The sequence below is a fragment of the Thiofilum flexile DSM 14609 genome, assembly GCF_000380185.1.
Lineage (GTDB): Bacteria > Pseudomonadota > Gammaproteobacteria > Thiotrichales > Thiotrichaceae > Thiofilum > Thiofilum flexile.
Map to the genome: position 1 here is coordinate 1 of NZ_KB904761.1, position 51,262 is coordinate 51,262.

Below are 51,262 nucleotides of genomic sequence, written 5' to 3' on the forward strand. Positions count from 1 at the left end.
ATCCTCCCCGACCTAAAGGACAGGGATTCCTGCTGCCAGACGCTCATATCCGAGCGCGAGAATGTTCTTGGCTGCATTAATATCTCTATCATGCAGTACCCCACACTCAGGGCAAGACCATTCTCTTATTCCAAGACCTGCTCTACCTTTCGGACTATTAGGGCTGATACAGCCGCAACACGAGCAGGTTTGGGTAGTGTACTTTTCATTGACTTCTAGAAACACACCCGACCGCGCACTCGCTTTATATTTCAGTTGTGTTTTGAGCATAAACCAACCCGCATCTAAGACAGACTTTGCCATCTTAGTTTTAGCTAGACCAGAACTGCTCACATTGCCAATGATGATTAAGCCGTTTGCTTTCACGACTTTATTGGAAAACTGGTGTATAGCCTCTAAGCGCCTATTTTTAATCTGGGCGTGAAGCGCTTTGACTCGTTTCTTTTGCTTAGCGCGTTGAGCTTTGCCTAGCTTGGGTTCTAGTTCACGATAAAAATCACCGCGTTTTAATTTATCCCCATTGCTACAGGTCGCGGTGTCTTTTAGGCCTAGGTCAATACCTACCTCGCCCGTAGCAGTAGATGCTATGTTCGGTACTTCCACGACAATATTGAAATACCAACGGCCTCGTGCCTCTTGGGAAAAAGAACCAGAGCGAAACTCATATTGAGAAAGCCCATAGCTATCCCATACCTTGAAGAAATGACCCGCATAGCGTACTTGTCCATACTTCCAAACCGCAGCACCTTTCTTAAACGGTATCCAACCTAAGGAACGTTTAGAACCACTCGATACTCTCCAACGCAGTTTGCTTTTCTTGAATTGCTTACGCGCTTTTTCGTGAACCACAATGGTTTCTTGAATCGTACTAGAGTGAATAATAAAGCCACGTTCTGCCTTAATACCTTTGAGTTGGCTTTGCAGGTCATACGCACTGAGATAAAGCGAGTGAAAACCAAACTCCGGAATGAAAAAATGTGAATAATAGGCGGTTTCTTCATTGGCAGCATTCCACACCTGGTTCACCTCAAAGGCCATGCGATCAAGAATAGGTTTATGTTTATCCTTGATGCGAACTTTGAGGGTTTTGAGGTGGGTGGCTGATTTCATGATGTTGATTATACTACAAAAGGTGCTAACTGCTATTACTGTAGTACTACCTTTCATCGGCTGTCGCCGATAGCCTTATATCCCTTTGCTTCACAAGGGGCTTTACGGCTGTTCCGGTAACAGTAAATCCCCTATACTCCGCCTAGACATTCACTATAGGGGTTTTATGATGTGGAAATGGCTTGTTTTAATCATTGTATTGGCTAGTTTAGGTTTTATCGCCATGTTGTTTTATAAGGCGCATTTATCTAAAACGGGTCAAGCAGCCGGTTTAGTTGCAAATCAATTAACGCGTTGCCCGAATAAACCGAATTGTGTATGCAGTGAATTTAGCGAAGATAGCGAGCATTTTATGGAGCCTATTATGTTGCAAGGTGCTCCTGATCAAATCATGGTTAAACTCAAATCAGCACTGGAGGCTATGGGCGGGGTAGTGACGACCCAAGCGCCGCGCTATTTAGCGGCAACGTTTACTTCTAAATTTATGGGATTTGTGGACGATGTGGAATTGCGTTTGGATGAAGCAACCGGTTTAGTGCAAATACGCTCCGCCTCCCGTCAAGGTTATAGCGATCTAGGGGTAAATCGCAAACGTATGGAGCAGTTTAAACAGCTATTGCAAAAATAAAGCCAGCTATATCAGCCTTATAAATGGTTTAAATCATCATTTATAAGGCGCGAGTTTTAAAACCTATTCATTAATTTAAATCAAAAGGCTTAGCAAAAGTGAAGGCATATTCCGTAGCACCCTGTTTCTCTAAATGCGCTAAACGCTCAGCCGACTCCGTTAAACTTGGCTGATGACCGGCTGGAATCCACCACAGGACAGAATAGGCACTTGCCATTTTAGCAAACCATTCACGCCGCCTCCACATTATCTCTGCATGTGCTGATTTAAAAGCAAATTGTTTTAATGCTTCCAAATCACGCCACACCGATATATTCACAATGACATCATCAGAAAATGGGTGGGGGAGTTTGGGGTCACGACAATCCTCAATTAGCCGCCAAACAAATCCCTCTGAGCTTTCGGCTAAGGTATTAATCCGATCTAAATTAGCCACAAAGTCAGCTAATTGTGGTGAGTCCAAGGGCGCTAAGAGCGTGGCAATATTGAGCTGAGCAAGTTGATAAGGCATAGCTGATCCTAACAAGGCTTGAATTGAGGGCGTAGATTTATAGAGTCTTTCGCAGAATTAAGCAAATAAAAATTAGGTGAACTAAGTCACTTAAAATCTTTAAAGTTTAGTTTATAGTGAATTTCTCATTTAAAGCGTCAATGTTAAAGGGTTTGATTATGTGGAAGTCTAAATTAGTCGTCTTAGCTTTAATGCTGTCAAGTACTTATCTAAATACCAGCCAAGCGCGTCCAGCGGCACCTTTGCCAAATGTCCATATAGCCGGGCAAGTCTTTTTTGCCGGAAAACCTGCTGCCGGTGTTACTGTACAGGCACGTTATAATTGCTTTACTTATAAAATTGATGGGGCTGATGCAAATTTAGCGGCTAAAGCAACCTCCGATGCTAATGGCTATTATCGTTTACGAGTAGCTAGAGCACCTGCTGGCAGCACATATGTTGCGGCAGTAGCGGGAAAAGTGGGGACTAAAGCCTATGCCAATTATTGCAATCCAAATGCATTAAGTGGAGAAGATCTCACCAGTAAAACCAAACGTTTTAATATTAATTTACAGCCTGCCACTCCTCCTTCTGCCGCTGAAACACAATGCCTAAAAGCCAAAGGTGAATGGGGCTGGCTGAATAGCAGAGTGATGGGTTGTAATGTTCAATATAGTGATGCTAGTAAAGAATGTACGGATAATAAAGATTGTAAAGGTAATATGTGTTTAGCTGGACGCAGAACAATAGCAGGTCTAGATCGCAATTCTAAAATAACTGGATATTGTGCGGGTGACACTTATAGTAAATACAATGCCAGTGCCGAAATTAGAACTGGTAAAGTTGTGTTTAGAAAGTTATATTAAGTGGAGTAAATTGATAATGAAAAAATTTAAATTAGCTTTATACGCTATGTTATTAGCTATTATCGGTTTTAGTAGTGCTCAAGCGCGTCCACTATTTACCGTTACCAGTGTACACATTATGGGGCAAGTAAGATTTGCCGGAAAACCTGCCGCTGGAGTAGCTGTGCAGGCGAGATTCGGTAGTTGTTTTGCTAATAAAGGCAAAGCTATTAGTGCTAGAGCTATTTCGGATGCTAAAGGGGATTATCGTTTATATCTTCCACGTGTGACTGAGGGCACTATTTATCTAGCAGCAGTGACAGGTAAAATAGGATCGAAAGCCTATGCCAATTATTGTAATCCAATTGCTTTAAGCACTAATGATCTGAGAAATAAAAATCAACGTTTTAATATTAGTTTACAACTCGCAAAACCACCCTCAGCAGATGAAGTACAGTGTATAAAAGCTAAAGGTGAGTGGGGCTGGCTTAGTACTAAAGTGATAGGGTGTAATTTCCAGTATAGTGATGCTAATAAGAGGTGTACGGATGCTAAGCAATGTAAAGGTAATATGTGTTTAGTGGGACGTAGGGATTTCATAAGACCCAATCCTAATATCAAACCTATTGGGTATTGTGTGAGTGCTACTTATACGAAGCACAAGGCTTTCGCCGAACTAAAAAATGGTAAAATTACTGGGATAGAGAGGTATTAACGGGGTCATAACAGGCTATCGGTAGGCTGTCTAACTACTGGATAGCCTGTTATTGGATGTAATTTATCTTTTACATAAGAAAAAAATAAAAATACTAAACCGTCAAATACTTCTGAATCAATTCCTCATTTAAGCTACTCATCTCACCCTGAGCAACTTGCCGCCCGCGATCTAAAATACAAAAGTTATCCCCCACTTTACGGGCAAATGGTAATTTCTGTTCTACTAATAATACGGTTAAACCAATCTCTTGATTCAGGCGGCGAATAATATCACCGATTTCTTGCACAATATTCGGCTGAATTCCTTCGGTTGGCTCATCCAAAATTAATAATTTAGGGTCTAGCACTAATGCCCGCCCAATCGCTAATTGCTGTTGCTGCCCACCGGATAAATCACCCCCGCGTCGTCCGAGCATTTGCTTTAATACCGGGAATAGCTCAAAAATAAATGGGGGAATAGTGCGTATCTTATCGCGTCGAGCCGGTAAACCAATCAGTAGGTTTTCTTCAACCGTCAATAAGGGGAAAATTTGTCGTCCTTGTGGCACGTAGCCAATGCCTAAATTCGCGCGTTTTTCCGCATCCACACCGACTAGATTCTGATCTTGATACTGAATTATTCCATCGCGCACTTTGAGCAAGCCCATAATGCACTGCAAGAGCGTCGTTTTACCCACGCCATTACGCCCCATTAAGACGGTGCATTTTCCGCTCGGAACGTCCATATCTAAATCCCATAGCGTATGACTTTCGCCATAGAATTGATTGAGTTTTTGTACACTGAGCATCTTATTCCCCCAAATACACTTCAATGACGCGCGGGTCATTTTGCACTTCGTCCATGCTACCCTCAGCGAGTACGCTACCTTGATGTAACACCGTGACCTTATCCGCAATCGAGCGCACAAACTCCATATCATGCTCCACCACCACGACCGAACGCTCACCGGCAAGAGAGACGAGCAATTCAGCAGTGCGATCCATTTCCTGATGCGTCATACCCGCAACTGGCTCATCGACCAGCATCAGATGGGGTTCTTGGACTAATAACATGCCAATCTCTAGCCACTGCTTTTGCCCATGCGACAGCGCCCCCGCTGGACGATAATAGTGCTCGGTCAAGCCAATGGTGCGCAGGGTGTCATCAATCAAAAATTGCTGTGTTCCGGTGAGCTTGGCTTTGAGGCTATACCACACACTTTTATTGCCGTGCATGGCTAGCTCTAGATTTTCTGCCACTGTATGTGATTCAAATACCGTAGGCTTTTGGAATTTACGCCCGATCCCAGCATTCGCAATTTCAGGCTCGGTCATTTTTAATAAATCAATCGTCTGACCAAACCACGCTTGACCACTATCGGGCTTGGTTTTGCCGGTAATGATGTCCATCATGGTGGTTTTACCCGCACCATTAGGGCCAATGATGCAGCGTAATTCACCTTTATCAATATAAAGGGAGAGATTATTAATCGCCTTAAAGCCATCAAAGCTCACATTGAGATCTTCTAGATACAATATAGCTTTGTGACTCGTATCGAGTTTTTGCTCGGTAATAAACCGAGCGCCTTCACCATCACTCATGCGGTCACCTGCTTACTAGAACGACGAGCTTTAAACTGATTGACAATACCGGCCAAACCTTGGGGTAGGTAGAGCGTTACCAGCACGAATAGGGCGCCTAACATAAAGAGCCAGGATTCGGGCATGAGTCCAGTAAACACGGTTTTGGAGTAATTCACCAAAATGGCTCCGAGTACCGCCCCATATAACGTGGCACGTCCACCGATGGCTACCCAGATCACGATTTCAATCGAGTTCAAGGGCGAAAACTCCCCCGGATTAATAATCCCTACTTGTGGTACATAGAGCGCCCCCGCAATGCCAGCTAGCATCGCTGAAACGGTGAATACCCAGACCTTATAGTTTTCGACTTTATAGCCCACAAAGCGGGTGCGACTCTCCGCATCCCGAATCGCGACAACCACGCGCCCTAATTTAGAATTAATAATGTAACGACAGAGTAAATACCCTGCGATAACCGCTATACCGGAGGCAATAAATAAGGCAATGCGTGTACCATCAGCTTGCAGGCTAAAGCCTAAGATATCTTTAAAATCGGTGAGGCCATTATTGCCGCCAAAGCCCATTTCATTACGGAAAAAAGCCAAGAGCAGGGCATAGGTCAGGGCTTGGGTCATAATCGAGAGATATACCCCCGTCACCCGTGAACGAAACGCCAGCCAACCAAATAAGAAAGCTAAGACGCCGGGGACGAGTATCACCATAATCATGGCAAACCAAAACATATCAAAGCCATACCAAAACCACGGTAACTCTTTCCAGTTCAGAAACACCATAAAGTCAGGGAGATCAGGATTACCATACACCCCTCGATCACCGATTTGGCGCATGAGATACATACCCATGGCATAGCCACCGAGGGCAAAAAAGGCACCATGCCCCAGGCTTAAAATCCCTAAATAGCCCCACACTAAATCCACCGCAATCGCCAGTAGCGCATAGGTCAGGTATTTACCCATCAGGGTCACTAAATAGGTAGGCACATGCAGGGGATTACCCGCCGGAACCAATAGATTCAAAAGGGGTACGGCAATCAGAGTGGCTAGTAACACACTCAACATGATTTGCCCGCCGCGATCATTGCGTAAGATAGTGAGTAGCATCAATTAATCTCCCGCTGCTCGGCCTTTTTGTGGGAATAATCCACGCGGGCGCTTTTGAATAAATAGAATAATAAAAATCAACACTAAAATTTTAGCCAGCACCGCACCGGCCCAAGGTTCGAGTAATTTATTCACCACACCAAGTGATAGTCCGGCGACTAAAGTACCCCATAGATTACCCACCCCGCCAAACACTACGACCATGAAGGAATCAATAATATAGCTTTGCCCCAGATTCGGGCCGACATTGGTGAGCTGACTTAAGGCAACACCCGCGACACCTGCAATACCAGAACCCAGTCCAAAGGTCAGGGCATCGACACGCGCCGAGCGTACTCCCATCGCACGAGCCATCGCACGATTTTGTGAAACAGCACGCACTTGTAAACCAAGGTTAGTTTTACGTAATACCATAAATAACAGGGTAAACACTATCAGGCAGAAGATCACAATATAGAGACGGTTATAGGTGAGCGAGAGCACGCTATTAATCTCTAACGAACCCGACATCCATGATGGATTAGCCACCGGCACATTTTGCGGAGAAACCACAGTACGCACTAATTGTTGCAGGATTAAACTAATCCCAAAAGTGGCGAGTAATGTCTCTAAGGGGCGACCGTATAAGTGACGAATCACCGTGCGCTCAATTAAAATCCCCATTAAACCCGACACAATAAAAGCGGCAGGGATAGCGAGAATTAATGAGTAATCGATGAAGTTAGGCAGTAATTGCTGAATGAAATAGGTGGTATAAGCCCCCAACATCATGAGCTCACCGTGCGCCATATTAATGACACCCATAACCCCAAAGGTAATAGCTAAACCAATCGCTGCTAGCACTAACACTGAGCCTAGGCTTAGACCGAAAAATAAGGTTTCAGCATAGCTATACAGTTTAATTTGATCATTAATTTGCTTTAACGAGCGTTGAGCCGCTTGCGCAATATCGGGATCACTATCCGTGGTTAAGGGCTGTAAACGTTTGCGCACTTCGGGGGCGAGATTACCGGCGAGTAATTGAATCGCTTGTAAGCGGGTTGATTTTTCGGTGGCATTGAGATCCGCTAAATCTAAACCTAATTGTAGCGCGGCTTTGACTTTGCTATCGGTTTCGGTGCCGAGTAATTGACGCCAGTATTGCGCTATTTCTGGGGTAATGGTGCTGAGTAAATTAGTCGCAGCTTGTAACCTTACCTTAGGATCAGGATCGGTCATATTCAATTGCTCTAAGGCTTTGCGCAATTGGCTGCGTAGATTATTGGTGGTAGTAATCTTTTTAAACTCGGTATCGGGTAGCTGAAGCGCTTCGGTCGTTTTAGCATCGAGCGCTTGATTATTAGTAATGAGTGCAAGCGTGCCATCAGGATGTAAATAGAGTTCGCCGGCTAAGAGTGCTTGTAAGTAGGCTGCTTTACGGGGATCTGAGCTAGTAGCAATGGTATTAATGGCTTGCTGCTTACTCGCTACGGTGTTTTCTTGTAATAGGGGGAGGATAGTAGGGAGAACATCATTTTCCTGTGTAGCTTGAGCATTCGTGATACTGAGCAAGCTAAATAGGAAAAGGGTGAGAAGGTGTTTCATCATCGCGCAGACTCGGTACGGTAAAAAGGGGACATTCCCTAGGGTAGAATGGAATGTCCCATGAAAATTAGAAGTTTTGTCCCGAACACTTTTTGGTTTCAGTATTGTAATTACCGCAAGGGGTGCCGCCAGTTTCTTTACCTGTCCAATCAGCGACGATATTTTTAGAGTCAGGTAGGAAATCAGACCACGCATCACCGGCGACTTCTGGAGTCTTAGAGACGACTTCAAATTGACCGTCTTCTTGAATTTCGCCAATGAATACCGGTTTAGTAATATGATGATTCGGCAACATTTTAGCCGTACCGCCGGTGAGATTAGGTACTTCTAAGCCCACCATCGCTTCAGCGACTTTATCAGTATCGGTAGTGCCGGCTTTTTCTACCGCTTTAATCCACAGATTGAAACCAATTAGATGAGCTTCCATCGGGTCATTGGTTACACGCTTAGGATTTTTGGTGAACTCTTGCCATTTTTTAATAAACTCTTTGTTTTCAGGAGTATCAACACTCATGAAATAGTTCCATGCAGCGAGATGACCGACTAAAGGTTTAGTATCAATACCCGATAGCTCTTCTTCACCAACGGAAAAGGCTACGACAGGAATGTCTTCAGCAGAAATACCTTGATTACCCAGCTCTTTATAAAACGGTACATTCGCATCGCCATTAATGGTGGAGACAACGGCGGTCTTTTTGCCATCAGAGCCGAATTTTTTAATGTCCGCTACAATCGATTGCCAATCCGAATGACCAAACGGGGTATAGTTGATCATAATGTCTTTTTCATCGACCCCTTTGGATTTGAGGTAGGCTTCTAAGATTTTATTGGTAGTACGTGGATAGACATAGTCTGTTCCGGCTAATACCCAACGTTTAACTTCTAACTCATTCATTAAATAGTCAACGGCAGGGATAGCTTGTTGATTAGGTGATGCACCGGTGTAGAACACGTTTTTAGACGACTCTTCGCCTTCATATTGTACGGGGTAAAAGAGCAGGCTATTTTTCTCTTCAAAGACGGGTAGCACCGATTTACGGGATACGGAAGTCCAGCAACCAAATGTCGCCGCTACCTTATCTTTTTCAATTAAATCACGTGCTTTTTCGGCGAATAAAGGCCAGTTAGAGGCGGGATCAACCACGACGGCTTCTAATTTTTTCCCTAATACACCACCTTTCTTATTTTGCTCATCAATCAGCATCAGCATGGTGTCTTTTAGAGTCGTTTCACTAATCGCCATAGTGCCCGATAATGAATGTAAGACCCCAACTTTAATGGTGTCATCAGCGGCTTGGGCTAGAGTGGTAAAGCCAATGGCGGCGGCTGTACCTAAGGCTAACAGCGTCTGTTTTAGCTTTGTCGTCAAAAGCATATCTAAAAGCTCCATTAGTAAGGTTGGGATAATTGAATAGGAGGGTTCCCCATATTTGAACCTATTAAGGGTCATTGCAAAGGCTATGCCAACTAATATCTTGTTTGTAGATGGCTGATTTATTGGAAATTAATATAAGATGGTGCAGATATTCTTGCTGCAACGCAACAATGCACCAAAATATAGCACCTGTTTTGGTGCTTGATAGGGTTAATCTTGGTGCATTCAGTTGCGCCTCACTCTAGATCTTCTCTCGGCAAGGGAGGGAGCTGATTTTGCTCTACTCCTGATCATGGAAGTTGGAAAAGGGGTGTTTTCGAATTTCCGAGTAAAAAAGGCTGTTTTTTGTAAAACCACTTGGCTATTATTCAAAATAGGTATATTTTCTCTAACCACTAAAAACAAGAGCGACGGAGTCGCTTAGCCTGTATCATAGGGCTGAAACCGCATCACACTTTAGCGTTTTTAAGTTGATTGTTTTCTAAGGTGTACAAAAGGAAAGGAGGAGTAAGATGAGTCAAAAAGTTGCATTTGTTACGGGTGGTATGGGTGGTATTGGTACTGCTATTTGCCAACGTATGCATAAGGATGGCTACAAAGTCATCGCCGGGTGTGGTCCTACACGTGATTATCAAAAATGGTTGGCTGAGCAAGCTGAGCAAGGCTATACGTTTTATGCCGCAGTCGGCGATGTGAGCGATTGGGAATCAACGGTCGCGACCTTTGAAAAAGCCAAAGCCGAGCATGGTGTTATTGATATTCTGATCAATAATGCCGGTATTACTAAAGATCGTATGTTCCTGAAAATGACGCGTGCTGAGTGGGACGCTGTTATTGAAACTAACCTGACCAGTCTATTCAATGTGACTAAACAAGTCGTAGCGGATATGGTGGAAAAAGGTTGGGGTCGGATTATCAATATCTCCAGCGTGAATGGTGCCAAAGGCCAAGCCGGACAAACCAACTACTCTGCCGCTAAAGCAGGTATGCACGGTTTTACCATGGCATTAGCCCAAGAGCTGGCGAATAAAGGTGTTACCGTCAATACAGTAAGCCCCGGTTATATTGGTACCGACATGGTGCGTGCGATTAAACCCGAAGTATTGGAAAAAATCGTCGCGACTATTCCGGTTAAACGTTTAGGAACCGCTGAAGAGATTGCCTCCATGTGTTCATGGGTAGCCTCGGATGATTCTGGTTTTGCGACCGGCGCTGATTTCTCAGTAAATGGTGGCCTACACATGGGCTAAGTCTTAGCCCGATCTCTTAAGAGTACTTAACTTGCTTGGGTACTCTTATTTCAACTCAAACTATCCCCTTTTTAATCAAAACGGCTGCCATAGATAAAATAACAAATTGTGGTAGTGTAGCTGTTATGAGTATTCATAGATTTTTTCAAAAAAGCGTGGCTTTCTTGCCGGATGATCTCGTTGTAGTCATTCAACCTCTCTGTCGGGGGGAGAATACTCGCTTTTAAGACTATCCACGGGGTAGATCATGGCGGCGCATCAATGCTGAAAAGAATATAAGCAATTGATTTATAAAATCTTTATTGCTTGCTACAGGCTGCACGCATGAAATTTGCACATGACATAAATTAAGCGTAGTATTTACATTATGTTAATTGGACTTCCGTATTACATGCTGTTGGTGGTGGATAAATACACTACTAGCAGACATGATATGTTTTGTAATGTCCGCTAAAGAGGATGCTATTATGAATGGCGTCAAAACACTTCTAACAGTGTCATTATTTGCACTGATCACAACAGTTTATGCTGCCGAGCCACTGCGCCCTCCACCTCGTGTAGCACCAGCACCAGAAGAGCCTGCACGAGCAAAAGTTAGAGAGTCGGTTGCCATTAAAGGCGTTATTACTTCAATTAGAAGAGGTCAAATGACTATCAGAGACGATAGGGGGCAGACTTATGTGCTTCCAGTCACTAAAGGCGTAGGAGGACGTGAACCAAAAGTAGGACAACGGATTTCTATTAAGGTAACATGTACTTGGCCTCCGCTCGAATGCACAATAAGGTTTTCTTCAAAGCTTTAGTATCGAAATATAATACCACCACCCTATGATGTTGGTAGTATAAGTTTAATAAGTAGCCGTGCTTAATTGTGCCTGATAAATCTGGTCTTGAATAAAAAAACCGCTGTCTCTGCAGCGGTTTTTCTGTCATCTGATCTGGCTCAACAATACCGGACACCTCGAAAAGTGAGTACTCTGTACTAAGCTGAAAGAGGTGAGACATGAAACCAAATCAACCGAACAAGAAAGCGTATATCCGTTGTTCGGAGTCCTACAAAGTCGGGGCGCTAAAACTAGCCTAACATGCCGGTTATGCCGAAGTAGCGCGTCAACTTGGCCTGCACGAATCCCAGCTTTACGCTTGGAGAGTTAGCATCAGTCTGAGTCTTTAGCTGCCTGCACAGAATCCCCCTTCAGCGAATTCGTGTATGAAGGGGGAGTTTTGTGAGCGGATAGGTTTGGGCATAATGGGTAGTTTTCTGATAATCTAACCGTTATTTTTTGTATTGCCCAGACCACTTTTATGACCCAAACAACCCCGATTTTAATCAAAACTACGGCTACAGATAAGCCAAGCCCTGCTCAGAAAAAGTTTAATACCACCATGAAGCGCATTGATAAACAAAAGCAGCTATTAGCGCAATGGCAGGAATCATTACCTCGTTATCGTCAAGAGTTGATTGAGACTATGCAACCGCTCAAAGCCGCTTTTACAGCCCAGCAAGAGCAGCTAATGCTACGTCTCGATGAAGCCTATAAAACCCAAAAACTCACTAAAATCCAGCAAGATAAAATCAGTTACATTATTACCAGCATTAGTGAGCAATTGATTGAAATCTATGAGCGGGATGATTTAAAGCCCTATTATAATTTTTACGCTAATGCGGACTATGATCAGGAAGAAGAGGAGGCTAAAGCCGCTTACTATGCTCAGGTTAAAGAAAGCATTAAGGAGGATTTAGGGCTTGAAATTGATCCTGAAAATATGAATCCTGAAACCTTTGCCGAGATTCGCGAGCGCATTAATGCGAAGCAAGAAGAGGCATTTGCCGCAGAAGAGGCTAAGCGTTCTAAACGCAAAAAAACCGCTAAGCAATTGGCTAAGGAAGAGCGTGAGCAACAAGAAGCACAGGCACTCAGTCAATCTATTCAATCTATTTATCGCCAGCTCGTGGGGGCGTTGCATCCTGACCGTGAGCCGGATGAGACGGAGCGGTTACGTAAAACCGAACTCATGCAGCAAGTAACCGTGGCTTATGACAATAAGGATTTATTGAAATTATTAGAGTTACAGCTTGCGATTGAGCAGATTGATCAGGCGCATATTAATAATCTCAATGAAGAACGCCTTAAATATTTTAATAAGATTTTGCAAGATCAACTGTATGAGTTAGAGCAGGAAGTATTTGTTTATCAGCAAGAGGCTTATGAACTGACACAAGGGATGGGGATACTGTTTGGCACTCAACCGAGTGATATGCCCCGTTTGATAAATAGGCAGGTAGAGAGCTTTAAAAAGCAATTGGCTAATCTAAAGCTCAATGTCGAGGCTGTGCAGGAATTGCGCTCCTTAAAAGCTTGGCTCAATGAGTATAAGATTCCGCGTCCGATGCAGTATATTGAAATTGATTTCTAACTATTTGAGCCAAAGCAATCGAGTCTTTCTTCCGCAGTCGCTGTGAATACCTCCCTGTACACTACAAGGCGGCATCCCTGCCGCCAAGACTGCTCCAGAAAGACTCGATTACTTTGGTATATCTACTTACCTATATTGATAGCTAGGGCTGGCATCATGTGACTCTTAATGCTATGAGTAGGCGCTTGCTTAGGTAGGGTTAGCGTTCTAAGGCAGCCCAGACCAAATGCGGGGAGCGACCTTGCAGCCTTACCATTTTAATCCACAGTAGGGTCATATGTTCTAAGTGCAGAGCTTGATTTAACTCACCCGTATCGAGCGCTTGCCAACCTAGTTGCTCGATCAATTGCCCAACAGTTTCTTTCGCCGCTTTATTATTGCCACAGTACAGCATCGCAGGTTTTGATGAGCTATTCAGAAAATGATTATCCTGAAAGTTTTCAAAACCATAAATAGTAAAGGCTTTCACCAACGCGGTATTAGGAATGAAGGCTTGTAGGTATTCCGAACCGGATTGGGTGTTATTCAAACCATGCGTTAGACCAGCGCCTACAGGATTCGTACAGTCAACCACGATCTTACCCTTAAGCGCTGCTTGTACCTGCTGTAAGGCCTCACTCGCTACCTGAAAAGGAGTCGCAAGAAAGATAACCGAGGCTTCACTCACGGCTTGCAGCGGTTCAGCCACCTGTAAAGCGGGATTGATAGCCTGCGCTTTTTGTACCGAGTCCGATTCAGGGTTCTTAGCTGCTAACGTGACTTGATGCCCTAAACGTTGTAAGTGATCGGCTAAGGGAGCGCCCACATTACCATAACCTATAAATGCAATTTTCATGAGAGAATTTCCTACTTAGACTTAGCTAATTGTTGCATTACTAAACGCGCCACACTGCGCCCACTATGTTGCTGTTGTCCGGTAATTAAATGACCATCCTTAACTGCAAAGTCAGCCCACATGCCACCTTGTACATAGTTAGCACCCCGCGCCTTCATGGCAGGTTCGACATACCAATCAAATAGTTTACTACCGACGGCTTTCTCGGCAAATTGATCTTCAGCTAGAGAAAAGCCGGTTACCTTTTTACCCTTTAGGAGATATTTACCATTAGAGAGTTTAATGTCAACGAGTGAAGCAACCCCATGACATAGGGCAGCAGTCGGTTTGCCGGCTTCATAAAAAGTGCGAATTAAATTTTGCAGCGTTTTATTCTCGCGGAAGGTATACATCGGTGCTTGTCCACCAGCAACGATAAGCGCGTCATATTGATCGGCTTTGACACGATCAAGTGCTGGAGTGTTTTTCAATAGTGCTGCGTGTTTCGCTGAACTCAAAAAACCTAGGCTTACAATATCAGCGGCAGAGTAACCACTTTCATGGCGTGGATCAGAATAGGCATCGAGTACAATCTCGCCGCCCTTAGTACTCACAATATCCACCTGATAGCCTGCATGGGTGAGTTCATCATAGGGGTGGGTAATTTCGGCGGCCCACGCACCTACCGGCCAGCCATTAGACGCTTTAGCAGGGCTAGAGGCGACTAATAACACTTTACCCTTAGGGGCCGCTGCACCCTCAGCACCATAACTGTTACTACTGAATAAGGTTTGACTCGCTAGTGTTAATGCGGCAAGCGTAGTTAAAAAGGTACGACGTTGCATAGTAAGTATCCTGTGTGATTTATCAATGAGCACAGTATTGCAGTTGTCGTTTAATCGATAAATAATCGGTTTTAAGATTAATTGTTTACTAAAGTGGTAACAATGGAACTAAACGAACTCGCCTTATTAGTCAAAGTGGTACAGCTTGGTAGCTTTACCCAAGCAGCGGAGGCCTTAGGTTTGCAAAAAGCGTATGTATCGCGGGTGATTACACAATTAGAAACCAAACTCTCGGTGCGCTTATTAGAACGTACTACTCGCTCTTTATCACTCACAGAAATTGGGCGCGAGGTCTATGAGCGAGCGATTGGTATTTTAGGTGCGGTGGAGGAAACAAAACACCTGACCCAGCAGCTGACGAGTGAGCCACGAGGCGTGTTGCGTCTAACCTGTGGTATCGAGTTTGGTTTATTAGCCGTCAGTGCTTGGATGCAGGGCTATTTAAAGCGTTATCCCGCCGTGAGTATTGAAGCAGATTGGACCGGAAGGGTGGTGGATCTCGTACACGAAGGCTTTGATATTGCGATTCGAATTGGACCTTTGCCCGACTCTAGTTTAGTGGCGCGACGCTTAGGCGAGATTCACTATGGTTTATTTGCAAGCGATGATTACTTAGCCCAACAGCCTGTGCCGATCACGCTAGACATGCTAGGACAGTATCCACGCTTAGTGTTTAGTGGGGAGCGTATTCATGAGCACTGGGAGCTACTGAAAGGCAGTGAAAAAGTAGTCGTAGATAATCCGGCACGCTTAGCTGTGAATAATTATCTCGCCCTACGGGAGGCTACCTTAAATGGTTTAGGGATTGCCTTATTACCGTTATTGGTGGCTAAACCTTATCTAGAGCAGGGGCAGCTCCGAGCGTTATTGCCCGAATGGAGTATTGCACCTATGCCGGTCTATGCCCTCTATGCGAGTAATCGCTATCTCACCCCTAAGGTACGTGCCTTTATTGATTATGCGCTAGAACATTTTCCCGGCTAAAACTCATTAGAGGGGAGAAAGTAGCAGTATGGTTAGGCTTTTAGTCGGTCAATAGAAAAATCAAGATTGACTATACTCATAATAAGAGATGAGTATTCAAGGAGGTGTGAGATGTTTAAAGCGGTGCTGCGTGTTCTGGGTATAGGTTTATGGTGCTTCAGTGCCAATGCTCATGCCTATTTATATAGTGAGAATCCTGATCCTTGTGAGGATTATGCGCTTAAAAGTGTCAATCAATATGCTATAGCTAAACTATTGCGTTGCCCTGTGTCGGGGTTGCGCTGGAATGCGAATGAAAAGGGGCAAGTGCGCTGGTGCAATACTGCTCGCACGGAGGTGATACTAGGTGAAACCCGTGCACGAGCTGAGACCTTATTGCGCTGCATGGGTAATCCCGCTCCCTTAAATCCAGATGATCTGACTAAGGTATCGAATACCTTGGGGGAGGAGATGAATAGTGCGGTCATGAAAGATAATATTAAGCGCGTGATGCAATTAGCTGCTGCGGGTTGGTCGATGCAGTTTCAAGGCAATGCAGGTAATGATGGTCTTATATCATTTATTGCTATTGCCAATAATGCCGAGAAAAGTGCGCGGTTTTTCCTTGAGAAATTAAAAATGGATCCTAATAGCACGAGTAATGGCGGGCCATCTAATTTGTATTATGTTATTAATCGCCCTAGGGTAAATTATCAGTTCTTAGAATATTTACTGAAGCATAAGGCTGATCCTAATAGTACAGGAGAGAGTAGCAGTAATTTACCGCTGAATATGGCCGTAGATAAGCGTGATTTACGTGCTGCCCAGTTATTATTGAAATATGGTGCGGATGCCAAGGGTTCTATAAGAGGTTGTTTAGATACCCCACCCTTAGCGCGAGCCATAAAGAAAAATGATGCCGCTATGATTCAATTACTTAAAAAACATGGTGCAAAAGAGACGGATGAGTGTATGCTGCTAAGATAGGTAATTGGCATTCAAGCGAAATACTACAAAGCGATTAATGCTAGGGAGAATAGTTATTATGCAAAAAGTGGTTTCTTTACACCATAATACGGCTTTCAAAAAAATATTTTCTGACCCCATAATTTTCACTGCATTTATAAAAGCGGTATTAGGTATTGATCTTAACATTGATCAAGTAGAGCGAGATAAGCCCTTATCCCTATCGATTGAGCCTAATGAAACTTATTTTGATCTTTTTGCCGAGAATCAAACACCACCTATTCAAGTGTATCTACGTCATGTGCCGGATTTTGAGCGTTATCAGCCTTTTGTACTTGATCATTGTGCTGTGCAGTTAGAGCAGTGTGAAAAAAAACGTGGCACTTATCCTAGGTTACAAGTATTGACTATTGTTGTGATTACTGGTGAAACCCCTCAGCAAGTCGACGAATTAATTACTGATTTTGACCCTAAAGATTGGGATGGTAAACCACTGGGTGAAATTCCCCATAAAATCGTCTTTCTCTGTCCGCGCTATGTGAATGAGGATACGCCTGCTGCCTATCGTGAATGGCTACGTTTAATAGAAGATAGCTTTGATGGAAAAGTGGATGCAACACAGTATCTCGATTCGGATTTGCAGCCAGTATTAGCAAAAATTCGTATGGATATATAACCGTTAGCCGCTAGCTAGGAGCCTATGATGTCTACCTCATCCCCTGTTACACCTGCCTCTAAACCCTTTCTCTGGGGCGCTGCCTCCGCCGCCTATCAAGTCGAAGGCGGTATTTACACCGATCAGCGCGGGCGCTCTGTTTGGGACTATTACCTTGATGATCTAAGCCTCGCGGGGCCTGGGATTTCGGGGGCGATTGCGATTAATTTCTATGAGCGCGAGCAGTATTTGCAGGACATTGCGCTATTGCAACAGTGGGGTATTAATAGCTACCGCTTTTCGATGGCGTGGTCGCGTATTTTGCCCGATGGTTTAGGTGTGGTGAATCCTGCTGCGATTAAGCACTATCGTCAATTTATTCTTGATCTAAAGGCTGCTGGCATTGAGCCAATGCTGACCCTCTATCACTGGGACATGCCGCTGGCCTTGGCACGCGCGGGGGGATGGTCGAATCGTGAATCGATTGATTGGTTTACGCGCTATGCCGAGGTGGTATTTGCTAATTTTGCCGATCTAGTCGAGCTATTTGTCTTAGTCAATGAGCCACTGGTAGAGCATGCTTTCACCATGGTTGCCAACGAGCGCATAGCAGGGCAAGCCAGTCAATTAGCCATCCTACCGGCTGAGCATCAGCTGGTGAGTGCTTTAAATGCGTTTAACCACATCTTATTAGCCTCGGCTGCGGCTAAACGTAGCTTTCAAGCCAAAGGCTATCAAGGGCGTTTAGGGGTAGCTTTACCCTTAATGCCCACCTTGACATTAGAGGGGGCTAGTGAGCAGGACAAGGTCGCGGCACGTTTAGCCGATGGGGTACTCAATCGCTGGTTTTTAGATGCGCTTTATAAAGGGAGCTATCCCGCCGATGTGCTCGCTGTGGTGGCACAGAGTGGTTTAGAACTCAGCATTCAGCCCGATGATGCCGCCACCATACAAGCCGCACAATGGGATTATTTAGGTGTGAATTATTATGCACCAATGTTTATCCGCCACCGCGCTACCGCTCAGGGTGCTTATACGCCTGAAGTCTTTTTACCGGAAGGGACTTATGCGGCGTTTAATGGCCCCGTGCGTCCCGATCAATTTCTGGCTTTATTAACGCGTTTGCAAACAGAGTATGGTAATCCGGTGGTGATGATTACTGAAAATGGAGCCGGATTTCCTAATGAGGATCAATTAGTCAATGGGGCGGTACACGATACCCAGCGCAGCCGTTATTTAGTCGGCCATATTCAAGCCATGCAACAAGCTCGCGCACAGGGGGCGAATGTGCAGGGTTATCATGTGTGGTCGAGCCACGATAATCTGGAATGGTTGAGTGGGTATGACAGTCGTTTTGGGATGATTTATGTAGACTTTGATACCCAGCAGCGCATACCTAAACAGAGTGCTAGTATCTATGCGCGTTTAATTAAAGGTGAAACCGTGACCGAAGCGGATTGTAATCTGTAGCTTGAGACAGGCATTTTGTTAATCTTCACTAATAGCAGCACTTTCAATAAAGGAGAGTGCTGTTAGTCTAAATTCTCACGCCCTTATATCTATTTCAAGAAATAACACTTGCTCATGAGCTATGCTTTGCTAGATCAGATCATCATCTTTCATGTAATAGTAATGTTGATATGGACTTGTTACAGATGAAGATTCGACAAGCAGGCAAAAAGCCCAATTACCGTGCAATTATGATTGAACTAACGAAGGAAAAAGACCCTGCAAAAAGGGCAAAGCTGGAGAAGTATATTCCGTCTAGATAACAGTAGTTAAATGTTAAGTCTAAGTAGAGGGTGCTAAATAGTGCCTTCTTTTTAAGAATAAATGGATATAAGAGGTTTTTATGTTATTTTTAGTAGATTTTTTAAAAAAATATATGCACCTGTTTTTTTTGAATATACTGTTAATATCTTTCTGTGGTATTGTTCAGGCACAGCAGACCAAGGTTTTAAGCTCCTATGGGTATTTATTTAGCAGTCACGTATCCACCGAACCAAACTCAATTAGTGGGGAGGTAATTCTATATAGGGATCTAGTTAATTTCACAGATGAAATTAAAATGATAAAATTGCCTACTATAGTGAAGAAGGATTTATTTTATCCTACTACTTATAACCCTTTTAAAGTAGCCTACTCTTATCTTTATACATCAAATAACCTAGGGAAATTAAAAAGTTGCCCATTTGTAGGTATTCCATTTGAACTAGATAACAATCCAAAAACGCAAGAATGGTTTATAGCCACTTCATTATATGGCTGCTTAAATGGACAAGCGTCTGGAAACGGGGTAGATGCACATCTATGGATTCTGCAAAAAGACAGCCAAAACAAGAGCCGAGTATTAATGGAGAGTGATGGTACACTCAGTATTACTAAAACACCTCAAGATAAAGGTGGGTATCGTCAGATACGGACAGAGCATTATGTCACACGTTTTGCCCCTCAAGATAAATTAGGCTGTGGTCGAGTTTTACTTAAATGGGGCTACAACGGTAAACAATACAAAATCCTAGAGCAGGGAGCGACTGTTTCAGTAGATTGTGATGGGGATAGATATGATGAAAATCTATCTAAAGCTGAAAATGCTCAGCGTAAACGCCAAACAGCCACTCAGGTAAAAGCAGTCGTTGATAGATGGTTACCTACTCTCAAAGCCTTTCGCTAATTCTCAACTATTATCCTCAACCAAAGCACTTTTTAAGTAGAGTGCTTTGCTAAGCCGATTTAAGCTTTTGCACCTCTGCTAACGTTAGCCCCGCAATACGCGCAATCTCAGTTTCGGGTAAAATACCTAGCTGCAATAAATTCAGCGCTATCGCTTGGGCTGTTTTTAATGCCCCGATTTGTTCGCCTTTCTCTAAGCCGATTTTCTCTCCCTCCTTAACTCCTAGCTGTTTACCCTTCTCTAAGCCAATTTTTTCGCCCTTTTCCAAACCGATTTTCTCTCCTTCTACTAACCCTATTTTTTTTCCATCTAAGCGCGAGGTTTCGTGGGTACTCATAAAATCTCGATAGTCTTTTAAACTACTTTCATAGCCTAGGCGTTCACTCGCCGGTAATTGTGCGATTTTAGCAATACCAAATAAACGCTGAAACACTTCATCGGTGAGTTGGCTGGGGATTTGCTCTAATTCGTGTAAATGCTTAAACACATAAAACCATTTGTCTTGTAGCGTTTTTAGCTCATGGGCTTGTAATTGAAAGCGCGGGAGGACTAAATAGATAAAATTGAGTTTCTCGTAGAATAAAATATTATCCTGATCTTTAAGCTGAGCATGGTAATAGACTTTCGTTTGATCATCATCAATCAAAAAGTCCAAGATACCAATAGTGTAGACTGCCGCGAGTTTGTAATTCCAATCCCCACGGACAGCTTGTTCTTGAATCGGGAAAGTGGCGTAATAGATACTCCGATCTTTGAAAAAGATTTGTTTGATGCGTTGCAATTCGACAATAAAGCGCTCACCGGAGGGGCTAATGCAGTTCAGATCAAATATCGCTTTGCGGTCAATGGCACTGCGGCCTTGATATTCGTTTTTGGTGTAACTCAGGTCTTGCACTTGGTGATGTGCAGGTAAGAACGTGTTCAAAAAGCTGATTAATAAATCTTTGTGCGGTTCCTCGCCAAACAGCTTTTTGAAGCCAAAGTCCGTCAAGGGATTAAGGTAGACATCGCTCATACACATGCTCTAGAGGTGGGTTGCTATCCCTTTATTATAGTGAATATCCGTATAGAGCGCGAGCAAGCCTCTGGATACTTTTATCAGGAACAACGAAAGTTCTGATAAAGCTTTTCGTTAACCCCTATCCCTCCTCAGCACCTTTCAATCAAGGAGAGTGCTGAGTTAGTCTAAATATTCTATTCATACCTTTACCTCTATTTCAAGCAATAACACTTGTTCATGGGCTATGCTTTGCTAGATCAGATGATAATTTTTCATGTACAGGAATAGATATGATTCAATCAAAAAAATATTTAAAGGCATCTGTTTTGGTTGATTTACTAGCTAGTTTGCCGATCATGGCAGGGGCTGCAACAGAAGATCCCATTTTGACTGCTTCTTCCTTAAATTTTTTCACACAATATTTTGACGGAAAAATAACAAGTGCGAGTATTACAGTATATAACAAAAAGAAGGAAACTCTGCACGATATTGATATAAAGTTAGACATCCCTTTACCTGCTAATATTAAACAAGCTATCTTCTCTCCTAATACGCAAAATCCCTTTAAAAAAGCGTATGCTACTTTTTATACACCTGCTAATTTTAAACAACTAAAGACCTGCCCCTTTACAGGGATTGATTTTAATATTGATAATAATCTAAAAACGGAGGAGTGGTATATTACTACCCCCGCCGCAGGATGTATTAAAGGCCAACGCGATATTGATGGTGTAACCAGTCATAATTGGATTATTCAACGGGATGAGGTTGGTAAATTTAGGGTCTTAATGGAAAGTGATAAGTCTTTGACAATTGATCCTGTAACTTCTCAAAGTCCTTATAAGCCCTTGTCAACTTATCACAGTATACAGCGCTTTATGCCAAAATCTACCTTAGAGTGCGGTGATGCCTATATAAAATGGCGCTATAATAATACAAAGAAACAATATCAATATTTTTTTAAAAAAATATCTATTGGTAATCCCTGTAATGGTGATTTAGCCTTTGAATCAACCGATGATCTTGGTTTGAAAAAAGCAGTCGCGGCTATTGAAAAAATAGTGAATCCTTGGATTAAAAATAACTTACCTGCATTTCGTTAGTCCTCTCTTATTTCCCCCAACTAAAGCACTTTTTAATGAGAGTGCTTTGCTAAGAGTATTTGAGTCTTTACACATCGCACCCCAGCATTTCCGTAGTCGAATCGTGCGGGTATTAAGGCAATTAAACCTAGGGCGCTGATTAGTGACGTGTATGCTTGTCGTTTAAAATAAACCATTTATCTAAATCCAGCTCGCTTTTGTAGCTAAAAGACTACCTTCTAAGGGCTTGTATAGCGTTGTTTTGGTCGCATCGGCGTCGTCATTAGGGTTTGGATATGGATAAGATTACTTCGGTTACTACAGATAATCGTTTAGAGGCAGCCGGTATTAAAGGGATTAATGTAGGGGGTATGCAAGATAACCGAGCTATTCAACTAGGTTTGTATTTTATTCCGGTGAATATCGATCTACAAAAGGCTGCTCAACAACTCGCTGCGCAATATATTTCGAGCCTACAAGCGCCGAATATTTCAAGCCCACACGCGTCGAGCCATGTTACTACTCCTACTAGTTTAAATACGCTTAGCCCTAGTACCTCTGTTACGACTAGTACTGCTACCCCTAGTCGTACCGCCGTTTCTAGTACGCCTATGAGTAACCCAGATACCCTAAACTCAGAAAAACTGCATATTGCCGAGGAGTTCCGACCAGTACTCCAGCAAATTCAAACCCATAGCTATGGTAATTCCGTATTAAAGCAAATTTTGAGTGATCCCAATCTCGATTCCTTGACTATTCAACCGCATACCCAATCCGCCGCCGAGCGTAAACGTTTAGGTATTGCACCGAGTGCCAAGACCGATTTGACTTTTTATAGCAATGGTAAAATTGCTGCGACCGTTAGCATGGATGCGGATATGCTCGCTCAGGTGATGACCCCAACAGGGCAGGGTATTCAGGTGGATGCGGATAATATCTTATTCCATGAGCTAGCCCATGTCTTACTAGAACTCAATCATGAGGTGGATCATAGTGATGAGCAGGCATGGCTAAAAGGGGTCGAGGAGGTGGCCTCTAACTATGAAGGGAATTATGGTGGCTATCAGCGGGATTATTTCCGTGACGGGGGGTATGCGTTTTGGGGATAGGGATAATTAAATACTAGAGTAGCATACTAGGGATAAGAGTCGGTATACTCACTTTCCGCATGAAATCGGGAGGTAGTGATCATGACAAGCTCATAAGGATATTTTAATAGGAACCCTATAGTTTTTATAATACTTACAGCTCTGGTCTTATACTCCCATCATGAATAGTGTTCACTCTGAAGTTTCCAATCCCGTGGCTGTGGAGAAACCTCAACAGCTCGAATTTAGCGCTGCCGAAATCGGTGCACTAGCCCACCTCTACCGGGGAGAGGTCTACCGTTCTACTATCTGGCGTACCCGCTTAGATCACACCACTAACTGGGCCGTGGTCACGACGGGACTCGCGTTTTCCATCACCTTTGCGGAGCGTGATGCGTCACCTTTGCCGCTGATTTTGGTCGGTTTTCTGATTATCGTGTTTTTGTCTTTTGAAGCGCATCGTTACCGTTATTTCAATGTCTGGCGGGCGCGGGCGCGGCATATGGAAACCGAATTTTTTGCCCCCATGCTGCGTGGGGAGGGCATTCGGCGGGACACGAACTGGAATGAAGTGCTGGCAAAAGATTATTGTAAACCACGTCACCATATCAGTTTTGCTAGAGCTGTAGGACGACGTCTGCGACGTAATTATGGCTGGATATTATTAGTACAAGCAGTGGCCTACTATGGCAAATTGGCGATTCACCCCACCCCGTTGCATAGTATTGATCAGCTCTTTGCCCGCGCAACCATTGGGCCTTTGAGTGGTGAACTCATGGTGTTGTGTGGGCTGATTTTTCATAGTTCATGGGTATTGTTTGCCTATATCACGCTAAAGCAAGACACCGCAGACCGTCAACGACGTAATAGCCGAGTGGCGATGGGCTAACGCTAGAAACCAGCTAAGCCAGTCGTGATGATGTATACCTGACCATCACGACTTTTTTGTAGCAGAGCGACTAAGCAGGCTCTTGCTGGGTGGCACAGTGAATACTGCCACCACCTGCGGCGATACCATCGACATTGAGCTGCTCTATTTTGCGCTCAGGGAAGGCCTTTTGTATCGCTGCCCGCGCGGCTGAATCGGCAGCCTTATCACCAAACTCCTGCATAATCACTGCCCCATTACACACATAAAAGCCAATATAACCACTAGCAAATTCATTATTTAAATATTTAGTGCGAATATCGGTAGGGGCTTCAAGGGTAATGATTTGCAGTTTCTTACCTTGTGCATCGGTGGCGGATTTTAATAGCTCTAAATGACGTAGAGTTATCTCATGATCATACGATTGTGGATCAGGATCATAGCCTGCTAATACGACACCTGGGCGGGCAAAGCGAGCATAAAAGTCCGTATGCCCATCGGTAATATCTTTGCCCTTAATACCGGGTAACCAAATAATTTTATCCAAGCCTAATAAGGGCATGAGTAAATCTTCAAACTGCGCTTTAGACACCTTAGGATTACGATTTTTATTTAACACACAGCTTTCAGTGATAATTGCGGTCCCGTGTCCATCCACTTCAATACAGCCCCCTTCCATAATAAGAGAGGTGTTCAAGGCTTTTACGCCAGCTTTTTGAGCCACAAAAGCCGCGACTTTGGCATCTAGTTTATGCTCTTGTTTATTACCCCAGCCATTAAAATTAAAATTCACTGCCGCTTTTTGATTTTGATCATTTACCACAAAGGTAGAGCCAGTATCCCGAATCCAAAGATCATTGATGGGGCAGGTCACTAAACTAATCTTAGGATTAGCCTGTATGAGTTCCTCTGCCATAGCTCGTTCTGATTCACGGACTAAAAGGGACACAGGCTCATATTTGGCAATAGTAGTGGCAATCAAAGCGAGGCTACGGCGGGTTTCGGGCAAGAGTTTTTTACCCCAAATCGCCTCACTCGCCCCGAAGGCCATCCAAGTGCGCGTATGCGGCTCACCTTCATCCGGCATACGCCAAGTAGTATCCGTATTAGCCAGTAAACGTTCCATGCCTAATAGCCCTCCGGCTGACAGTAATAAACTAGTAGTGAGAAAATGGCGACGATTTAACATCAATTTATATCCTTTCGTGAGTAAGTTAGAAGAGGTTATTAGGTGGGATAAAGGAGTTCACACGGTTAATCGGAGCACCTGTCCTGTTTTACTACTTAGCTTCCCCTAGTAGCGACGCATGCTACACTATAAGTCATTCTCGATCAGGAGCAGACCACTATGCCACCCGCCGTATACCTCAACCCCTTAACCGACTTTGGCTTCAAAAAGCTATTTGGCGAGGAACCGCATAAGGATCTCTTGATCAGCTTTCTCAATACCTTATTGCCTGAACACCACCAAATTGCTGATTTGCAATACACCAAAAACGAATATCAAGGCATTACCCCTACCGACCGCAAAGCGATTTTCGACCTCAACTGTATCAGTGATCGGGGTGAGCGTTTTATTGTCGAATTGCAAAAAGTAAAACAACACTTCTTCAAAGATCGTAGTGTGTATTACTCCACTTTTGCCATTCAAGAACAAGCCCAACGTGGAGATTGGGATTATCGTCTCTCAGCGGTTTATACCATTGGGATTCTGGATTTTCTAATGGATGACGCAGCGACCGAAGTGCTGTACTACGCCCAACTTAAAGACCAGCGTAATCAGGTTTTCTACGACAAGCTGACCTTTATTTATTTGGTACTACCCCGCTTTACCCTGCAACGGCGCGAACTCAAGACTTTACAAGACAAATGGCTCTATGCTTTTAAACATCTACATGAATTAGAAACCATCCCAGCAGAACTGCAGGAGAGTGTGTTTCAACGCATGTTCGATATTGCCCAGCTCTCACAATTCAGTGTCGAGGAGCGCACTGCCTATGAGGATAGCTTAAAGCATTACCGTGATCTCAAGAATGCTACTGATACGGCTCATTCGGAGGGGGTAGAGGAAGGTTTTGGGTTAGGGCTGGAGAAAGGTAAAGAGCTAGGCAAACAAGAGGGTTTGGAAGAGGGGGAACTGCTAGGACGTATGAAAACCGCTCAAGCTATGTTAGCCAAAGGTATGGCAGTAGCACTTGTGGCAGAGTTGACTGGCCTATCTGTGGAGCAAGTACAGACTTTAGCTTAGGTTTAGCTCAGTTGGATTGAGAATGGAGCATGATCCTTAATTTTTGCAGTTGTAGCCCCTAGTTGGCTTGCGTATGATCTCAAAATACACAACTAAATGAGCGTGAGGGTCATATAAGAATGGAACGCTATCACAATATTGTTATTTTAACCGGAGCTGGTATTTCAGCCGAATCAGGGATTAAAACTTTTCGGGCTAGTGATGGTTTGTGGGAGGGGCATCGAATAGAAGATGTGGCGAGTCCCGAAGGTTTTAAACGTAATCCTAAACTGGTGCAGCAATTTTATAATCAGCGCCGCGCCCAGTTGAATTCTGGTGTGGTGCAGCCTAATCAGGCACATGCCGCTTTAGCCCGTTTAGAGCAGGAGCTAGCGGGTAAGGTATTAGTTGTTACACAAAATGTGGATGACTTACACGAACGAGCCGGTACTCAACAGCTCATTCATATGCACGGCGAGCTAAATAAAGTACGTTGTACCGCCTGTGGTGCCGTATCAGGTTGGCATACCGATGTGGATGCGAATACGCCTTGTAATAAATGTAGCTCCATAGGTACCTTGCGCCCGCATATTGTGTGGTTTGGCGAAATGCCTTTTGGCATGGGTAAGATTGAGCAAGCCTTGAAAACCTGTGATTTATTTCTGTCCATTGGCACCTCTGGGCATGTCTATCCAGCGGCAGGATTTGTGCAGGTGGCGCGTGCAGCGGGGGCGCATACGGTGGAGTTAAATTTAGAGCCGTCCTTGGTGCAGTCTGATTTTCATGAGTCTTATCAAGGTAAGGCCAGTGAGTTAGTGCCTAAGTATGTAGAGCGCTTATTAAAAGCTGAATAGGGATTGTTTGAGTGAGCAAGGGAGAGAGTCATGCGTTTAGCGCAAGCCGTGGATGAGGTAATTGAACAGGCATTAGCCGAGCAGCGTATTGTGGGTACAGTGGTATTAGTGGCACATCAGGGGATAACCACGTATGCCCGCGCTGCTGGTTGGGCGGATCGTGAAGCACAGACACCGACTTATCTCGATACTATTTTTCGCTGGGCGTCTTTGACTAAGCCCGTGGTGTCAGTGGCGGCGATGTGTTTAATAGCAGAAGGAAAGCTGCAATTAGATGACTCAGTAACGGATTATCTACCCGCGTTTCGCCCGCGTTTAGCTGATGGATCAACCCCAGTTATTACTATTCGCCACTTATTGACGCATACCGCCGGTTTGGGCTATCGCTTTATGCAAAAAGAGGGCGATTATCATACTTATCAAGTATCCGATGGCTTAGATAACTCTGGTCTGACCCTAGCGCAAAATATCGCGGCGATTAGTCAAACCCAATTATTTTCTCCCCCCGGAACCGCTTGGCGGTATTCGGTAGCTACCGATGTATTAGGGCATGTCTTAGAGCAGATTACCGGCAAGCCCTTGCAAACGATTATTGCTGAGCGGATTACTGACCCCTTAAAAATGTCGGATAGTGCATTTTATATCGCCCCCAATAAGGCCGCACGGGTAGCGAGTGCTTATGCCGATGGTAAACCTACCCCCACTAAAATGGGAGTGGAGCATCGTTTGCCTTTTGCTAATTTAGGCGAGGTGGTCTATAGCCCCGCGCGAGTGTTTAATCCACAAGCCTTTGCCGGTGGGGGCGGCGGTATGAGCGGTACAGCATCAGATTTATTGAAACTGTTAGAAACTATTAGAACAGGGGGCGGTAAGCTGCTGCCTTTGGAATATGCTCAAGCCTTATTACAAAATCAGATTGGCGATTTATATGTGAATATGAAGGGAGCCGGTTGGGGCTTTAGTTTTATGGGTGCTGTCGTAACTGATCCTAGTCAAGCGAATACTACGCTTTCCAAAGGGAGTGTGCGTTGGGGGGGGGTGTATGGTAATGCTTGGTTTATTGATCCTAGTCGTGAATTAAGTGTGGTAGCACTGACCAATACCTCCGTTGAGGGGACTTCAGGTTTATTCCCGCAGCAGTTAACCGATGCTATTACAGGAGCGGTCGCTTGAGTTTAAAACAGTTACGTCTAGAGCATATTGTCGCGGGGTTTGTGGCAGTATTGGTGGGGTATGCCAGTTCAGCGGCGATTATCTTTCAAGCCGCTCATGCCGCAGGAGCAACTCAAGCACAAATGAGTTCATGGCTATGGGCTTTAGGGCTAGGGGCGGGTCTCACCTCCATTGGCTTATCGCTGTATTATCGCTCTCCGGTATTAACCGCATGGTCAACGCCAGGGGCTGCTTTACTAGCGACCAGTCTAACGGGTGTATCGCTGAGTGATGCGACGGGGGCGTTTATGGTCGCGGCCTTACTGATTATTATCAGCGGGGCTACGGGATGGTTTGAGCGTGTCATGTCACGTATCCCGTTGGCTTTGGCCGCGGCACTCTTAGCAGGGGTCTTAGTACGCTTTGGCTTAGATACCTTTACCTCGCTTCAAGCTCAGCCTTTATTGGTTGGGGTGATGCTGCTGACTTATTTACTAGCGAAACGCTGGTTAGCACGTTATGCCATTGTATTAGTGCTTAGCGTGGGGATAGGGTTGGCCTACTATTTGGGTTTGCTGCATTTAGATCAAGTATCTTTCGGGTGGACTAAACCAGAATTCGTCATGCCGACGTGGAATTTAGCGGTGATTTTAAGTGTGGGTATTCCGCTTTTTATTGTCACCATGACCTCGCAAAATATGCCCGGTATTGCAGCGATTCGCGCTTCGGGTTATCACACTCCTATTTCGCCGACATTAACATGGACGGGGATTGCGACCTTAGTCTTAGCCCCTTTTGGTGGGTTTGCCTTAAATCTAGCGGCGATTACCGCTGCCATTTGCATGAGTAAAGAGGCCGGGGAAAATCCCGATAACCGTTATTGGTCAGCCGTGGTAGCAGGCATTTTCTATTGTATTAATGGCTTATTAGGGGCAACGGTTATTGCTTTGCTCATTGCTTTACCCAAAGAGTTAGTTATGGCAGTAGCAGGCTTGGCCTTATTAGGCACGATTAGCAATAGCTTGACCATGGCCTTGAAAGAGGAGAGTCATCGCGAGGCAGCACTGATTACCTTTTTAGTGACGGCTTCGGGTATGAGTCTTTGGGGCGTGGGTTCGGCCTTTTGGGCTTTGGTCGCGGGGGTTTTGGCATTGGCAATTACCCGATTTTCAGTTCAAAAAAGTTAAAATACTTTTTTGAACTAATCGCTCAGTTCCCAGTCTAAGCTGAACGTGATATTCTTAACCTTGTAACCTTCTTTTATGAGTGATAATCCGGTGTACTGTTTAGCTTAATTTTACCCATCACACAATTTTAAACCATCGCCTTGGCTATATAGTGCAAGCGATTTTTTAATAAATTGTCGTTGAATAATACATTTTCAGTGTGCTAAGGGATTACCACTTTACCTCAATATAGTCTACAATCAGCACCCTTGCCGTAGGTGCAGTTTTTAATTGTCGCTTTACCTTAGGCAAATGCCTAGACGGGGACATTGCAGTTTGGGCTATGAGTGGGTAATACCACTTCCCGCAGCGCATTAACCAACACATTCTGCCTGCTGGCTAATGAATTTAAACTAGAGAATAGATATGACAGACCTCTCGCTTTATCGCAACATCGGTATTTTCGCCCACGTCGACGCGGGCAAAACTACAACCACTGAACGTATTTTGAAGCTCACGGGTAAAATCCATAAGCTCGGTGAAGTCCATGATGGTGAGTCCACAATGGACTTCATGGAACAAGAAGCTGAGCGCGGAATCACTATTCAATCGGCTGCAACGACTTGCCAATGGAAAGGGCACCGTTTCAATGTGATTGATACCCCCGGACACGTTGACTTCACCATTGAAGTATATCGTTCATTAAAAGTACTCGATGGCGGTATCGGTGTGTTCTGCGGTTCTGGCGGTGTAGAGCCTCAATCCGAAACTAACTGGCGCTATGCGAATGACTCTAAAGTCTCGCGTTTGATTTATGTGAATAAACTCGACCGTATCGGTGCAGATTATTATCGCGTTATTAAACAAGTTGAAGAAGTCCTCGGTGCTAAACCTTTACCGATGACCTTACCGATTGGTACAGAAGATACCTTCGTCGGTGTCGTGGATGTGCTGACCCGTAAGGCTTGGGTTTGGGACGATTCTGGCGATCCAATGAACTACACCATTGAAGACGTACCGGCGGATATGGTTGAGTTAGTCGAAGAATGGCGTGAAAAGATGATCGAAACTGCCGTTGAGCAAGACGATGATCTGATGGAAGCTTATTTAAATGGTGAAGAGCCCTCTATCGAAGACCTCAAGCTTTGTATTCGTAAGGGTACCATTAAAATGGACTTCTTCCCGACTTATGCTGGTTCATCCTTTAAAAACAAAGGCGTGCAACTGGTATTAGATGGGGTAGTGGATTATTTACCTAATCCGACAGAAGTTAATCCTCAGCCTGAGACCGATGAAGAAGGTAAGGAAACGGGTACTTTTGCGATTGTTGATGCTGATCGCCCTTTACGTGCCTTAGTCTTTAAGATTATGGATGACCGCTTTGGTGCCTTGAACTTTATTCGTATTTACTCTGGTCGCTTGAAAAAAGGCGATACCATTTTAAATACCTTTACTGGCAAGACTGAGCGTGTAGGCCGTATGGTTGAGATGCACGCGAATGATCGGAATGAGATCGAATCAGCGCAAGCGGGTGATATCGTTGCCTTAATCGGTTTGAAAAACGTACAAACCGGTCATACTTTAGCCGATCCTGATCATCCAGCGACTCTAGAGCCAATGGTATTCCCTGATCCTGTTATCTCGATTGCGATTGCACCGAAAAACAAAGGTGCCTCTGAGAAAATGGGTGTAGCACTGGGCAAAATGGTTCAGGAAGATCCTTCTTTCCGTGTTGAAACGGATGAAGACAGTGGCGAGACCATCATTAAAGGGATGGGTGAGCTGCACTTAGACATTAAAGTAGACATTTTACGTCGTACTCATGGTGTCGAAGTTGAGGTTGGTAAACCACAAGTCGCTTATCGTGAAACCATTACTCAAGCGGTTGATGACAGCTACACGCATAAAAAGCAATCGGGTGGTTCAGGTCAATACGGTCGTATTGATTACACCATTGAGCCGAATGAGCCGGGTGCAGGTTTTGCGTTTGAGTCGGTGGTTACGGGTGGTAACGTACCGCGTGAATACTGGCCTGCTGTACAAAAAGGCTTCGATGCCAGTATGGCCAAGGGCGTGCTAGCCGGTTATCCTTGCTTGGATGTGAAAGTTACCTTACGCGACGGTGCTTACCATGCGGTTGACTCGTCTGCACTAGCCTTCGAGATTGCGGCTAAAGGTGCTTATCGTCAAACTATTCCTAAAGCCGGTCCTCAATTACTAGAGCCGATTATGAAGATTGACGTATTCACCCCAGCGGATCATGTCGGTGATGTGATCGGTGACTTAAACCGTCGTCGCGCTATGATTAAATCTCAAGAGCCAGGTGCTACCGGGGTTCGGGTTAAATCAGAAGCGCCACTGTCTGAAATGTTTGGCTATATCGGTGATTTACGGACTATGACTTCAGGTCGTGGTCAATTCTCGATGGAGTTCTCTCATTACGCACCTTGCCCACGTAATGTGGCTGAGACCGTGATTAAAGAAGCTAACGAGCGCCGTAAAGCGGCTGAAGCGGCTAAATAATTAAGTTTTGCTTAATTTTTAGCGCTTAGGCTAGTAAACAAAAGCCACCTAACGTTCTGTTAGGTGGCTTTTTTTATGTTACACTAGCGCCCCATTCAAGCGCCTGTTGCGGCGTAATGCTTTTTTAAAAAATTGGAATCCTGACCATGCACCCCATGCTCTATATTGCGATTAAGGCCGCTCGTGAAGCAGGCGAATTAATCAGTCGTTATGCGAATAAAGTTGATCAGCTCAAAATCGATCAAAAAGACCCGAATGATTTTGTGAGTGAAATTGATCGCCAAGCTGAGCGTACCATTGTCAGTATTCTGCGCCGCGCCTACCCAGAACACACCATTATGGGGGAAGAGTTTGGACGCCAAGGCCAAAATGACTCGGACTATGAGTGGGTGATTGATCCTTTAGATGGCACCACCAATTATCTACGCAGCTTAGGGCATTGCGCGGTATCCATTGCCTTAAAAACCAAAGGGCGTGTTACACAAGGCGTGGTGTTTGATCCGATTCGTGATGAGTTATTTGCTGCCTCCCGTGGGGATGGTGCTACCCTGAATAATCGCCGTATTCGTGTTTCTAATTTAACCACTATGCAAGGTGCTTTATTAGCAACGGGGATTCCTTTTCGCGCCGGACAGAATTTAGAGCTATATTTAGAAACAATGAAGGTATTAGTGCCTAATACCGCCGGAGTCAGACGCGCCGGAGCGGCAGCACTGGATCTCGCTTATGTCGCTTGTGGACGCTACGATGGTTTTTGGGAGTTTAATTTACATGAATGGGATATGGCAGCAGGTATACTCTTGATTCAAGAAGCCGGTGGATTAGTAGGTGACTTACAAGGTGGCAATAGCCATTTAAGTACCGGCAATGTCTTAGCCGCTAACCCCAAGGTCTTTAAAGAAATGGTTCAGCGTCTGCATCCTGTTTTGAGCTAGCTCACACCGTTTGGGGTTAATTATGTTACGTAAAGTGTGGTTCATTGTATTACTTGCCATAGGACTTAGCGCCTGTGATACCTCCACGCAATCAGAACCGAAAACACCCGTAACACCAATACCCAATGATCAGCCCATTAGCAAACCTGTACGTTTGCCCACCTTGACGATTCCCCCTTATACCTTAGAGGGGGATGACACCGAGCCGTTACCGGGTTTGGGCGAGCCAGCCGAAGAAGATCTATCGGATTTACGTTTACATTATTATGTGACAAGTAATGTTGCCTATATCGATATCACCGTGGAATATGGCGAATTACGCTATACTTTTTTCCCTGATTTACAAGGTAAATGCTTAAAATGGCGAAAAGCAGAACCGTGCTGGAGAAAAAATGATTTAGAAACCATAGGCAAAGTATTAACACAAGAAGATTTAGATAACCTAACCTCCATTATTATAGAAAATAAAGTACTAGAATTAGATAAAGACGAATATGGTGCAGGGAAAAAACGCCGTAAAGATAGTCAATCCTATACGATTAATCTTGATAAAACGGAACGCAATATTAGCTATTATCCTGCTCCTTTAGCGGAGAAAAAACCAGAAGGTTTAGCAAGAATAGAAACCGCCTTATTACAATATGCCCGTGATTTAGAGGCGGAAACTTATTATCCCGCCCCAGGATTAATACCCAATCAGCCCGGAGCGGAGTAGTCGCTCTAAAGTGAGCACTATTTAACTATTTAGAAGTGAGACGCCTCTAGTTGCTCTTCTAGCTGGAAATGCGTTTGTCCTTCTCGAAATAGACGCCTTGCAATGCTTTCAATGTGTCTTCGTTGGTAAAGTGTCTCTAGCCATATTGCCGGTATAGCCTCTAACCCATAATAGGCTCCCGCAATTTGCCCACAGATCGCGGCGGTGGTATCCGCATCATCCCCTAGATTAGCAGCGGCTAGAACGGCAGCCTCAAAACTAGTGGTATGCCAGAAGGCCCAAAGTGCAGCCTCAAGACTTTCGATGACATAACCGCTGCCTTTTATTTCCTCTCGGTCTTTCGACTTAAAACGTTCTGTATAAATAGGCTTCATGGCAGGATGTGGTAGAGCGGGGTTGATGTCAAAAAGCTCCCGCTTTGGCAATCCCATCATGGCATGCAATAGGACATCAGAAAAATAGCTACAAGCTGCCAGACATTCGGCTGAACCGTGTGTGGTTCTTGAACTCAATATCGAAAAATGCCGAGCTTTATCTTGATCCTGATAATAGAAAATGGGAATAGGGGCGAGTCGCATGAGGGAACCATTACCAGAACTTTCAGAGTCTGTCGGGCCAGAATAGGGTTCACCGGTTTTGCGGTATTGTAGTAAGGCTCTTAAGACCGTTTTGCCAAATCCAAACGCTCTAGGGGCGCTGGAGTTATAGCCGGTTTCAGCCCAGCGTCGGTAACGTCTACATTGATCGAGTGGGTCAAATCCTTCCATAGCCAGCAAGCTATCGGCTAGGCAAAGTGCCATCGAGGTATCGTCCGTCCATTGTCCAGGCTGTAAGCGGAATTTTCCCCCCCCACGCATTCCGGTTAAGGGTTGGAAGCGGTTTCTTGGCAGAAACTCAACCGCTGCGCCTATTGCATCACCACAAGCTAGTCCCAGCAGACAAGCTGCCGCCCGATTTTCATCATCCTTAATCATAGTGCTCCCTGCTTGCTCATACAGTACCACAATTAACATAGCTATACTGAATAGATTGGTACAGTTGATTATTTTTATAGCTAATTATTGTAATAGCTTATTATAGATTTCATAGTTTTCCTCATCAAAACAAACAAAAATGACTCGCTCTATTTTGTCAGTAGTAGTTAGAAAATCGGAGACGGTTTGAGTTGCAATTTTGGCAGCTTTGTCTTTAGGAAACCCATAAATACCCGTGCTAATATTGGGAAATGCAATAGATTTAATCGAGTGATTCAATGCAAGCTTTAGGCTATTTAGATAGGCTAAGGATAATAACTCGCTTTCATGGTGGCTGCCATTATTCCATACGGGGCCTACTGTATGAATAACAAACTTTGCAGGAAGCTCTCCCGCTGTGGTTATGACCGCTTCACCCGTGTTACAACCACCTTGCTGATTACGGATTTTGATGCACTCTTCTAGTATAGCTTTACCACCAGCCTTATGAATGGCTCCGTCCACACCACCTCCGCCTAATAGCGATGTATTGGCAGCATTTACAATAGCATCAACCGCTATTTTGGTAATATCACCCTTTAACAGCTCAATCATAATAGTTACCTAGCTTATGGATTTGAAATTAAAGTTTCTGCGATATATTTTAGCATTAGAATAGGGTTTATGGGTATCTATATTCTTGATTTAAACTTTAATATGTGAGCCTATTGTTAATAGATATTATCATAAAGACTTGGCTCTATGGTTTAGAGAAGGGGGTATTCTAGCTTTGCGGAGAGAGAAAGGAGCGAGTATAACCCACTCCTTTAATAAAGAGGTTTAAGCCAAAGCCAACATCAAACGATTTAAGCGACTAACAAACCCGGCTGGATCTTCTAATTGTCCGCCTTCAGCTAAAATGGCTTGATCGAGTAATACACTCGCCCACTCACTAAAGCGTTCATCATCCGTTTCTGCATTCATGCGTTGCAGTAAAGGATGACCCGGATTAATTTCTAAATTCGGTTTGGTTTTTGGCACGTCATGTCCTGCTTGTTTAAACAGATGCTGCATATAAAGCGCCATATCATGATCATTTAACACAATACAAGACGGTGAATCAGTCAAACGATGCGAAACCCGCACTTCTTCTACTTTATCGCCTAAGGAGGCTTTAATATGCTCTAAAAGATTTTTAGATTCTTGCTCGACTTTTTCTTGCTCTTTTTTATCTTCTTCGGTTTCTAATTTGCTTAAGTCTAATTGACCTTTAGCCACCGATTGCAAGGATTTACCTTCAAATTCGGTTAAACCATTCGTTAACCACTCATCCACACGATCTGATAGTAATAAGACTTCAATGCCTTTTTTACGGAACACTTCTAAGTGTGGGCTATTTTTAGCAGCGGTATGAGAATCTGCCGTAATATAATAAATCTTATCTTGCTCTTCTTTCATCCGCGAAACGTAATCAGCTAAAGATACTTTCTGCTCGGTTGAGTTATCATGAGTCGAGGCAAAACGTAATAACTTAGCGATTTGTTCACGATTAGCAAAATCTTCGCTAGGGCCTTCTTTCATCACGCGGCCAAATTCTTTCCAGAAGGTCGTATATTTTTCGGGTTCATTCTCAGCAATAGATTCTAATAGACCTAATACCTTTTTTACCGAGCCGCTTTTCATCGAGTCGATAATACGGCTGCTTTGTAAAATCTCGCGTGAAACGTTTAGCGGTAGATCATTAGAGTCAATGACGCCACGTACAAAGCGTAAATAGCGCGGCATTAAGTTTTCAGCATCGTCCATAATAAATACGCGTTTGACGTATAGTTTGATGCCATTTTTTTGCTGCTGATCGAATAAATCGAATGGAGCTTTAGCAGGAATATAGAGTAGGGAAGTATATTCTAATTTACCTTCTACACGACTTTGTACCCATGCCAAGGGGTTTTCCCAGTCATGGCTAATATGCTTATAAAACTCTTGATATTCCGCTTCGGTAATATCGTTTTTATTGCGTGTCCATAAAGCATTGGCTTTATTAATGACTTCCCATTCGCTAGTCGCTTTACCTTCATCATCCGCCTTATGCATTTTGACGGGGAAGGGGATATGGTCGGAGTAGCGCGTAATAACGGAGCGTAAGCGCCAGCCATTAGCAAATTCTTTTTCATCTTCTTTTAGGTGCAGGGTAATTTCCGTACCACGCGTGGCCTTGCTGACTTGCTCTAGGGTATAGCCCGATTGTGCATCGGACTCCCAACGGGTAGCACTATCGGCAGGCTCGCCCGCACGACGGGTAGTGAGCGTGACTTTATCCGCCACAATAAAGGAGGAGTAAAAACCAACCCCAAATTGACCGATAAGATGAGCGTCTTTTTGTTGATCGCCGGTGAGTTTTTGTAAGAATTCTTTAGTACCTGAGCGAGCAATCGTACCGATATTGGTGACGACTTCATCACGGTTCATCCCAATACCATTATCACGAATCGTTACGGTGCGAGCGTCTTCGTCATACTCCACTTCAATACGTAGATCGCTGTCATTTTCGTATAAGTTATCATGACCAATCGCTTCAAAACGTAGTTTGTCACACGCATCCGCCGCATTAGAAATCAGTTCGCGTAGGAAAATCTCCTTATTGGAGTACAGCGAGTGAATCATGAGATGCAGGAGTTGATTCACTTCCGTTTGGAATTGCAGGCTTTCTTTTTGCGCTGTGTCAGTCATATAAGGTTATCCTCTACCTAATGTACAAAATCAATGCAGCGAACATGGGGTGAGAAACCTAGATTTCAAGTTCAGAAAACCGCACAACCTAAAAATTTCAGCAATAAATGTTTGAGATTGGCAAAATAATAGGCTTAATGATTCTAGGAAGCTTTCAACGATGGGATGGCAAGAGATAGGGTGGTATTTAGCGTTGGGTGCCTTTGTCGGGTTAGTGGCAGGGTTATTTGGGGTGGGAGGCGGTGGGGTCATGGTTCCTACCTTTACCTCACTCTTTGCCCTGCAGCATTTTCCACGGGAGCATTTAGTTCATATGGCACTAGCCACCTCGATGGCGGCAATTATTCCGACCTCTATAGCCAGCTTGCGGGCGCATCATGCCCACGGTGCCGTGCTATGGTCGTTGGTGTGGAAGATTACGCCGGGGATTTTGGTGGGCACTTTTGCGGCTACTTTTTTAGCCTCGCAGTTAGATGCATTACCGCTGGCTATTTTCTTTACCTGCTTTATGGCCTATGTCGCCCTACAAATATGGCTAAATATTAAACCTAAACCCTCACGTCAATTACCCACTCTGCTAGGCACCTCATTAGTAGGGGTAGGGATTGGTGCAGTATCGGCCTTGGTAGCTATTGGGGGTGGCTCTTTGTCGGTGCCGTTTATGACTTATTGTAATGTCAAAATCCAGCACGCCATTGGCACCTCCGCCGCGATTGGCTTACCTCTAGCCATCGCAGGTACCGTAGGCTATTTAGTGAATGGTTGGAGTGTCCCTAATTTACCGCCTTATACCATTGGCTATATTTATTTGCCGGCGGTTGTATTAGTGTCAGCAGTGAGTTTTTTTACTGCTCCACTAGGGGCTAAGTTAGCCCATAGTCTGCCTGTGACAACATTAAAACGCGGTTTTGCGGTCGTGATGTTTTCATTAAGCCTGAAAATGTTATATACCGTAATAACACACTAATGATGAGTTTTATTGCAAAGCTGTGGTCAATGTAGAGAGCATTATGTTGTTATACTGGGTTTAAGGGGGTAAGGGTTTTTTCTTGACCTTTGACGTTGTATTGCGCTCAGTATACGATTTAGAATGATTAATAATAAAACAAGGGCTGCACGTTTTATGGCTTATCAACCATCCACCACCTATTACGTCGGCATTGATGGGGGAGGAAGTAATTGTAGGGCAAGGCTTACTGATCACACCGGCACCGTATTAGGCGAGGGGGTCAGTGGTTCAGCGAATCTGCGTTTAGGCGTTGAGCATTCTATTGATGCCATTCGACACTGTGTGAGTGAGGCACTGAAACAAGCGGGTTTAAGCCAGTTATCCACCACCGATTTAAAGGCTGGCATTGGTTTAGCCGGACTGGTATTAAAAACGGATATCGTCACGGCGGCTCCTATTAAAGCACTCTTTGCCGCTTGCCAATTAACCAATGATGCTTATATCGCCTGTCTAGGCGCACATCAAGGACAAGCCGGCGGTATTGTGATTTTGGGCACAGGGTCTTGTGCGCAAATTATTTGCCCAGAGGCGAGTCGTACTTTTGGCGGCTGGGGTTTAACCTTAGCCGATCAAGCCAGTGGCTCATGGTTAGGGCGTGAGGCCATGCGTATGACCTTATTGGCTGTAGAGCAGATTATTCCGGCCTCGCCCTTAACTGACTATTTGGGGCAGCCTTTTGGGCAGGATGCCGAGGCGCTATTTAATTGGAGTCTTGATGCTAAGCCGGCTCACTATGCCCAATTAGCGCCGCAAGTTTTTCAATTTGCTCAAAATCAAGACCCTTATGCTCAAATTTTGTTGCAAAACGCTTGCCAAGACCTAATACGTATGATTAGAGTTTTAGAGCGTTATCAAACGGGGCATATTGCTTTGTTAGGTGGATTAGCCAATTTATACCAATCCTATCTACCTGCAGAGATTCAAGCCTTACTAACGCAGCCTAAAGGTAGTGCCTTAGAGGGAGCACTGCTGATGGCTCAAGATTTATAAGCGTTTTACGTCCGTCCACTATCGTGGTGATAGCTGCGATTTTGTCTTAATGACTATTCAACCTAGGTAAGTGACTATGACTACGCCACTCATGTATCGAGAAGCCTTACAAGCACCTAAGCGTATGCGCGTGCAATTAAGCGAATTAGCGGAGCCTTTAGCGCGTCTGGTGCAGCAATTACAAGCTCGCCCCCCTAAGTTTATCGTGACCTGTGGACGCGGTAGCTCCGATCATGCGGGGGTTTATTTACGTTATCTCCTTGAGCTAGGTTTAGGTATCCCGACCACATCGGCAACTCCTTCCATTTTATCGATCTATGGTGTGGAAACTAACCTAGCCGATAGTTTGGTGATTTTGATTTCTCAATCCGGGCAAAGTCCAGACTTAGTCAAATATGCGCAAATGGCGAAGCGTCAGGGGGCTATCACCTTAGGCTTAATTAATAGCTATGAAAATGCACCACTAAGTGCTCATTGCGATGTGGTGCTGCCATTACACGCAGGGCCTGAGCAGGCGGTGGCAGCAACCAAGTCTTATCTGTGTACTTTATTTGCCAGTTTACAATTAGTAGCGGTTTGGTCACAGAATCAAGTACTCCAAGCCGCACTGGAAAGATTGCCCGATGATTTAAGCCAAGTCCCTAATTTAGATTGGTCGGGGGCGCTGAGTAGTTTAGTGGATGCACGCAGAATGCTAGTGTTGGGGCGGGGGCCTGGGCGTGGGATAGCGAATGAGGCTGCGCTTAAATTTAAAGAAACCTGTAGCTTACATGCTGAAGCCTTTAGTAGTGCCGAGGTCTTACACGGCCCCTTAGCCATGATTCGTTCGGGTTTCCCTATTTTAGTTTTTGATCAAGGCGATGCTGCGAGTATGAGTATTCGTGAATCGGTGAGTCGTTTGACCGAGGCGGGTGCTCAAGTTTTGTTTTCGGGGGCTAATGCGCCACAAGGTACTATCGGTTTGCCCGTATTAGAGGGCTTGCATCCTTGGTGTGCATTGATCACACAGATTCAATCGGCCTATTTAATGACAGCACGTTTATCCTTACAACGCGGCTATAACCCCGATACCCCACCATTTATTGCTAAGGTAACCAAAACCCTATGAATAAATTTGCGCTAACCCATTTCCGCTATTTTGATACTCAAGATGAGCAACAGCAGGATGCCGCTTTAATGATTGAGAATGGGCATATTGAGCAGTGGTTGCCCATCCATGAACTGCCGCCTATTGTGCCTCAAGTTGATGCACAGGGTTGGCTACTCGCTCCCGGACTCATTGATATTCAAGTCAATGGCGGTGGGGGGGTAATGCTGAATAATAACCCTAGTATTAAATCCATCGATAGAATGCGCCGCGCTCATTGGTTGGGCGGAACCACCGCTATGCTGCCCACTTTGATTACTGATACGCCAGAGGTAATGCAGCAAGCCGTGGAAGCGGTCGCGCTGGCGGTCGATTCCTTACCAGGTATTTTAGGTATTCATTTAGAGGGGCCGCACTTAAATAGCGGTAAGCGTGGGGTGCATGATAGTCACAGGATTCGCCCTTTAGATGCGGGTACGCTGGAGCTATTAACCCATATGGCACCAGAGCACTATTTGCTAACCGTCGCCCCAGAGCAATTGCCAGCCGGTGCGATTCGCCAATTAGTTGAGCAGGGGATTCGGGTGAGTGCCGGGCATACTTTAGCAAGCTATGAGCAAATGAGAGCAGCGTTAGCGGAGGGCTTAAGTGGTTTTACCCATCTTTATAATGCCATGTTGCCTATGACAGGGCGTGAGCCGGGGGCAGTTGGGGCAGCGTTAGAAGATGAGCAGAGTTATTGTGGAATTATTATTGATGGTTATCATCTTCATCCTACGGTAGCCAAATTGGCGATTCGAGCCAAAGCTAAAGGTAAAATGATCCTAGTGACCGATGCTATGGCGACAGTAGGGAGTGAAGAGTCAAGCTTTGAGCTGTATGGTGAGACGATCTACGCTGTCAATGGGCGCTGTGCGAAAGAGGACGGTACACTCGCAGGTTCTGCATTGGATATGGTTTCAGCCGTGCGCAATTGTGTCAACACACTAGAGATAGCCTTGCCAGAGGCTTTACGGATGGGAAGTTTATATCCCGCGCAATTTTTAGGTATTAGCGAGCACTATGGACAGCTAAAGGCGGGAGCGCGGGCAGATTTTATTTTATTAGATGAACAATTGAATTTAAAACAAACCTGGGTCTTAGGTCAGCGTTGTATTTAGTTGTATTCAAATGCTATTTAGATTTTTACAATTGCTTTATGAGCTTAGAGTGGCTTGATCGTTAGGATAAGCCACTGTGGGCAAGTAGGATAGGCTAGCACACGGAATTAACCGCAAGAGATAGACATTAACGTGTTTTGACACTACTATCGCCCCAACGCACTACACCAAAACCACAACTCAAGGCTTGAGCCGTATAGACTTTACACAGACTAGGTGCTTCGGCGTCGGCTGTTGTAGCCGTACTTAGCGCTAAACAGGCAAGGGTAAGCATCGCCCAAATCGCCCACAGGGTTTTATTTCGCAGATTCACAGCAAGTATCCTTATAGTTGAGAGTGATTAAGTGCAGTTATAGTTATAACGATCCAGCAAGTTACTTTTTACGAGGGATGGTAAATTTTTTAATGTCCCCTAAAGTGCTAATAGTTAGTCAGGTTAATTTCTGTTTTGGTTCAATTTATGCCCAGTTCAAGACGATATTTTTTACGTACAGTCACCGCCGGTGCTTTAGGGTTGGGCTATTCCACCATGGTTTCTGCTAATGCCCCATCAGTATTAGTATTAGGGGCAGGAATGGCTGGACTAGCTGCTGCGCGACACCTCAGTGCTCAAGGTTTTCAGGTCACGGTACTAGAGGGGCGGGAACGCATTGGGGGGCGTATTTATACTAGCCGCCTATGGTCGGATGCGCCTGTGGATTTAGGTGCCTCATGGATTCATGGGGATGAGGATAATCCTATTACCGAGCTTGCCAATCAGGCTAACGCTAAGCGAGTGGCGACCAGCTATGACAGCGCTGAGTTGTATATTGCTCCAGAGTTGCTCCAGCAAGGTGTGACCGATACGGCAGAAGATAAGATGGAGCGCTTGGTGGATAAAGCTCTCAAACAAGCCTCTGACCTAGATCAAGATCTGTCACTGAGAACAGCGGTCGAGCGAGTGATGCGAGATCGAGACTCAACTAGCCTAGGATCAAAAGCACAGCTAGAGTTTTATCTCAATAGCCGCTATGAGCAGGAGTATTCAGGCTCTACCCGCGAATTATCCGCGCACACGATTGACGAGGATGAAGAGTTTGAGGGTGATGAGTTATTATTCCCTCAAGGCTATGGTCAATTAACCGATTACTTGGCTAAAGGTTTAACCATTAAAACCGGACAAGTAGTAAAACAAGTTGCCTACTCTCCGCAAGGGGTGAGCGTGACCACCCAAAATGCGCAATATAGCGCTGATTATGTGCTAGTGACCTTGCCTTTGGGCGTGCTAAAGCGCAATAGCGTGCAATTTAATCCACCCTTACCTACGAATAAACAGCAGGCTATTGCCCGCTTAGGCATGGGTGTGCTGGATAAAGTGTTTTTTAGATTTGACAAGGTTTTTTGGCCTAAAGACATTGATTGGCACGAATATTTATCACTCCGCGCAGGGCGTTGGGTGGAGTGGGTGAGTTTTGCTAAATTAGGTGTACCTATTTTATTAGGTTTTAATGCCGCAGAGCGGGCGCGTGAGTTAGAGCTGTGGTCGGATCAAGCCATTATTGAGGATGGTATGCAGGTATTACGCGAGATGTTTGGCAATGCTATTCCTAGCCCTAAGGCCACTCAAATTACCCGCTGGGCGCGTGATCCCTTTAGTTATGGCTCCTATTCCTTTAATGCGGTGGGGAGTACTAAGCAAGACCGTAAAGTGTTAGCTAGTACGGTCGCGGGGCGCTTATTTTGGGCAGGAGAGGCTACCCATAGCGAATATCCCGGAACCGTACATGGTGCCTATTTAAGTGGTATTGCGGCGGCTAAGCGCTTGTTAAAGCAACCGTAAAACCGTAAGCGGGTAGTTTTTCCGCAACTACCCGCTTACGGTTGCTTGATTACTTAGAAGTGAATCTTAAATCCTAACGCTAAATCTAGAGTAGGTGACGGGCTAATAGTAAAAGCCGGAGGTTTTAAAAGCTGATTTAAAGCCGCCGTGTGAAATAAACGTTGTCCTACCCATTTAGCGCCAGCACGAGTTAAATGTCCCCCATCATAAGAAATTAACTCACCTTGTGGCGTAAATAAGGCGCAGTTTGTCAACGAGCCGCAAATTAAACTTTGTTGATCAATAAAGGTATAGTGTTGTGTTTCTGCCCCTTGACTGAGGGGGGTATTTGTAGCAATAGGGACGGGATCAATTTTATTAGTCAGAGTTTTTAATTGCTGTGCTGGTAGATGAATATACTGCTGTACCACTACTTTACCAAAATCTCTAGCCCCTAAGACAATCACTTGCTGATGTGGTTTGAGGTTAAGTTGTTTTAGGGTGCTAGGCCATAATCGCGCCGACCAATCTCTCCAGCGTGCAATAATAATAATGACTTCAGCCGCTTCAATCTGGGGTTTAGCCGCCGCTAATTCATTAGCCTGTTCACAAAAAGCTTGATCTTCAGCATTAAGATACGGCCTAGCCGCTGCTTTAAAAGTAATTTGGCAGCGAGTCGGCAGGTAAAAAGTGCGAATTTGATAGTGAGATAAATAGTTATTTTCTAAAATACCATTTAAAAAATCCTGTGCATGACTATCCCCAATAATTAATAGTTTACGACTGGAGCTATTGGTATCAAAGGGCTTTTTATTCAGTGCTAAAAATGCAGTGCGCGTATAAGCACCATTTTTCTGAGTCTGAGTCGCCGCTAATAAGGAGCTTTGATAGTTATTGGCTAATAGGGGCGTCGTGAAGCAGCCTAATAGGATAGCTAAACTCAATAAACGCATGGTTTTATGTCCTAGTCTAAGTCAATCCTGCCGATCATATAGGCACTTTGCCTCTTAGGCACCCTAGTACTTTTTAATGATAGCGACTACTTAAACATCATGGGTTAGCTATAATGCGGCTCAAAAATACGGTAAGGAGAGTATATGAGCCAAGCAGATCCGCATTTGAATCAGGATATTAAAGAGTTTCGTCAGCCAATGGTCACCTCAGTAGGGATTATCTTAGGCTTTTTAATGAATTTTCTAGCGCAGTGGGCCACTTCAGATGATGAAAATCCTGCGATTCAATCGCTCGCCGATGGGGTGGTGGCGGTTACTTTGCTAGTCGGTATTGCTTTGATGATTTATGTTTTGTTTATGCTGTTGACGAATCGTTATGACCCCACTCAAACTGGCGTTTACTATCAACGTATTTTTCGCTGGTACATGGTAGCAATCATTATCTCGTTTAGTGGTTTAGCCGCAGCCTTATTTATCTGACCGTAAAAGGTCTGCAAGCGTAGTTGGGTCTTTCTTCCGCAGTCGCTGTAAATACGTCCATGTACGCTACAAGGCGGCATCCCTGCCGCCAAGACTGCTCCAGAAAGACCCAACTACGCTTGCGCTTCAGCCTTGAGCTAAAAAACCCTTTATTTAAGCCTTAATAGTTCGCCTCTTAGGTCGAGTCTGTTAGGATAGCCGTCTTGTTTTAAACTACAAAAATAGATTGTCATGACTCGCACAACCCAACTGAAAAACGCCCTATCTCAACGCATCCTCATTCTTGATGGTGCGATGGGAACTATGATCCAGCGTTATAAACTACAAGAAGCGGATTATCGTGGTCTGCGTTTTAAGGATTGGCATAAGGATCTGAAAGGTAATAATGATCTTTTAGTGTTGACCAAGCCCGAAGTCATTCGTGAGATTCACGCGCAATACTTAGAGGCCGGTGCTGATATTATTGAAACCAATAACTTCAATGCGACCCGCGTCTCCATGCATGATTATGATATGGAAGCGTTTGTGTATGAGCTGAATGTCGAGGCTGCGAAGTTAGCTCGCTCCGTCGCGGATGAATATAGCACCCCGGACAAGCCACGTTTTGTGGCGGGTGTTTTAGGCCCTACAGGGCGCTCGGCAGGGGTATCAACACGGGTGGAGGATCCGGGGCATCGTAATACTACCTTTGATGAGTTAGTCGCAAACTATAAAGAGTCAGCTCGTGGCCTGATTGAAGGTGGGGCGGATATTATTTTGGTGGAAACCATTTTTGATACCCTGAATTCTAAAGCGGCAGTATTTGCGGTCAAGCAAGTCTTTGATGAGGATGGGATTGAGTTACCGATTATGATTTCGGTCACGATTACTGATGCCTCAGGGCGTGGCTTGACTGGACAAACAACCGAGGCCTTTTATAACTCGCTCGCCCATACCGGAGCCTTATCGTATGGCCTGAATTGTGCGTGGGGGCCGGATAAAATGCGTCCCTTTATTGAGGAAATGTCACGTATTTCAGGATCGCTGGTTTCAGCGCATCCTAATGCTGGTTTGCCGAATGAAATGGGCGAATATGATATGACGCCTGAGCAAATGGCAGGCTTTATTCAGGACTGGGCGAAAAATGGCTTTTTAAATATTGTCGGGGGCTGTTGTGGTTCGTCACCGGCGCATATTAAAGCCATTGCCGAGGTGGTAAAACCCTATGCTCCGCGTGTTATTCCTAGCATTGAGCCGCAGCTACGCCTATCAGGACTTGAACCCTTCAATGTAGGCAAAAATAGCCTATTCGTGAATGTGGGCGAGCGTACTAATGTCACCGGCTCAGCTAAATTCAAGCGCCTGATTAAAGATGGTCAATATACCGAAGCTCTAGCAGTGGCACTCGAACAAGTCGAGGGCGGCGCTCAAGTTATCGACGTGAATATGGATGAGGGCTTATTAGATGCAGAAAAGGAAATGACGCGTTTCCTGAATCTAATTGCCTCTGAGCCGGATATTGCCCGTGTGCCGGTGATGGTCGATTCGTCCAAATGGGATGTGATTGAAGCCGGACTCAAGTGTATTCAAGGCAAGGGTATTGTGAACTCGATCTCCATGAAGGAGGGTGTGGATAAATTTATTGAGCAAGCGCGATTAGTGCGGCGTTATGGTGCTGCCGTGATTGTCATGGCCTTTGATGAGCAAGGTCAGGCGGACACTAAAGAACGTAAAATCGAGATTTGTAGCCGTGCTTATAAAATTCTAACCGAGCAAGTCGGTTTCCCGCCTGAGGATATTATTTTCGATCCCAATATTTTTGCCGTCGCAACCGGGATTGATGAGCACAATAACTATGCGGTTGATTTTATTGAAGCCACCCGTTGGATTCGGCAAAATCTCCCACATGCCCATGTCTCTGGTGGGGTATCGAATGTATCGTTTTCTTTCCGTGGAAATAATCCAGTACGGGAAGCGATTCATAGCGTATTTCTCTACCACGCGATTCAAGCGGGTATGGATATGGGCATTGTGAATGCTTCACAGATGGAAGTGTATGACGATATCCCTAAAGAACTCCGCGACGCCGTGGAAGATGTCATTCTCAATCGGGATGCGGGCGCGACCGAGCGCTTATTAGCCCTGGCTCCGAAATATAAAGGGGATGGCAAAGAAGAGGATAAAAAAGAAGATTTAGCGTGGCGCTCTTGGCCGGTAGAAAAACGCCTCGAGCATGCGTTAGTGAAAGGGATTGATGCCTTTGTCGATGAAGATACTGAAGCCGCGCGGGTGAAATTGGGTAAGCCTTTATTAGTCATTGAAGGCCCGCTCATGGATGGTATGAATGTCGTCGGTGATTTATTTGGCGCAGGCAAAATGTTTTTACCTCAAGTGGTAAAATCAGCCCGCGTCATGAAAAAAGCCGTAGCTTATCTTGATCCTTTCATGGCAGCCGAAAAAGAGGGGGCGGATATTCAAGCTAATGGCAAGATCCTCATGGCCACGGTCAAGGGTGACGTGCATGACATTGGTAAAAACATTGTCGGTGTGGTACTGCAATGTAATAACTACGAGGTGATTGACCTCGGTGTGATGGTGTCGGCTGAAAAAATCCTACAAGTGGCGCGTGAACAAAATGTGGATATTATTGGTCTGTCCGGTCTGATTACCCCGTCCTTAGATGAGATGGTGCATGTTGCCAAAGAAATGCAGCGTCAAGGCTTCCAGATTCCACTACTGATTGGGGGCGCTACGACTTCTAAAATTCATACTGCTGTCAAAATCGAACCACAATACCACAATGATATGGTGGTATATGTGCCGGATGCCTCTCGTGCGGTAGGGGTCGCGAGTACGTTACTCTCAAAAGAATTCAAGCCTAATTATGTCGCTGAATTACGTAAAGAGTATGAGCAAGTACGGGTCAAACGTGCGGCTAATCAAACAGAACGTAAACTGATTACGCTTGATGCTGCACGCGCGAATGGATTTAAAGGCGATTGGGCCAATTACAGCCCCGTTAAACCGGCTCTATTCAAGCAAAATCAATCGACATTAGTGTTTGATGATTACCCCTTAGACGAGCTAGTGCCACGCATTGACTGGACACCCTTCTTCCGTAGTTGGGAATTAGCGGGACGCTATCCCGATATTTTAACCGATGAGGTAGTGGGTACTGAGGCAACTAAGTTATTAGCCGATGCAAAAGTAATGCTGCAAAAGATGGTAGCTGAAAAGTGGGTTCAGGCTAAAGCGATTGTAGGCTTTTTCCCTGCGAATGCGGTGGGAGATGATACCGCGCTGTATACGGATGAATCACGCTCAAAAGTATTAACAACTTTGCATCATTTACGGATGCAGATGGATAGAAATGGTCAGCAGCCGAATTATAGTTTAGGCGATTTTGTAGCACCTCAGTCCTCTGGTAAGGCGGATTGGATTGGCGCATTTGCGGTCAGTACCGGATTTGGCATCGAGCCACGTTTGGCGGCGTTCCGAGCGGCGAATGATGACTATAGCGCCATTATGCTGGAGGCTTTATGTGATCGTTTGGCTGAGGCATTAGCCGAGCGTTTGCATGAGCGCGTGCGTAAGGAGTTCTGGGGTTATGCGACGGATGAGGTGCTGGATAATGATGCTTTGATTGCTGAGGCCTATCAGGGTATTCGTCCGGCTCCGGGGTATCCGGCCTGTCCTGATCATACTGAAAAGGGTACGTTGTGGCAGCTTTTGGATGTGGAAAAGCAGATTGGTATTAAGATTACCGAGTCCTTTGCTATGTATCCGGCGGCGTCAGTATCGGGTTGGTATTTTAGCCATCCTGAGTCGCGCTATTTTGGTATTGGTCGAGTAGCCCGCGATCAGGTCGAGGATTACGCTAAGCGTAAGGGGTTGACTGTAGCTGAGGCTGAGCGCTGGTTGAGTCCGGTATTAGGGTATGAGAATTAATTAGTACCCTACAATGGAACTATCATTTTTGGTAGTTCCTTCAATCCCTTAAGATTCACGACTTACTACACTGCACCCACTATCATATAACTACACACCATATCCGCATCAAAGGCTTGTCCAATATCCGTATTGGCAGCATGAATCACAATCTGATCAAGACCACCTGCAGCACCTCTGGCAACATACTCAATCGACCAAGGTACAAAAGCCGTGCCAGCACTACCCCTACAACCTGCCATTGTTTCAGTGGAATAGATACTCACCGTAATATGCGGGCGAGCAGAAAAGTGGGGAACTGCCAGCCCTAGTGTTCTAACATGTTTAGCCGTTTCAGGTGCTAGCATGAGTGCTGTACCACTCACAAGTTGAGTAGCGTTACCTAATGGAGTGGTTTGTTGAGTAGACTCAAAAGTACAAGATGACATATTTAAAACCTCCCTGCATTCAATAAAATCCCAAATCACCTAGATAATAGAGGTGGTTAGAGCTATGTCTTTATAGGATTCTATTAGAGAATTGCTAATTTTTCAATCTATTTTAAATACCAAAAAAATATCAAAAAATTTCCATTGAATTTTTGATTTTAGGAGTTTAAAAAAATAAATAGGTAAGTGAGTTAATCGTTTTAATTGATCTAGTATAATAAAAAAATATTTTTAATTATAAAGAATAGACCTCTTGCAAAAGTGATAAAAGGCACCATATAGGGTTGTATGAGATATGAAACCCTAAAGCATTTAAAGGAAGAAGCCTTCAAACGCCTAGTAGGCATTCCTCCCGAACTATTTACCCAACTCGTTACTCTCCTAGAGCAAGCCGAAGGTCGCAAGCTCAAGAGTGGCTGTCCCACCAAACTGAGTCTAGCGGATCAACTGCTGCTCACCCAGGGCAATCGCTTGAATCAAGTTATTGATTAAATTGAGATAGTTAAAAAGTCAAAAGTAAATTTTTCATGGAAAATTGCTCTGATTACTATCTCCCATTATGCTTAACTTCTGAAATATCATAGATTTACTTCAAGCGATTGCCCTGGCTGCTCACCTTGAACTACTGGCGGGAGTACCGTACCTATGCTCACCTAGGAATCGATTACGGGATTCACGAGTCCACAGCCCAGCGGACAGTCAAACGGGTAGAAGATCGCTTAGACGCCTCAGGNTANCTTGCGCTGACGCAGACNGAACTAGAGNCNCCACCGATAGCGGTCATTGTGGATGCGAGTGAAACCCCGATTGAGCGCCCTAAAAAAAACAGGAGGACTACTACAGCGGTAAGAAGCACACNCATACTGTGAAATTTCAGTTACTGATTGATGAGGCGACGGGACTGATTTTACACCTATGTATGGCGGAGGGAAATGAGCATGATGTGACCTTGGCTCGTCAGCATCAGGAGGCGGTACCGACGGGGNGCTTTTGCTTGGGGGACTTGGCTTATCAGGGCTGGGAGTTGAAGGAAGCGACCTTAATCACCCCCTTTAAGAAGCCTAAGAAGCGCCCGTTAGAAGAGGAACAGAAAGCCTTTAATCAGGTGTTGGCCTCGTTTCGTGTCAAAGTAGAGCATCGGATTCGTGCCTTGAAGATCTTCAGGATTTTGAAGGAACGTTATCGTAATCGACGGCAACGTTTTGGGTTGCGCTTGAGGCTTATTGCCGGTTTGGTGAATCGAATGCTATTCAATTGCTTTTCCTGACTTTTGCAAGAGGTCTAGTATTAAGGAGCATTAGATTTTTGAAAATCACTAGGACTCATACCGACCTTTCTCTTAAATAAGCGTGAAAAGTACTGTGGGTATTCAAATCCTAATTGATAAGCCACTTCAGCAACCGTTTTTTGCGGGTCTAAGAGTAAGTTTTTAGCTTCATCTAATAAAAACCAATGAATATGCTCTATCGCTGTTTTATGGGTTTCAGTTTTTAATGCATCGCTTAAATAGCGTGGCGACATCGATAAAGCATTAGCAGCCCATTCAACCGTTGGCATACCCGATTGATAAGCGGCTCCGGTGGCAAAGTAGTTGATTAAGACCTGATGTAGACGTTGGCTTAACTGTCCTTGTATTTGTGCACGATGGATAAATTGGCGCTTATAAAAACGATTCGCATATTTCAGTAAGGTATCTAATAAACCTAAGATAATCTCTCGGCTTAGTTCGTCTTGGTTATTGTTATATTCACTCTCAATGGTTTGGTATAACGATAGTAAAGTTGCTTCTTCTTTGGGAGATAAGTGCAGCGCTTCATTGACGGAGTAGGTAAAGTAATTATGATCTACCCCAGGAATAGTAGACAGAGCTAAAAGCGAGTATTCTTCCCCAAAAGAGGTACTCTGATGAGCACAACCAAAACGACCGAACCCCGCAAAAAAGCGCCCTATATTCGCCATAGCCGTGAATATAAAGAGGAAGCCTTGAAGCTAGCAGCCACCATTGGCATGTCTAAGGCCGCCAAACAATTGGGTTTACATGAATCCCAATTATATCAGTGGCGTAAAGAGCAGACCCATGCCAAGACGGTCAGTGAGCGTGAGGCGAATTTAGCGACAG

48 protein-coding genes and 2 pseudogenes are annotated in these 51,262 nt (G+C 44.7%); 32 read left to right on the forward strand and 18 right to left on the reverse strand.

The window, feature by feature from the left end; all coding sequences use genetic code 11:
* Positions 1 to 12: 12 nt before the first annotated feature.
* The gene (locus A3IK_RS0108140; protein ID WP_020559488.1) at positions 13 to 1,110 is read right to left on the reverse strand and encodes an RNA-guided endonuclease InsQ/TnpB family protein; all 1,098 of its coding nucleotides are present in this window, start codon (positions 1,108 to 1,110) and stop codon (positions 13 to 15) included.
* A 166-nt stretch (positions 1,111 to 1,276) separates the two neighbouring features.
* Between A3IK_RS0108140 and A3IK_RS0108145 the strand changes: the two genes are divergently transcribed.
* Positions 1,277 to 1,738 carry a DUF1499 domain-containing protein gene (locus A3IK_RS0108145; RefSeq protein ID WP_026220875.1) on the forward strand — a complete coding sequence of 154 codons (462 nt, stop codon included), beginning with the start codon at positions 1,277 to 1,279 and terminating at the stop codon, positions 1,736 to 1,738.
* A gap of 70 nt (positions 1,739 to 1,808) precedes the next feature.
* On the opposite strand, the gene A3IK_RS0108150 is transcribed toward A3IK_RS0108145, so the two are convergent.
* Entirely contained in the window at positions 1,809 to 2,249 is a 441-nt protein-coding gene (locus A3IK_RS0108150; protein WP_020559490.1) for a DUF3291 domain-containing protein, read from the reverse strand.
* A 158-nt stretch (positions 2,250 to 2,407) separates the two neighbouring features.
* On the opposite strand from A3IK_RS0108150, the gene A3IK_RS0108155 reads away from it, so the two are divergent.
* Positions 2,408 to 3,094 (forward strand): hypothetical protein, encoded by a 687-nt coding sequence (locus tag A3IK_RS0108155; RefSeq protein ID WP_020559491.1) that lies wholly within the window; start codon positions 2,408 to 2,410, stop codon positions 3,092 to 3,094.
* Between the two features lie 16 nt (positions 3,095 to 3,110).
* Positions 3,111 to 3,788, forward strand: coding sequence for a carboxypeptidase regulatory-like domain-containing protein (locus tag A3IK_RS0108160; RefSeq protein ID WP_020559492.1), 678 nt, complete (start codon positions 3,111 to 3,113; stop codon positions 3,786 to 3,788).
* Between the two features lie 94 nt (positions 3,789 to 3,882).
* Here the strand turns inward: A3IK_RS0108160 and urtE are convergent, their stop codons facing one another.
* The 5 genes from urtE to urtA form a co-directional block, all read right to left on the reverse strand.
* Positions 3,883 to 4,578, reverse strand: coding sequence for an urea ABC transporter ATP-binding subunit UrtE (gene urtE / locus A3IK_RS0108165; RefSeq protein ID WP_020559493.1), 696 nt, complete (start codon positions 4,576 to 4,578; stop codon positions 3,883 to 3,885).
* Between the two features lies 1 nt (position 4,579).
* Positions 4,580 to 5,371: an urea ABC transporter ATP-binding protein UrtD gene (urtD, locus tag A3IK_RS0108170; protein ID WP_020559494.1), complete on the reverse strand. Its 792-nt coding sequence runs from the start codon at positions 5,369 to 5,371 to the stop codon at positions 4,580 to 4,582.
* Entirely contained in the window at positions 5,368 to 6,474 is a 1,107-nt protein-coding gene (gene urtC, locus A3IK_RS0108175; RefSeq protein ID WP_020559495.1) for an urea ABC transporter permease subunit UrtC, read from the reverse strand. Before urtC ends, urtD begins: the two co-directional genes overlap by 4 nt.
* Positions 6,475 to 6,477: 3 nt before the next feature.
* Entirely contained in the window at positions 6,478 to 8,061 is a 1,584-nt protein-coding gene (gene urtB / locus A3IK_RS0108180; RefSeq protein ID WP_020559496.1) for an urea ABC transporter permease subunit UrtB, read from the reverse strand.
* Between the two features lie 64 nt (positions 8,062 to 8,125).
* Positions 8,126 to 9,433: an urea ABC transporter substrate-binding protein gene (gene urtA, locus A3IK_RS0108185; protein WP_020559497.1), complete on the reverse strand. Its 1,308-nt coding sequence runs from the start codon at positions 9,431 to 9,433 to the stop codon at positions 8,126 to 8,128.
* Between the two features lie 512 nt (positions 9,434 to 9,945).
* Here urtA and phbB point away from each other — a divergent pair.
* From phbB to A3IK_RS0108205, 3 genes and pseudogenes are all read left to right on the forward strand, one after another.
* Positions 9,946 to 10,683, forward strand: a complete 738-nt coding sequence (gene phbB, locus A3IK_RS0108195) for an acetoacetyl-CoA reductase (protein ID WP_020559499.1) — start codon at positions 9,946 to 9,948, stop codon at positions 10,681 to 10,683.
* A 1,096-nt stretch (positions 10,684 to 11,779) separates the two neighbouring features.
* Positions 11,780 to 11,857, forward strand: a pseudogene (locus tag A3IK_RS21875) (transposase); the annotation flags it as partial.
* Positions 11,858 to 11,988: 131 nt separating this feature from the next.
* Positions 11,989 to 13,101, forward strand: a complete 1,113-nt coding sequence (locus A3IK_RS0108205) for a hypothetical protein (RefSeq protein WP_020559501.1) — start codon at positions 11,989 to 11,991, stop codon at positions 13,099 to 13,101.
* Between the two features lie 199 nt (positions 13,102 to 13,300).
* Here the strand turns inward: A3IK_RS0108205 and A3IK_RS0108210 are convergent, their stop codons facing one another.
* A complete protein-coding gene (locus tag A3IK_RS0108210) occupies positions 13,301 to 13,936 on the reverse strand; it encodes an NADPH-dependent F420 reductase (RefSeq protein WP_020559502.1) in 636 nt (211 codons plus the stop codon).
* An 11-nt stretch (positions 13,937 to 13,947) separates the two neighbouring features.
* Entirely contained in the window at positions 13,948 to 14,760 is an 813-nt protein-coding gene (locus A3IK_RS18890) for a type 1 glutamine amidotransferase domain-containing protein (RefSeq protein ID WP_020559503.1), read from the reverse strand.
* Between the two features lie 102 nt (positions 14,761 to 14,862).
* On the opposite strand from A3IK_RS18890, the gene A3IK_RS0108220 reads away from it, so the two are divergent.
* From A3IK_RS0108220 to A3IK_RS0108245, 5 genes are all read left to right on the forward strand, one after another.
* Positions 14,863 to 15,744, forward strand: a complete 882-nt coding sequence (locus tag A3IK_RS0108220; protein WP_020559504.1) for a LysR family transcriptional regulator — start codon at positions 14,863 to 14,865, stop codon at positions 15,742 to 15,744.
* Positions 15,745 to 15,855: 111 nt separating this feature from the next.
* On the forward strand, positions 15,856 to 16,710 hold the full coding sequence (locus A3IK_RS0108225; protein ID WP_020559505.1) for an ankyrin repeat domain-containing protein: 855 nt from the start codon (positions 15,856 to 15,858) through the stop codon (positions 16,708 to 16,710).
* Between the two features lie 58 nt (positions 16,711 to 16,768).
* Complete coding sequence (locus A3IK_RS0108230) at positions 16,769 to 17,365, forward strand: hypothetical protein (RefSeq protein ID WP_020559506.1); 597 nt, start codon at positions 16,769 to 16,771, stop codon at positions 17,363 to 17,365.
* Between the two features lie 24 nt (positions 17,366 to 17,389).
* Positions 17,390 to 18,814 (forward strand): glycoside hydrolase family 1 protein, encoded by a 1,425-nt coding sequence (locus tag A3IK_RS0108235; RefSeq protein WP_110690370.1) that lies wholly within the window; start codon positions 17,390 to 17,392, stop codon positions 18,812 to 18,814.
* Positions 18,815 to 19,196: 382 nt separating this feature from the next.
* Positions 19,197 to 20,018, forward strand: a complete 822-nt coding sequence (locus A3IK_RS0108245) for a hypothetical protein (RefSeq protein WP_020559509.1) — start codon at positions 19,197 to 19,199, stop codon at positions 20,016 to 20,018.
* A 49-nt stretch (positions 20,019 to 20,067) separates the two neighbouring features.
* Here the strand turns inward: A3IK_RS0108245 and A3IK_RS0108250 are convergent, their stop codons facing one another.
* Positions 20,068 to 21,033 carry an Rpn family recombination-promoting nuclease/putative transposase gene (locus A3IK_RS0108250; protein WP_020559510.1) on the reverse strand — a complete coding sequence of 322 codons (966 nt, stop codon included), beginning with the start codon at positions 21,031 to 21,033 and terminating at the stop codon, positions 20,068 to 20,070.
* A 275-nt stretch (positions 21,034 to 21,308) separates the two neighbouring features.
* On the opposite strand from A3IK_RS0108250, the gene A3IK_RS0108255 reads away from it, so the two are divergent.
* From A3IK_RS0108255 to A3IK_RS0108265, 3 genes are all read left to right on the forward strand, one after another.
* Positions 21,309 to 22,121, forward strand: coding sequence for a hypothetical protein (locus tag A3IK_RS0108255; RefSeq protein ID WP_020559511.1), 813 nt, complete (start codon positions 21,309 to 21,311; stop codon positions 22,119 to 22,121).
* Positions 22,122 to 22,396: 275 nt separating this feature from the next.
* Complete coding sequence (locus A3IK_RS0108260) at positions 22,397 to 23,209, forward strand: hypothetical protein (protein WP_020559512.1); 813 nt, start codon at positions 22,397 to 22,399, stop codon at positions 23,207 to 23,209.
* A 160-nt stretch (positions 23,210 to 23,369) separates the two neighbouring features.
* Positions 23,370 to 24,077, forward strand: a complete 708-nt coding sequence (locus A3IK_RS0108265; protein WP_020559513.1) for a DUF2270 domain-containing protein — start codon at positions 23,370 to 23,372, stop codon at positions 24,075 to 24,077.
* A 70-nt stretch (positions 24,078 to 24,147) separates the two neighbouring features.
* Here the strand turns inward: A3IK_RS0108265 and A3IK_RS0108270 are convergent, their stop codons facing one another.
* Complete coding sequence (locus A3IK_RS0108270) at positions 24,148 to 25,245, reverse strand: agmatine deiminase family protein (protein ID WP_020559514.1); 1,098 nt, start codon at positions 25,243 to 25,245, stop codon at positions 24,148 to 24,150.
* Positions 25,246 to 25,404: 159 nt separating this feature from the next.
* On the opposite strand from A3IK_RS0108270, the gene A3IK_RS0108275 reads away from it, so the two are divergent.
* From A3IK_RS0108275 to A3IK_RS0108305, 7 genes are all read left to right on the forward strand, one after another.
* Positions 25,405 to 26,304, forward strand: coding sequence for an Rpn family recombination-promoting nuclease/putative transposase (locus A3IK_RS0108275; protein WP_020559515.1), 900 nt, complete (start codon positions 25,405 to 25,407; stop codon positions 26,302 to 26,304).
* Positions 26,305 to 26,423: 119 nt separating this feature from the next.
* Entirely contained in the window at positions 26,424 to 27,137 is a 714-nt protein-coding gene (gene cobB, locus A3IK_RS0108280; RefSeq protein WP_020559516.1) for a Sir2 family NAD+-dependent deacetylase, read from the forward strand.
* Between the two features lie 30 nt (positions 27,138 to 27,167).
* On the forward strand, positions 27,168 to 28,310 hold the full coding sequence (locus A3IK_RS18895; protein ID WP_020559517.1) for a serine hydrolase domain-containing protein: 1,143 nt from the start codon (positions 27,168 to 27,170) through the stop codon (positions 28,308 to 28,310).
* Positions 28,307 to 29,476, forward strand: coding sequence for a benzoate/H(+) symporter BenE family transporter (locus A3IK_RS0108290; RefSeq protein WP_020559518.1), 1,170 nt, complete (start codon positions 28,307 to 28,309; stop codon positions 29,474 to 29,476). The genes A3IK_RS18895 and A3IK_RS0108290 overlap by 4 nt, the downstream gene beginning before the upstream one ends.
* A gap of 405 nt (positions 29,477 to 29,881) precedes the next feature.
* Entirely contained in the window at positions 29,882 to 31,978 is a 2,097-nt protein-coding gene (fusA, locus tag A3IK_RS0108295; RefSeq protein WP_020559519.1) for an elongation factor G, read from the forward strand.
* Positions 31,979 to 32,124: 146 nt separating this feature from the next.
* Positions 32,125 to 32,913, forward strand: coding sequence for an inositol monophosphatase family protein (locus A3IK_RS0108300; RefSeq protein ID WP_020559520.1), 789 nt, complete (start codon positions 32,125 to 32,127; stop codon positions 32,911 to 32,913).
* 22 nt (positions 32,914 to 32,935) lie between these two features.
* Positions 32,936 to 33,628, forward strand: coding sequence for a hypothetical protein (locus tag A3IK_RS0108305; RefSeq protein ID WP_020559521.1), 693 nt, complete (start codon positions 32,936 to 32,938; stop codon positions 33,626 to 33,628).
* 29 nt (positions 33,629 to 33,657) lie between these two features.
* Here the strand turns inward: A3IK_RS0108305 and A3IK_RS0108310 are convergent, their stop codons facing one another.
* The 3 genes from A3IK_RS0108310 to htpG all read right to left on the reverse strand — a co-directional run bounded on the left by A3IK_RS0108310 (position 33,658) and on the right by htpG (position 37,311).
* The gene (locus tag A3IK_RS0108310) at positions 33,658 to 34,602 is read right to left on the reverse strand and encodes an ADP-ribosylglycohydrolase family protein (RefSeq protein ID WP_020559522.1); all 945 of its coding nucleotides are present in this window, start codon (positions 34,600 to 34,602) and stop codon (positions 33,658 to 33,660) included.
* 84 nt (positions 34,603 to 34,686) lie between these two features.
* Positions 34,687 to 35,196: an O-acetyl-ADP-ribose deacetylase gene (locus A3IK_RS0108315; RefSeq protein ID WP_020559523.1), complete on the reverse strand. Its 510-nt coding sequence runs from the start codon at positions 35,194 to 35,196 to the stop codon at positions 34,687 to 34,689.
* Between the two features lie 225 nt (positions 35,197 to 35,421).
* On the reverse strand, positions 35,422 to 37,311 hold the full coding sequence (htpG, locus tag A3IK_RS0108320; RefSeq protein WP_020559524.1) for a molecular chaperone HtpG: 1,890 nt from the start codon (positions 37,309 to 37,311) through the stop codon (positions 35,422 to 35,424).
* A gap of 160 nt (positions 37,312 to 37,471) precedes the next feature.
* Between htpG and A3IK_RS0108325 the strand changes: the two genes are divergently transcribed.
* From A3IK_RS0108325 to nagA, 4 genes are all read left to right on the forward strand, one after another.
* Positions 37,472 to 38,278 (forward strand): sulfite exporter TauE/SafE family protein, encoded by an 807-nt coding sequence (locus A3IK_RS0108325; protein WP_020559525.1) that lies wholly within the window; start codon positions 37,472 to 37,474, stop codon positions 38,276 to 38,278.
* Between the two features lie 156 nt (positions 38,279 to 38,434).
* Entirely contained in the window at positions 38,435 to 39,310 is an 876-nt protein-coding gene (locus A3IK_RS0108330) for a glucosamine kinase nucleotide-binding domain-containing protein (protein ID WP_026220876.1), read from the forward strand.
* A gap of 76 nt (positions 39,311 to 39,386) precedes the next feature.
* The gene (locus A3IK_RS0108335; RefSeq protein ID WP_020559527.1) at positions 39,387 to 40,418 is read left to right on the forward strand and encodes an SIS domain-containing protein; all 1,032 of its coding nucleotides are present in this window, start codon (positions 39,387 to 39,389) and stop codon (positions 40,416 to 40,418) included.
* Complete coding sequence (gene nagA, locus A3IK_RS0108340) at positions 40,415 to 41,557, forward strand: N-acetylglucosamine-6-phosphate deacetylase (protein ID WP_020559528.1); 1,143 nt, start codon at positions 40,415 to 40,417, stop codon at positions 41,555 to 41,557. Before A3IK_RS0108335 ends, nagA begins: the two co-directional genes overlap by 4 nt.
* Before the next feature lie 127 nt (positions 41,558 to 41,684).
* Here the strand turns inward: nagA and A3IK_RS0108345 are convergent, their stop codons facing one another.
* On the reverse strand, positions 41,685 to 41,870 hold the full coding sequence (locus A3IK_RS0108345; protein ID WP_020559529.1) for a hypothetical protein: 186 nt from the start codon (positions 41,868 to 41,870) through the stop codon (positions 41,685 to 41,687).
* 147 nt (positions 41,871 to 42,017) lie between these two features.
* On the opposite strand from A3IK_RS0108345, the gene A3IK_RS0108350 reads away from it, so the two are divergent.
* Positions 42,018 to 43,376 carry a flavin monoamine oxidase family protein gene (locus A3IK_RS0108350; protein WP_020559530.1) on the forward strand — a complete coding sequence of 453 codons (1,359 nt, stop codon included), beginning with the start codon at positions 42,018 to 42,020 and terminating at the stop codon, positions 43,374 to 43,376.
* A gap of 53 nt (positions 43,377 to 43,429) precedes the next feature.
* Here A3IK_RS0108350 and A3IK_RS0108355 read toward each other — a convergent pair whose 3' ends face one another.
* Positions 43,430 to 44,308 (reverse strand): SGNH hydrolase domain-containing protein, encoded by an 879-nt coding sequence (locus A3IK_RS0108355; RefSeq protein WP_020559531.1) that lies wholly within the window; start codon positions 44,306 to 44,308, stop codon positions 43,430 to 43,432.
* A gap of 144 nt (positions 44,309 to 44,452) precedes the next feature.
* On the opposite strand from A3IK_RS0108355, the gene A3IK_RS0108360 reads away from it, so the two are divergent.
* Positions 44,453 to 44,788, forward strand: coding sequence for a hypothetical protein (locus tag A3IK_RS0108360; protein ID WP_020559532.1), 336 nt, complete (start codon positions 44,453 to 44,455; stop codon positions 44,786 to 44,788).
* 231 nt (positions 44,789 to 45,019) lie between these two features.
* Positions 45,020 to 48,715, forward strand: coding sequence for a methionine synthase (gene metH / locus A3IK_RS0108365; protein WP_020559533.1), 3,696 nt, complete (start codon positions 45,020 to 45,022; stop codon positions 48,713 to 48,715).
* Positions 48,716 to 48,780: 65 nt separating this feature from the next.
* Here metH and A3IK_RS0108370 read toward each other — a convergent pair whose 3' ends face one another.
* On the reverse strand, positions 48,781 to 49,143 hold the full coding sequence (locus A3IK_RS0108370; protein ID WP_020559534.1) for a hypothetical protein: 363 nt from the start codon (positions 49,141 to 49,143) through the stop codon (positions 48,781 to 48,783).
* A gap of 288 nt (positions 49,144 to 49,431) precedes the next feature.
* Between A3IK_RS0108370 and A3IK_RS0108375 the strand changes: the two genes are divergently transcribed.
* From A3IK_RS0108375 to A3IK_RS18900, 3 genes and pseudogenes are all read left to right on the forward strand, one after another.
* Positions 49,432 to 49,635, forward strand: coding sequence for a hypothetical protein (locus A3IK_RS0108375; protein WP_020559535.1), 204 nt, complete (start codon positions 49,432 to 49,434; stop codon positions 49,633 to 49,635).
* Positions 49,636 to 49,760: 125 nt separating this feature from the next.
* A complete protein-coding gene (locus A3IK_RS21880) occupies positions 49,761 to 50,012 on the forward strand; it encodes a helix-turn-helix domain-containing protein (RefSeq protein ID WP_162596627.1) in 252 nt (83 codons plus the stop codon).
* Positions 49,979 to 50,410, forward strand: a pseudogene (locus A3IK_RS18900) (transposase family protein); the annotation flags it as partial. The gene A3IK_RS21880 and the pseudogene A3IK_RS18900, both read left to right, overlap by 34 nt.
* 20 nt (positions 50,411 to 50,430) lie before the next feature.
* Here A3IK_RS18900 and A3IK_RS18905 read toward each other — a convergent pair.
* Positions 50,431 to 51,102 (reverse strand): helix-turn-helix domain-containing protein, encoded by a 672-nt coding sequence (locus A3IK_RS18905; RefSeq protein ID WP_020559537.1) that lies wholly within the window; start codon positions 51,100 to 51,102, stop codon positions 50,431 to 50,433.
* Between the two features lie 48 nt (positions 51,103 to 51,150).
* On the opposite strand from A3IK_RS18905, the gene A3IK_RS21885 reads away from it, so the two are divergent.
* Positions 51,151 to 51,262: transposase (locus A3IK_RS21885; RefSeq protein WP_425425414.1), on the forward strand; the 112-nt coding region annotated here is incomplete at its 3' end.

What these genes read in the sequence shown, in the direction of transcription:
- A3IK_RS18905 (WP_020559537.1), bottom strand. Translation starts at nt 51,102, where the DNA reads ATGGCGAATATAGGGCGCTTTTTTGCGGGGTTCGGTCGTTTTGGTTGT.
- A3IK_RS0108375 (WP_020559535.1), top strand. Translation starts at nt 49,432, where the DNA reads ATGAGATATGAAACCCTAAAGCATTTAAAGGAAGAAGCCTTCAAACGC.
- A3IK_RS0108140 (WP_020559488.1), bottom strand. Translation starts at nt 1,110, where the DNA reads ATGAAATCAGCCACCCACCTCAAAACCCTCAAAGTTCGCATCAAGGAT.
- A3IK_RS0108160 (WP_020559492.1), top strand. Translation starts at nt 3,111, where the DNA reads ATGAAAAAATTTAAATTAGCTTTATACGCTATGTTATTAGCTATTATC.
- A3IK_RS0108305 (WP_020559521.1), top strand. Translation starts at nt 32,936, where the DNA reads ATGTTACGTAAAGTGTGGTTCATTGTATTACTTGCCATAGGACTTAGC.
- A3IK_RS0108250 (WP_020559510.1), bottom strand. Translation starts at nt 21,033, where the DNA reads ATGAGCGATGTCTACCTTAATCCCTTGACGGACTTTGGCTTCAAAAAG.
- A3IK_RS0108325 (WP_020559525.1), top strand. Translation starts at nt 37,472, where the DNA reads ATGGGATGGCAAGAGATAGGGTGGTATTTAGCGTTGGGTGCCTTTGTC.
- A3IK_RS0108335 (WP_020559527.1), top strand. Translation starts at nt 39,387, where the DNA reads ATGACTACGCCACTCATGTATCGAGAAGCCTTACAAGCACCTAAGCGT.
- A3IK_RS18890 (WP_020559503.1), bottom strand. Translation starts at nt 14,760, where the DNA reads ATGCAACGTCGTACCTTTTTAACTACGCTTGCCGCATTAACACTAGCG.
- A3IK_RS0108145 (WP_026220875.1), top strand. Translation starts at nt 1,277, where the DNA reads ATGATGTGGAAATGGCTTGTTTTAATCATTGTATTGGCTAGTTTAGGT.
- phbB (WP_020559499.1), top strand. Translation starts at nt 9,946, where the DNA reads ATGAGTCAAAAAGTTGCATTTGTTACGGGTGGTATGGGTGGTATTGGT.
- A3IK_RS0108155 (WP_020559491.1), top strand. Translation starts at nt 2,408, where the DNA reads ATGTGGAAGTCTAAATTAGTCGTCTTAGCTTTAATGCTGTCAAGTACT.
- nagA (WP_020559528.1), top strand. Translation starts at nt 40,415, where the DNA reads ATGAATAAATTTGCGCTAACCCATTTCCGCTATTTTGATACTCAAGAT.
- A3IK_RS0108220 (WP_020559504.1), top strand. Translation starts at nt 14,863, where the DNA reads ATGGAACTAAACGAACTCGCCTTATTAGTCAAAGTGGTACAGCTTGGT.
- A3IK_RS18895 (WP_020559517.1), top strand. Translation starts at nt 27,168, where the DNA reads ATGCGTTTAGCGCAAGCCGTGGATGAGGTAATTGAACAGGCATTAGCC.
- A3IK_RS0108205 (WP_020559501.1), top strand. Translation starts at nt 11,989, where the DNA reads ATGACCCAAACAACCCCGATTTTAATCAAAACTACGGCTACAGATAAG.
- urtB (WP_020559496.1), bottom strand. Translation starts at nt 8,061, where the DNA reads ATGATGAAACACCTTCTCACCCTTTTCCTATTTAGCTTGCTCAGTATC.
- A3IK_RS0108275 (WP_020559515.1), top strand. Translation starts at nt 25,405, where the DNA reads ATGCCACCCGCCGTATACCTCAACCCCTTAACCGACTTTGGCTTCAAA.
- urtE (WP_020559493.1), bottom strand. Translation starts at nt 4,578, where the DNA reads ATGCTCAGTGTACAAAAACTCAATCAATTCTATGGCGAAAGTCATACG.
- A3IK_RS0108260 (WP_020559512.1), top strand. Translation starts at nt 22,397, where the DNA reads ATGGATAAGATTACTTCGGTTACTACAGATAATCGTTTAGAGGCAGCC.
- A3IK_RS0108350 (WP_020559530.1), top strand. Translation starts at nt 42,018, where the DNA reads ATGCCCAGTTCAAGACGATATTTTTTACGTACAGTCACCGCCGGTGCT.
- A3IK_RS0108310 (WP_020559522.1), bottom strand. Translation starts at nt 34,602, where the DNA reads ATGATTAAGGATGATGAAAATCGGGCGGCAGCTTGTCTGCTGGGACTA.
- A3IK_RS0108245 (WP_020559509.1), top strand. Translation starts at nt 19,197, where the DNA reads ATGTTATTTTTAGTAGATTTTTTAAAAAAATATATGCACCTGTTTTTT.
- A3IK_RS0108150 (WP_020559490.1), bottom strand. Translation starts at nt 2,249, where the DNA reads ATGCCTTATCAACTTGCTCAGCTCAATATTGCCACGCTCTTAGCGCCC.
- fusA (WP_020559519.1), top strand. Translation starts at nt 29,882, where the DNA reads ATGACAGACCTCTCGCTTTATCGCAACATCGGTATTTTCGCCCACGTC.
- A3IK_RS0108300 (WP_020559520.1), top strand. Translation starts at nt 32,125, where the DNA reads ATGCACCCCATGCTCTATATTGCGATTAAGGCCGCTCGTGAAGCAGGC.
- urtC (WP_020559495.1), bottom strand. Translation starts at nt 6,474, where the DNA reads ATGCTACTCACTATCTTACGCAATGATCGCGGCGGGCAAATCATGTTG.
- A3IK_RS0108225 (WP_020559505.1), top strand. Translation starts at nt 15,856, where the DNA reads ATGTTTAAAGCGGTGCTGCGTGTTCTGGGTATAGGTTTATGGTGCTTC.
- urtD (WP_020559494.1), bottom strand. Translation starts at nt 5,371, where the DNA reads ATGAGTGATGGTGAAGGCGCTCGGTTTATTACCGAGCAAAAACTCGAT.
- A3IK_RS0108235 (WP_110690370.1), top strand. Translation starts at nt 17,390, where the DNA reads ATGATGTCTACCTCATCCCCTGTTACACCTGCCTCTAAACCCTTTCTC.
- A3IK_RS0108255 (WP_020559511.1), top strand. Translation starts at nt 21,309, where the DNA reads ATGATTCAATCAAAAAAATATTTAAAGGCATCTGTTTTGGTTGATTTA.
- A3IK_RS0108265 (WP_020559513.1), top strand. Translation starts at nt 23,370, where the DNA reads ATGAATAGTGTTCACTCTGAAGTTTCCAATCCCGTGGCTGTGGAGAAA.
- A3IK_RS0108330 (WP_026220876.1), top strand. Translation starts at nt 38,435, where the DNA reads ATGGCTTATCAACCATCCACCACCTATTACGTCGGCATTGATGGGGGA.
- cobB (WP_020559516.1), top strand. Translation starts at nt 26,424, where the DNA reads ATGGAACGCTATCACAATATTGTTATTTTAACCGGAGCTGGTATTTCA.
- A3IK_RS0108315 (WP_020559523.1), bottom strand. Translation starts at nt 35,196, where the DNA reads ATGATTGAGCTGTTAAAGGGTGATATTACCAAAATAGCGGTTGATGCT.
- htpG (WP_020559524.1), bottom strand. Translation starts at nt 37,311, where the DNA reads ATGACTGACACAGCGCAAAAAGAAAGCCTGCAATTCCAAACGGAAGTG.
- A3IK_RS0108355 (WP_020559531.1), bottom strand. Translation starts at nt 44,308, where the DNA reads ATGCGTTTATTGAGTTTAGCTATCCTATTAGGCTGCTTCACGACGCCC.
- A3IK_RS0108360 (WP_020559532.1), top strand. Translation starts at nt 44,453, where the DNA reads ATGAGCCAAGCAGATCCGCATTTGAATCAGGATATTAAAGAGTTTCGT.
- A3IK_RS0108370 (WP_020559534.1), bottom strand. Translation starts at nt 49,143, where the DNA reads ATGTCATCTTGTACTTTTGAGTCTACTCAACAAACCACTCCATTAGGT.
- A3IK_RS0108230 (WP_020559506.1), top strand. Translation starts at nt 16,769, where the DNA reads ATGCAAAAAGTGGTTTCTTTACACCATAATACGGCTTTCAAAAAAATA.
- urtA (WP_020559497.1), bottom strand. Translation starts at nt 9,433, where the DNA reads ATGCTTTTGACGACAAAGCTAAAACAGACGCTGTTAGCCTTAGGTACA.
- metH (WP_020559533.1), top strand. Translation starts at nt 45,020, where the DNA reads ATGACTCGCACAACCCAACTGAAAAACGCCCTATCTCAACGCATCCTC.
- A3IK_RS0108210 (WP_020559502.1), bottom strand. Translation starts at nt 13,936, where the DNA reads ATGAAAATTGCATTTATAGGTTATGGTAATGTGGGCGCTCCCTTAGCC.
- A3IK_RS0108270 (WP_020559514.1), bottom strand. Translation starts at nt 25,245, where the DNA reads ATGTTAAATCGTCGCCATTTTCTCACTACTAGTTTATTACTGTCAGCC.